Source organism: Acinetobacter legionensis (assembly GCF_048551735.1).
Classification (GTDB): Bacteria; Pseudomonadota; Gammaproteobacteria; order Pseudomonadales; family Moraxellaceae; genus Acinetobacter.
Genome location: NZ_JBIMBV010000025.1, coordinates 1 through 57,671 on the forward strand (window position 1 = coordinate 1; position 57,671 = coordinate 57,671).

At 37.5% G+C, this 57,671-nt stretch carries 43 protein-coding genes, 1 tRNA gene and 2 pseudogenes (1 of these 46 running past the window's edge); 19 read left to right on the top strand and 27 right to left on the bottom strand.

Annotated elements, in window-relative coordinates; genetic code table 11:
* Nucleotides 1-462: pseudogene (locus tag ACG9ZL_RS18385) on the top strand (Ig-like domain-containing protein); the annotation flags it as partial.
* A 2,189-nt stretch (nt 463-2,651) separates the two neighbouring features.
* Nucleotides 2,652-5,180, top strand: a pseudogene (locus tag ACG9ZL_RS18390) (Ig-like domain-containing protein); the annotation flags it as partial.
* Between the two features lie 485 nt (nt 5,181-5,665).
* Here the strand turns inward: ACG9ZL_RS18390 and ACG9ZL_RS18395 are convergent.
* Genes ACG9ZL_RS18395 through ACG9ZL_RS18410 form a run of 4 tightly spaced genes read right to left on the bottom strand, consistent with a single transcriptional unit; the run spans nt 5,666 to nt 10,734 of the window.
* Nucleotides 5,666-6,709, bottom strand: a complete 1,044-nt coding sequence (locus ACG9ZL_RS18395; RefSeq protein ID WP_419361080.1) for a gluzincin family metallopeptidase — start codon at nt 6,707-6,709, stop codon at nt 5,666-5,668.
* On the bottom strand, nt 6,706-8,247 hold the full coding sequence (locus tag ACG9ZL_RS18400; protein ID WP_336953448.1) for a glycosyltransferase: 1,542 nt from the start codon (nt 8,245-8,247) through the stop codon (nt 6,706-6,708). The genes ACG9ZL_RS18395 and ACG9ZL_RS18400 overlap by 4 nt, the downstream gene beginning before the upstream one ends.
* A 31-nt stretch (nt 8,248-8,278) precedes the next feature.
* Complete coding sequence (locus ACG9ZL_RS18405; protein ID WP_336953447.1) at nt 8,279-9,043, bottom strand: CatB-related O-acetyltransferase; 765 nt, start codon at nt 9,041-9,043, stop codon at nt 8,279-8,281.
* A gap of 2 nt (nt 9,044-9,045) precedes the next feature.
* Complete coding sequence (locus tag ACG9ZL_RS18410; protein WP_419361083.1) at nt 9,046-10,734, bottom strand: hypothetical protein; 1,689 nt, start codon at nt 10,732-10,734, stop codon at nt 9,046-9,048.
* A gap of 2,024 nt (nt 10,735-12,758) precedes the next feature.
* On the opposite strand from ACG9ZL_RS18410, the gene ACG9ZL_RS18415 reads away from it, so the two are divergent.
* The 6 genes from ACG9ZL_RS18415 (at nt 12,759) to acnA (ending at nt 21,688) form a co-directional block, all read left to right on the top strand.
* Nucleotides 12,759-13,331, top strand: a complete 573-nt coding sequence (locus tag ACG9ZL_RS18415) for a recombinase family protein (protein ID WP_336953445.1) — start codon at nt 12,759-12,761, stop codon at nt 13,329-13,331.
* 964 nt (nt 13,332-14,295) lie between these two features.
* Nucleotides 14,296-15,885: a peptide chain release factor 3 gene (locus ACG9ZL_RS18420; RefSeq protein WP_336953444.1), complete on the top strand. Its 1,590-nt coding sequence runs from the start codon at nt 14,296-14,298 to the stop codon at nt 15,883-15,885.
* Nucleotides 15,886-16,025: 140 nt separating this feature from the next.
* Nucleotides 16,026-16,793 (top strand): hypothetical protein, encoded by a 768-nt coding sequence (locus tag ACG9ZL_RS18425; protein WP_336953456.1) that lies wholly within the window; start codon nt 16,026-16,028, stop codon nt 16,791-16,793.
* Between the two features lie 226 nt (nt 16,794-17,019).
* A complete protein-coding gene (locus ACG9ZL_RS18430) occupies nt 17,020-17,994 on the top strand; it encodes an RsiV family protein (protein WP_336953443.1) in 975 nt (324 codons plus the stop codon).
* Nucleotides 17,994-18,815, top strand: coding sequence for a TatD family hydrolase (locus ACG9ZL_RS18435; RefSeq protein ID WP_419329067.1), 822 nt, complete (start codon nt 17,994-17,996; stop codon nt 18,813-18,815). Before ACG9ZL_RS18430 ends, ACG9ZL_RS18435 begins: the two co-directional genes overlap by 1 nt.
* 113 nt (nt 18,816-18,928) lie before the next feature.
* On the top strand, nt 18,929-21,688 hold the full coding sequence (gene acnA, locus ACG9ZL_RS18440; RefSeq protein WP_336953441.1) for an aconitate hydratase AcnA: 2,760 nt from the start codon (nt 18,929-18,931) through the stop codon (nt 21,686-21,688).
* 96 nt (nt 21,689-21,784) lie between these two features.
* Here the strand turns inward: acnA and ACG9ZL_RS18445 are convergent, their stop codons facing one another.
* The gene (locus tag ACG9ZL_RS18445; protein WP_336953440.1) at nt 21,785-22,510 is read right to left on the bottom strand and encodes a DUF4261 domain-containing protein; all 726 of its coding nucleotides are present in this window, start codon (nt 22,508-22,510) and stop codon (nt 21,785-21,787) included.
* Nucleotides 22,511-22,624: 114 nt separating this feature from the next.
* Between ACG9ZL_RS18445 and ACG9ZL_RS18450 the strand changes: the two genes are divergently transcribed.
* The 3 genes from ACG9ZL_RS18450 (at nt 22,625) to ACG9ZL_RS18460 (ending at nt 25,171) form a co-directional block, all read left to right on the top strand.
* Complete coding sequence (locus ACG9ZL_RS18450) at nt 22,625-23,395, top strand: tRNA threonylcarbamoyladenosine dehydratase (protein ID WP_336953439.1); 771 nt, start codon at nt 22,625-22,627, stop codon at nt 23,393-23,395.
* Nucleotides 23,396-23,486: 91 nt separating this feature from the next.
* Nucleotides 23,487-24,596 carry a DUF695 domain-containing protein gene (locus ACG9ZL_RS18455; protein ID WP_336953438.1) on the top strand — a complete coding sequence of 370 codons (1,110 nt, stop codon included), beginning with the start codon at nt 23,487-23,489 and terminating at the stop codon, nt 24,594-24,596.
* 65 nt (nt 24,597-24,661) lie between these two features.
* The gene (locus tag ACG9ZL_RS18460; protein WP_419361087.1) at nt 24,662-25,171 is read left to right on the top strand and encodes a hypothetical protein; all 510 of its coding nucleotides are present in this window, start codon (nt 24,662-24,664) and stop codon (nt 25,169-25,171) included.
* 27 nt (nt 25,172-25,198) lie between these two features.
* Here the strand turns inward: ACG9ZL_RS18460 and ACG9ZL_RS18465 are convergent, their stop codons facing one another.
* Complete coding sequence (locus tag ACG9ZL_RS18465) at nt 25,199-25,336, bottom strand: hypothetical protein (protein WP_419361090.1); 138 nt, start codon at nt 25,334-25,336, stop codon at nt 25,199-25,201.
* Between the two features lie 103 nt (nt 25,337-25,439).
* On the opposite strand from ACG9ZL_RS18465, the gene ACG9ZL_RS18470 reads away from it, so the two are divergent.
* Nucleotides 25,440-26,333, top strand: coding sequence for a LysR family transcriptional regulator (locus ACG9ZL_RS18470; protein ID WP_419361093.1), 894 nt, complete (start codon nt 25,440-25,442; stop codon nt 26,331-26,333).
* A gap of 71 nt (nt 26,334-26,404) precedes the next feature.
* Here the strand turns inward: ACG9ZL_RS18470 and dusA are convergent, their stop codons facing one another.
* The 3 genes from dusA to ACG9ZL_RS18485 all read right to left on the bottom strand — a co-directional run bounded on the left by dusA (nt 26,405) and on the right by ACG9ZL_RS18485 (nt 28,746).
* Nucleotides 26,405-27,409, bottom strand: coding sequence for a tRNA dihydrouridine(20/20a) synthase DusA (gene dusA, locus ACG9ZL_RS18475; protein ID WP_419329064.1), 1,005 nt, complete (start codon nt 27,407-27,409; stop codon nt 26,405-26,407).
* A 315-nt stretch (nt 27,410-27,724) separates the two neighbouring features.
* Nucleotides 27,725-28,039, bottom strand: coding sequence for a branched-chain amino acid transport AzlD family protein (locus ACG9ZL_RS18480; protein ID WP_209826898.1), 315 nt, complete (start codon nt 28,037-28,039; stop codon nt 27,725-27,727).
* Entirely contained in the window at nt 28,036-28,746 is a 711-nt protein-coding gene (locus tag ACG9ZL_RS18485; RefSeq protein WP_336953432.1) for an AzlC family ABC transporter permease, read from the bottom strand. The genes ACG9ZL_RS18480 and ACG9ZL_RS18485 overlap by 4 nt, the downstream gene beginning before the upstream one ends.
* A 173-nt stretch (nt 28,747-28,919) precedes the next feature.
* On the opposite strand from ACG9ZL_RS18485, the gene ACG9ZL_RS18490 reads away from it, so the two are divergent.
* Nucleotides 28,920-29,789, top strand: coding sequence for a LysR family transcriptional regulator (locus ACG9ZL_RS18490; RefSeq protein ID WP_419361097.1), 870 nt, complete (start codon nt 28,920-28,922; stop codon nt 29,787-29,789).
* 225 nt (nt 29,790-30,014) lie between these two features.
* On the opposite strand, the gene ACG9ZL_RS18495 is transcribed toward ACG9ZL_RS18490, so the two are convergent.
* The 7 genes from ACG9ZL_RS18495 to ACG9ZL_RS18525 form a co-directional block, all read right to left on the bottom strand.
* Nucleotides 30,015-31,277, bottom strand: coding sequence for a mechanosensitive ion channel family protein (locus tag ACG9ZL_RS18495; protein ID WP_336953430.1), 1,263 nt, complete (start codon nt 31,275-31,277; stop codon nt 30,015-30,017).
* 257 nt (nt 31,278-31,534) lie between these two features.
* Nucleotides 31,535-31,882 (bottom strand): hypothetical protein, encoded by a 348-nt coding sequence (locus tag ACG9ZL_RS18500; RefSeq protein WP_228270444.1) that lies wholly within the window; start codon nt 31,880-31,882, stop codon nt 31,535-31,537.
* A gap of 140 nt (nt 31,883-32,022) precedes the next feature.
* Nucleotides 32,023-32,439 (bottom strand): lysozyme inhibitor LprI family protein, encoded by a 417-nt coding sequence (locus tag ACG9ZL_RS18505; protein ID WP_419361099.1) that lies wholly within the window; start codon nt 32,437-32,439, stop codon nt 32,023-32,025.
* Between the two features lie 544 nt (nt 32,440-32,983).
* The gene (locus ACG9ZL_RS18510) at nt 32,984-34,174 is read right to left on the bottom strand and encodes an MFS transporter (RefSeq protein WP_419361101.1); all 1,191 of its coding nucleotides are present in this window, start codon (nt 34,172-34,174) and stop codon (nt 32,984-32,986) included.
* Between the two features lie 22 nt (nt 34,175-34,196).
* Complete coding sequence (locus ACG9ZL_RS18515) at nt 34,197-34,628, bottom strand: RidA family protein (RefSeq protein WP_419361103.1); 432 nt, start codon at nt 34,626-34,628, stop codon at nt 34,197-34,199.
* A gap of 372 nt (nt 34,629-35,000) precedes the next feature.
* Entirely contained in the window at nt 35,001-35,873 is an 873-nt protein-coding gene (locus tag ACG9ZL_RS18520; protein WP_336953426.1) for a S66 peptidase family protein, read from the bottom strand.
* Between the two features lie 24 nt (nt 35,874-35,897).
* Nucleotides 35,898-36,824, bottom strand: coding sequence for a DMT family transporter (locus tag ACG9ZL_RS18525; protein WP_336953425.1), 927 nt, complete (start codon nt 36,822-36,824; stop codon nt 35,898-35,900).
* 931 nt (nt 36,825-37,755) lie between these two features.
* Between ACG9ZL_RS18525 and ACG9ZL_RS18530 the strand changes: the two genes are divergently transcribed.
* The 4 genes from ACG9ZL_RS18530 (at nt 37,756) to ACG9ZL_RS18545 (ending at nt 41,507) form a co-directional block, all read left to right on the top strand.
* Nucleotides 37,756-38,883: a Re/Si-specific NAD(P)(+) transhydrogenase subunit alpha gene (locus ACG9ZL_RS18530; protein ID WP_004723168.1), complete on the top strand. Its 1,128-nt coding sequence runs from the start codon at nt 37,756-37,758 to the stop codon at nt 38,881-38,883.
* Between the two features lie 11 nt (nt 38,884-38,894).
* Nucleotides 38,895-39,215, top strand: a complete 321-nt coding sequence (locus ACG9ZL_RS18535) for a proton-translocating transhydrogenase family protein (RefSeq protein WP_336953423.1) — start codon at nt 38,895-38,897, stop codon at nt 39,213-39,215.
* A gap of 3 nt (nt 39,216-39,218) precedes the next feature.
* Nucleotides 39,219-40,673, top strand: a complete 1,455-nt coding sequence (locus ACG9ZL_RS18540; protein WP_151801647.1) for an NAD(P)(+) transhydrogenase (Re/Si-specific) subunit beta — start codon at nt 39,219-39,221, stop codon at nt 40,671-40,673.
* Nucleotides 40,674-40,799: 126 nt separating this feature from the next.
* Nucleotides 40,800-41,507: an XAC2610-related protein gene (locus ACG9ZL_RS18545; protein ID WP_419361106.1), complete on the top strand. Its 708-nt coding sequence runs from the start codon at nt 40,800-40,802 to the stop codon at nt 41,505-41,507.
* A gap of 594 nt (nt 41,508-42,101) precedes the next feature.
* Here ACG9ZL_RS18545 and secF read toward each other — a convergent pair.
* The 11 genes from secF to queA all read right to left on the bottom strand — a co-directional run bounded on the left by secF (nt 42,102) and on the right by queA (nt 53,576).
* Nucleotides 42,102-43,070, bottom strand: coding sequence for a protein translocase subunit SecF (secF, locus tag ACG9ZL_RS18550; RefSeq protein ID WP_004723159.1), 969 nt, complete (start codon nt 43,068-43,070; stop codon nt 42,102-42,104).
* A gap of 10 nt (nt 43,071-43,080) precedes the next feature.
* Nucleotides 43,081-44,982 carry a protein translocase subunit SecD gene (gene secD / locus ACG9ZL_RS18555; RefSeq protein WP_004723158.1) on the bottom strand — a complete coding sequence of 634 codons (1,902 nt, stop codon included), beginning with the start codon at nt 44,980-44,982 and terminating at the stop codon, nt 43,081-43,083.
* A 53-nt stretch (nt 44,983-45,035) separates the two neighbouring features.
* Nucleotides 45,036-45,365 (bottom strand): preprotein translocase subunit YajC, encoded by a 330-nt coding sequence (gene yajC / locus ACG9ZL_RS18560; protein WP_004723156.1) that lies wholly within the window; start codon nt 45,363-45,365, stop codon nt 45,036-45,038.
* A 134-nt stretch (nt 45,366-45,499) separates the two neighbouring features.
* On the bottom strand, nt 45,500-46,630 hold the full coding sequence (gene tgt, locus ACG9ZL_RS18565; protein ID WP_419361111.1) for a tRNA guanosine(34) transglycosylase Tgt: 1,131 nt from the start codon (nt 46,628-46,630) through the stop codon (nt 45,500-45,502).
* Between the two features lie 275 nt (nt 46,631-46,905).
* Nucleotides 46,906-47,322, bottom strand: a complete 417-nt coding sequence (locus ACG9ZL_RS18570; RefSeq protein ID WP_419361114.1) for a hypothetical protein — start codon at nt 47,320-47,322, stop codon at nt 46,906-46,908.
* 238 nt (nt 47,323-47,560) lie between these two features.
* Nucleotides 47,561-48,574, bottom strand: a complete 1,014-nt coding sequence (locus ACG9ZL_RS18575; protein WP_336953417.1) for an AAA family ATPase — start codon at nt 48,572-48,574, stop codon at nt 47,561-47,563.
* A gap of 11 nt (nt 48,575-48,585) precedes the next feature.
* Complete coding sequence (gene pnuC / locus ACG9ZL_RS18580; protein ID WP_419361116.1) at nt 48,586-49,302, bottom strand: nicotinamide riboside transporter PnuC; 717 nt, start codon at nt 49,300-49,302, stop codon at nt 48,586-48,588.
* 363 nt (nt 49,303-49,665) lie between these two features.
* A complete protein-coding gene (locus ACG9ZL_RS18585; protein WP_336953415.1) occupies nt 49,666-50,235 on the bottom strand; it encodes a LemA family protein in 570 nt (189 codons plus the stop codon).
* A gap of 19 nt (nt 50,236-50,254) precedes the next feature.
* The gene (locus tag ACG9ZL_RS18590) at nt 50,255-51,280 is read right to left on the bottom strand and encodes a hypothetical protein (RefSeq protein ID WP_336953414.1); all 1,026 of its coding nucleotides are present in this window, start codon (nt 51,278-51,280) and stop codon (nt 50,255-50,257) included.
* A gap of 88 nt (nt 51,281-51,368) precedes the next feature.
* The gene (locus ACG9ZL_RS18595) at nt 51,369-52,391 is read right to left on the bottom strand and encodes a hypothetical protein (RefSeq protein WP_419361120.1); all 1,023 of its coding nucleotides are present in this window, start codon (nt 52,389-52,391) and stop codon (nt 51,369-51,371) included.
* Between the two features lie 147 nt (nt 52,392-52,538).
* Entirely contained in the window at nt 52,539-53,576 is a 1,038-nt protein-coding gene (gene queA / locus ACG9ZL_RS18600) for a tRNA preQ1(34) S-adenosylmethionine ribosyltransferase-isomerase QueA (protein ID WP_336953455.1), read from the bottom strand.
* Between the two features lie 184 nt (nt 53,577-53,760).
* Here queA and ACG9ZL_RS18605 point away from each other — a divergent pair.
* Both ACG9ZL_RS18605 and ACG9ZL_RS18610 read left to right on the top strand, forming a co-directional pair.
* Nucleotides 53,761-53,847, top strand: a tRNA-Leu gene (locus ACG9ZL_RS18605).
* A 1,595-nt stretch (nt 53,848-55,442) separates the two neighbouring features.
* Nucleotides 55,443-57,671 carry the 5' portion of a type VI secretion system Vgr family protein gene (locus ACG9ZL_RS18610; RefSeq protein ID WP_419361122.1) on the top strand. The gene runs 1,356 nt beyond the window's last position, so 2,229 of the gene's 3,585 nt are visible here — the first part of the coding sequence; the start codon lies at nt 55,443-55,445; the stop codon falls past the right edge of the window.

Here is a 57,671-nt window from a genome sequence, read left to right on the forward strand (position 1 = left end):
CACCAACAGCTCCTGTAGTAGATCCAATTAATGGAAAAGATCCTATTACAGGTACAGCTGAGCCAGGCTCAACAGTCACAGTCACTTACCCAGATGGCAGCAAAACCACAGTTGTTACGAGTCCAGATGGAACTTGGACAGTGCCAAATCCTGGTTTAAAAGATGGCGACGAAGTTAAGGCAATCGCGACAGACCCAGCAGGAAATAATTCATTACCAACGGTCGTCGTTGTAGATGCTATTCCACCAACAGCTCCTGTAATAGATCCAATTGATGGAACAGATCCTATTACAGGTACAGCTGAGCCAGGTTCAACAGTCACAGTTACTTACCCAGATGGCAGCAAAACCACAGTTGTTGCTGGTCCAGATGGAACTTGGACAGTGCCAAATCCTGGTTTAGATGATGGTGATGAAGTTAAGGCAATCGCGACAGACCCAGCAGGGAATAATTCATTACCAACAGTAGTCATTGTAGATATTGGATCTGACTCTGACAGCGATTCGGACTCTGACAGCGACTCGGACTCTGACAGCGATTCTGATTCTGACAGCGATTCTGACTCTGACAGTGACTCGGATTCTGACAGCGACTCGGACTCTGACAGCGACTCGGATTCTGACAGCGACTCGGACTCTGACAGCGATTCTGACTCTGACAGCGATTCTGACTCTGACAGCGATTCTGACTCTGACAGCGATTCTGACTCTGACAGCGATTCTGACTCTGACAGCGACTCGGATTCTGACAGCGACTCGGACTCTGACAGCGACTCGGACTCTGACAGCGACTCGGATTCTGACAGCGACTCGGACTCTGACAGCGACTCGGATTCTGACAGCGATTCTGACTCAGACAGCGACTCGGACTCTGACAGCGATTCTGACTCTGACAGCGACTCGGATTCTGACAGCGACTCGGATTCTGACAGCGACTCGGACTCTGACAGCGATTCTGACTCTGACAGCGACTCGGACTCTGACAGCGATTCGGATTCTGACAGCGATTCTGACTCTGACAGCGACTCGGACTCTGACAGCGATTCTGATTCTGACAGCGATTCGGACTCTGACAGCGATTCTGACTCTGACAGCGACTCGGATTCTGATAGCGATTCTGACTCAGACAGCGACTCGGACTCTGACAGCGACTCGGATTCTGACAGCGACTCGGATTCTGACAGCGACTCGGATTCTGACAGCGACTCGGACTCTGACAGCGATTCTGATTCTGACAGCGACTCGGACTCTGACAGCGACTCGGATTCTGACAGCGATTCGGACTCTGACAGCGACTCGGACTCTGACAGCGATTCTGACTCTGACAGCGACTCGGACTCGGATTCTGACAGCGACTCGGACTCTGACAGCGATTCGGATTCTGACAGCGACTCGGACTCTGACAGTGATTCTGACTCTGACAGCGACTCGGACTCGGATTCTGACAGCGACTCGGACTCTGACAGCGATTCGGATTCTGACAGCGATTCTGACTCTGACAGCGACTCGGATTCTGACAGCGATTCTGACTCTGACAGCGACTCGGATTCTGACAGCGACTCTGACTCTGACAGCGACTCGGACTCTGACAGTGATTCTGACTCTGACAGCGACTCGGACTCTGACAGCGACTCGGATTCTGACAGCGATTCGGACTCTGACAGTGACTCGGATTCTGATAGCGATTCTGACTCTGACAGCGACTCGGATTCTGACAGTGATTCTGACTCTGACAGCGACTCTGACAGCGATTCTGACTCTGACAGCGATTCTGACTCTGACAGCGACTCGGATTCTGACAGCGACTCTGACTCTGACAGCGATTCTGACTCTGATAGCGACTCGGACTCTGACAGCGACTCGGACTCTGACAGTGATTCTGACTCTGACAGCGACTCGGACTCTGACAGCGACTCGGACTCTGACAGCGATTCGGACTCTGACAGCGACTCGGATTCTGATAGCGATTCTGACTCTGACAGCGACTCGGATTCTGACAGCGATTCTGACTCTGACAGCGACTCGGATTCTGACAGCGACTCGGACTCTGACAGCGACTCAGACAGCGACTCGGATTCTGACAGCGATTCGGACTCAGACAGCGACTCGGACTCTGACAGCGACTCGGATTCTGACAGCGACTCGGACTCTGACAGCGACTCGGACTCTGACAGTGACTCGGACTCTGACAGTGATTCTGATTCTGACAGCGACTCGGACTCAGACAGCGACTCGGATTCTGACAGCGACTCGGATTCTGACAGCGATTCTGACTCTGACAGCGACTCGGACTCTGACAGCGACTCGGACTCTGACAGTGACTCGGATTCTGACAGTGACTCTGACTCTGACAGCGATTCTGACTCAGACAGCGACTCTGACAGTGATTCTGACAGCGACTCTGACAGTGATTCTGACTCTGACAGCGACTCGGACTCTGACAGCGACTCTGACTCTGACAGTGATTCTGACTCTGACAGTGACTCGGATTCTGACAGCGACTCGGATTCTGACAGCGACTCGGATTCTGACAGCGACTCGGACTCTGACAGCGACTCGGACTCTGACAGCGACTCGGATTCTGACAGCGACTCGGATTCTGACAGCGACTCTGACAGCGACTCGGATTCTGACAGTGACTCGGATTCTGACAGTGACTCGGACTCTGACAGTGATTCTGACTCTGACAGCGATTCTGATGACACGACTGCACCTGATGCGCCAACTGCAGATGTTGTTAATAATGGAACGCAAGTAACAGGTACAGCAGAACCAAGTTCAACAGTGACAGTTAAAGACCAAGGCGGTAACGTATTGGGTACAGCCGTTACTGATGAAAATGGCAACTACACAGTGGATCTAACCACGCCATTAACCAATGGTGAAGTGGTCGATGTGACTGCAACAGATGTTGCTGGCAATGAATCTGAACATACTCAAGCAACAGCTGATGATACGACTGCGCCAACTGCTCCAACAGTTGATGTTGTTAATGATGGAACGCAAGTAACAGGTACAGCAGAACCAGGTTCAACAGTGACAGTTAAAGACCAAGGCGGCAACGTATTGGGTACAGCGGTTACCGATGAAAATGGCAACTACACAGTGGATTTAACTACGCCATTAACCAATGGTGAAGTAGTAGATGTGACTGCAACAGATGTTGCTGGAAATGAATCAGATCCAACACAAGCAACAGCTGATGACACGACTGCGCCAACTGCTCCGACAGCAGATGTTGTTAATAATGGAACGCAAGTAACAGGTACAGCAGAACCAGGTTCAACAGTGACAGTTAAAGGCCAAGGCGGTAACGTATTGGGTACAGCGGTTACCGATGAAAATGGCAACTATACAGTAGATCTAACCACACCATTAACCAATGGTGAAGTGGTCGATGTGACTGCAAAAGATGTTGCTGGCAATGAATCTGAACCTACTCAAGCAACAGCTGATGATACGACTGCGCCAACTGCTCCGACAGCAGATGTTGTTAATGATGGAACGCAAGTTACGGGTACAGCAGAACCAGGTTCAACAGTGACGGTTAAAGACCAAGGCGGTAACGTATTAGGTACAGCGGTTACTGATGAAAATGGCAACTACACAGTGGATCTAACCACGCCATTAACCAATGGTGAAGTGGTCGATGTGACTGCAAAAGATGTTGCTGGCAATGAATCTGAACCTACTCAAGCAACAGCTGATGATACAACGGCACCAGATGCACCAACTGCTGAATTTAATCATGATGGCTCGGATTTAAGTGGAACGGCAGAACCAGGTTCAACAGTGACGGTTAAAGACCAAGGCGGCAACGTATTGGGTACAGCGGTTACCGATGAAAATGGTAATTATACTGTCGTGTTTACGGATTCGTTAAATGATGGAGAAGTTGTAGATGTGACTGCAAAAGATGTTGCTGGCAATGAATCTACTCCAACAGAAGTTACAGCACCAAATATTCCAGTTGATGCAGTAGACAATCTCGTAGAAGCAGGGGTTGATTTTGAGTATCCTGTTACAGAAACGACCTTAGACAACGCAATCTCTTATAATTGGCTCATTGGTTTCCTTGGAATAGTCATTGGTACAACGAGTGGTTCAACCCAATTTAGTGTTCAAGAAAATCAGATAGCTGATGTTACATTAGAAATCAAGTCAGGATCATGGGCATCATTCTTCGATAGTGTTGCAGTTAAAGTGTCTAAATTTGAGAATGGTTCATGGGTTGAAATTGGTAACAGTTCATCAGGCGGAATCTTTGACTTTATTGGAGTTTTTGGTCAAGTCGCTAAACTTGAATTACCTGGATTAGCAAGTGGACAATATAAAATAGATATGAGTAGCTTTAATGCTATCACTCTACCTGGTTTTATTGAGACTGATATTATTATCAAGTCTTATGACACTGCTCAGGATCCTATCATAACCAATGTAACTTCAGTTGGTGGTAATGTGATTACTGATACTGATGGTATTCATGGTCAGGATAATGTGCCTGCTGGTGCAATTATATCTGAAGTAGCTGGTCAAGCTATAACAGGTGAAACAACCATTGTTGGTAATTATGGCACACTAGTGATTAAACCAGATGGTAGTTACACGTATACACCAAACAGTGATGTTACAGTAATTGGTAAGACAGAAATGTTTGAATATACTGTGATAGATCCAGTAACGGGTAAATCTGATAATGCTAATTTAACTATTCAAATTGGTACAAATAGTAATGATGAAGCTATCTCAAAATTAGCTATTAATGCTGATGAATATTATGAGACAAGTGCCGGTGATGATATCTCTACAGCGAGTATTGGTGATGAAAACATTACGAGTACTGCTAGCCATGATGTTATTACGACTGGAGCTGGAGCAGATACCGTTATCTATAACTTACTGAACGTTGCAGATGCAACGGGTGGTAATGGTAAGGATGAGTGGACTGACTTCAATCTGGCACAAGGAGATAAAGTGGATGTTAGTGCACTATTAGATGGCGCTAATGCAGACAATATCGCTAATTATGTGTCTGTTACTTCTGATGGCGAGGGTAATACTTTGATTAGTATTGATCGTGATGGCACTGGAAATAACTATAACTCAACTGACCTTATTGTATTGAAAAATACAGATACAACACTGGATGAGTTATTAAATAATAATCAGCTTCTGTTCTAATTGATTGTTATTGATATAAGTATACAAATTGGAGAGAAGGCATAAGTGCCTTCTCTTTTTTGTTTTCTAAAAATGGTTGTCTTGTTTTGAAATGGATTAATCGTTATTTCACACAAAAGCCAATAAGTTTTATCTGTCTTTTAATATTGTATTCTATAGAAGTACTCGATTTACGAATATCATAAAGTTCTATAGATTCTGCAACTATTGGTCTAATAGCTTTAAGATATTTGGCTTTATAAAGTAAATTTTTACTTTTAGTATGCTATTTACCTGTTGGACTAAAGCATGTCTAAATTATTATATGAAAATCCATTATTTTATAGGTTGGATTTGACTTAATCGAAAAAAATAATACGAAAAACTAATCAGTTATCTCAGTGGATTATTATAACTAGGCATACTATCCAAGTTTAATTTAGAAGGTGTCAACTTAATTCTGTGCGGCATTGATTTAAATAATTATCACAATGAAAATAAGTCTTTTAATTAAGGTTCTTATCTTTAATTACTTTTCTTAACAAGATCTGAAATTCTTTTTTTTCTGCATTACTTTTATTTGATTTTTCTAGCGTTTCTAACAAAGTTTCTAATACCTGTGGGTCAAAATGAGAAGATCTTTGCTGACTTTCCTTCCAGCGGTACAGTTTCCAATTATTTAGATTAGAAATTCGTCGATCACTATTGCCAAGGTTCTCAAGAAAAGTACGCATAAAAAGTGTACCTTTTAGAAATTGATCATGAAAAACAAATTGACCGTCAGTATACTTTGTTTGTAGCAGCATAGGTGGTAGATCAAGTTGCCCATTAGATATATCAATAAGTGTAGTGAGTCGGCTCCATAATTGAGAAGTTTTATAGGTACGATTCAATATAAATTTGTCAAAGTTTTCTGGATTTTTAGGTAAACTTCTCTCTCCATAAGCGCCAACTTTTCCTTTTCTAATCAATCCTTCTGACCATGCCGCTAGGCTTTCTGTAAGCCAAGGCTGCTTAAACATTGTATATCCATAGCTGTAAAGATGAAATAGTTCATGGGCAACTGTAGAAGAGTTTGTAGTTAGATTCGGAATATTATTGCTAATTAATATAACTAATGCACATGCATTCTGCTTTAATGGATTATTGATATGTTGATGTGGCTCGTCATAAGCTAGACCGAGACCATTTAATTTTTGTATTTGTATATCAATATATCGGACTCTTTCTTTATAACGCGGGCTTTTTAACGGATCTTGATAACCTAGCAACGTCCAAGCATTACGTATTGAATTTGCTTGAATCGCAATATTTTCAATATAATCGGGTACATTATTTTTGTTTTGATCTTCAGGAAATTCAAGGGCGTTTTCTCCAGATATTGTATAAAAAATGCGGAGATTTTTATTGCCATAATAGACATTGTCAAGTTGACTTACTGCAGAAGGACGACTAGCGCCGCAATCGGCTTTTGCACTGATGCAAAAGCCTAAATGAAGCATAGAGAATAATAAAATCAGACCTTTATTTGATGAAAGTTGCTTTATCATCGAATTGCTTCAAAAAGAGCTTGCCATTTTTGAGCAAATTGTTCTTGGTCTGTTAGCTGAGTACATGCATATGCAGCTTCACTAAAGTTTTGTCTCATTTGTTCATCTTTAAGTAAAGAAATAATTTTTTGAGCAAATAATGTTTCATTTTCAAATGGAATTAAGAAACCATTGATACCATCATTAATCATATCTGATGGGCCATAATCAATATTGTAACTAACAACTGGGCAGCCATGACATAAAGCTTCTAAAACTGCCATGCCAAAACCTTCTGACCGGCTTGAAAAAAGAAATAAACTTGCTTGATCGTATAAACTATCTGTATTTTCGTTATAGCCCATTAATTTAACATGATTATTTAACTGATAACTATCTATTTCATTTTGCAGAAAGGTCTGTTCGCCACCAAAACCATAAATATTTAAATACGCATTCGGTATTTCCTTTATAACCTCTTTAAATACTCGAATAAGGCTATCCAAGTTTTTTGCTTTGTCATAACGTGCTATGGTTAAACAGGATAGGGGATTGCGATCAGTAAATTTTACGTGCTTGATAGACTTCTCATAAATATGTGGAATAACGAATAATTTTTCATGTATCTCAAATCGTTGTTGAATATGTTCTTTTTGCCGTTCAGTTAAAATAACCAATGCATCCAGTTCATCGCTATGTTCAAAATAGCTACGGTAATGACGATTAATACTGGCTCGATAAATATCTGCCCCATTTAAATGAGTCGCATGGATTGTGCCAATAAAACGCATATTTTTTTGCTTGATGTGCCTCAGGGGTTCATAAAAATGAATGGCACGATCAATTAGAATATACATGAGATCATTTATATAGTTTTTCGATATTTTTGAAAACCAGTATTGAATGAGTTGGGACTCTAGATCAAATACCTCAGTGATAACACCATTTTCATCTAATAAAAAAATGTTTAAAAGGATATTCTTCTTTTTCTCATTTAATTGGTAATTCTTAATAATTACTGGATAGCCTTTAATATGAAAATATGTTTCGGTTATAACTGTTTGAGTTTCTAAACTTATAGTTTGAATACAACTAAGATGGCCATAGCTATCATAAATGAGCCGACCATTTTTTATACCTTGTTGAAATGTATTTACATAACGTAAAGTAGGTGAGTCCTTTTGTCTTATTTCATAAAGATAATTTTTATTATTTTTGTCATGAAGTCTTTGATTAAAAGTATCAAAAATCTGTGTGTTTGATATATTTTCATTGAACATTTTTTTATCATTTTTATGATATTTTTTTTCAGCTAGTCGTAAGGGGGTTCCTTGTAAATCTCCATATAAATTAAGGTAACCAATAGAGGATGGGGCAAGGTTGCTGGAAACTAAGTTCCAATAGTTTTGTGCCAAAGAACGATCATAATCAGTTGTAATAATGATTGGATCAATACCAAGTTTTTCATGAAGTATTTTTGCACGTTTTAATAGGGCAAAAACCAATCCATTTTTTTTTTCATCAATTTTAGGAAATAAAAAGAAATAATGATTTTTCATAATAGAATATTCTGTAATTTTTTGATTAATATCATATGTTTTCAATGTGGGTCGATTTTAATAAATCATTTTTTGTGAAAATTGGAGGAGTGTATTCCTTTAGCCCTACTAATTCGATTTTTTCTCTAAGAGAATCTATAAAAAAGTAAGGATGGTCAAACATTAATTCTTTTAAATCCTTTTTATGGAATCTCCACCATTTTAAAGTTTTTAATTTTTCAACAATATCATCACTAAATCTGGGTCTAATTATTCTTGCTGGATTTCCACCGACTATCATATAAGGTGCAACATCCTTAGTTACTACACTGTTAGATGCAATAATAGCACCATCACCGATGCTAATATTGCTCTTCAAAACGACATCAGCACCTATCCATACATCATTTCCAATAGTAACATTTCGTTTGGTTCGTTGAAGATGGGTTACCTTTAGAGGATCAGTACTATGATAATCTTCAGCATAAAAGTGAGGTGAAGTAGATATCCATTCGGGGAAATGGTGTGCTCCCATAATTTTAATATTGGTAGCTAGACTTGAGTAACGTCCAATAGAAACACCATAACCTAAATTTGAAGAAGAATAAGAAAATGCACCAATAGTACATAAATTTAAGATATTGCTGTAAAAATTATTATGCCCTTCAATTCTTAAATCATTGTTTAAGTTAATAAGCCTATTTGGATTTCTTTTTAAGAAGAGCATATTAATATTTAATGTCTGAAGTAATTTTTCTACTTTAAAAAATTCAATTTGAGTGGTTTCATTTGATAAAGCATCTTTATAATTTTTCATAGTTAATCCTTAAAGTGTAAGTAATAAGCAATATAACCAGACAAGTTATGTTCGTTGTCATCAATCCTTGTGCGAAAATTTTCTTGTCTAACAAAAAAACTATTTAAAATAATATTTGGCTTTTTGAAATACATCGCAATTTCTGGATAGAAATAACCAATTACCCGTTGATATTCTAATCTCGTATTTATAACATCACATAATTCAGAGAATTTTGATTTCTCGAATAGCTCATTACCTTCCTGATGAGGGAGTCGAGAAACCATTTTGTAAGAGGCCATAAGCATTTCGAGAAAAGTTCCTCTAGCCGTTCTTCGATTTTTATATCTTTTTAAATATGGTAAATAGTTTTGAATTCCAAATTCAAAATATTTTTTTTCAGGACATAATAGACTAAGCTCATTTGTACAATAGCTAAGCCAATGGTCATTATATTTCCAATAATCATTATCAATAAAATGCTCATACATAATTTTAACTGTTTTTAGTAATTCTTGATCATTATTTAATTGATATAGTCTCAAAAGGGCTAAAGCAGCTTCACCATCATAGTAAATTACTCTATATTCTTCTTTTACTTCTAATGAAGGATAATCTAAAATATGTATGGTCTTACCATTTGGCTTTATCATTTTTTTTATGCCATTGGCTAGCTTTTCGGTAAGTAATAAAAATTCAGTACTTCCTGTAACTTCCTGGTATTTAGTGAACATTAAAATTGCAGCTGCATTTGCACCTAATTTAATTTCAATGTTAGATTTATTTTGCTCGATAATAAATGCTGAAGATTGGTCCGTGGGGTATTTAATAAGATTTTTAATAGTATAGTTAATTCCTTTTTTGATTTTATCATAATTTATAAATTTTTCTGAAACTTCAAATGCTTCTAGTAAAGAGTATAAGGAAGTACAATGTCGAATACTATTATAACTGGTTAATCTTTCATTATTAGCAGGGATATATCCATAAATAAATTTTCCTGTTTCTTGATCAATTTGCGAATTTAAATATATACAATTATCTTTAATTATCTCCAATATACTTTGTCTTTTTTCACTATCATCAATAGTTCTAATACCATTATTTATATAGTCATAGTTTAATTCATAAAAATCTAAATTTTTAAAAAAAATACCTTTACTTCTAAATGTATAAATTAAATCTTGGTCTTTGATTTTTCTTCTAGAACTTATATTATATTTGTGCTTTAAATATTTATTTAAATTAATCTCATTAAATGAACTTGCTTTATCCCAAGTTTTCCCTTGAATAATTGCATTTCCATAAATTTCTTGTTCTAATAAAGCAATACTGAAATTTTCATCAAATGCAATGCCTTTTCTAAAGTAATTATTTAATTTTTCTTCACTGATGATTTGTAAAAGATCTTTGAATTTTATTTTTTTTAAGTCGTGAACAATATCAATTTTTAAGTAATTGGATATTTTGTTATTTTTTTCATAGATATTTTTTATATAATTTAGAGTTTTCTTAATTGCAATATCTGCATTTAATGGTGCAGTATTCCATACCTTAGCTCTGATATCATTTGATCCATAAGAAATAAAAACAATAATTTTATTATCCCTCTCTTCTTCCGTTAAGATTGTATCATTGTTATTAATTGTTTTTTTTAAAAAATAAGAAATTTTAGCACTAATTTGGTTTAGGTTATCTAGATGTGTGCTCATTTTAATCCTATATAAATTGTTTTCTAATTTGATGACTTTGTGAAATACAAATAATTATTGTATGCTTTATTTTTTTTTTCAATATGTTGTAAATTATAAATTTTTTATATTTCATATTGGTTTTAAAATTTATTTAAATCAATGTTTTAGTTTTAAAGTTGTATGTTGCTGATGATTGTTATTAAATTTTTTATGGTATGTTTTTAACCTATATATGATTAAAAGCATAGTTTTTATATTCTTAATTAAATATGGTTTTTAAGTTGGTATTAAGGTTCTCTTAATTAAGCTTATTTCTCTACACTTATATTGGATTATTTTAAAGAGGCTTTGTTACAAAAACTGATCTTCAAAGCATATTCATTAATATAATTATTCAGATGGATAAGCCTATACCTAAATCTATCGAATGATCAATTTTCTTTCTTATAGCTAAACTTTGCTAAAGAGATGAAATTTCTCGATCTGATTTGTTCGCAAAATTAGTGGTGTGCGCAACCAAAAGGCAGCAAGAACAAATTAAATCTACTCAAATATTGCTACTCTGTGCTGTCTTAATGATTAAATTATTATTCAAGTTATCTTGAGAAATGACCACGGGATTAGATAAAAGTATCATTCATTTTTTGTGGATTAAATTGGTTAGTCAGAAATTATTTTATCATCATGAAAATGATAAAGTAATATTGATATTGGTCACCCCAAAAGCATTGATTGACTTCATTAAAACTCATAGGTGATGGCGAAAGAAGACTAAGAAATAATAACCAGAATATCATCGGTAATGGCATAAAATCCATATGGGTATTGATGCTGAAAACCTGCAAATACTTATTGCTTAGCTTTGGACAAATAATCTTAGTGATTAACAGGCGCTCGGTAATCAACTTGATCCAATTCCATGAGATGATCGAATTGATTCAGACTATATAGATGGAGTTCATGATACATAACACTGTAGACAAGCAATTTTAGATGGCATGCTTCTGCTGTAATTTCACCCAAAAAAATGCCAAGCCTTAGGAAGACTTACATTAAGTGCAATGATCTACTCAAAACAGTCAAATACTTGAATCGAATAATATGGAATATTGTTGGGTACTATTATTTAAATTGGTCGAAACCAAGATGCAATGTATTAAATTATTTCAGCGATAAATTGTCAGCAAAGCATTTTTAAAGTTAGGTCAACGAAGTACATGCTCCTATAACCATACTGAATAAATCTTCTGAATTAAGAATCTCATACCAAATTTTCAATTTATGTCTCAGGGCAACTTTAACTTTTAATTTTTTAATAATAGGGTGATAATTAGTGGTGTTTACTTCTTTTTCTATATTTTGCAAAGTTTTAAGTTACTTTAAACTGTTTTAATTTTCTGTTAAGTAATTTTTAATGTTGTTTTTAGTATACTTTATTAAAGTATTTTAAAATTATATTTTAAATAATCGAGTATTTTTGTTCGAGTGTTTAAATAAATCTAATTAAACATTGTGTATTTAAAGATTTTTTTAATTTTGGCGTTGATTTTTAGTCAGTGTTAAAGTGTTTTTTTATTTAAATTATTTATTTTTAATGTGATTTATTTTTATCTTTGCAGTTTTTTTATATTGCTCTGATATTATATTTTTTAAGTTTTACAGTATCTGAGCGTATTTTTGGGTAAAGGTAAAGACATTTCTTTTGTTTTATTTATATGTTTTAAAAAACATTAGATTTAATTCATATATTTAATATATTGCATCTTTAGAGAACTTTAGAATGTCCTTTCTTACGCCTCGTAAATTTTAATTATTCATCATGGTTAAAAATAAGCTAATAATATTATTGACTTATATGTTGTTTTTGTTTTTTTCTTAAGGGTTTTTTTGGTTTTTTTTGGTTTTTTTTTGATTGCTTTTGAAAATAATTTCGTCAGTTTTATACATTGTTTAAAAGAATAGTGTGATTTGTATCATGTTTTTTAAAAAACTTATATGCTAGTTTTATTGCGTTTATTTTTGTTACTTTTTGGTGTATTAATATGCGTACGTATGCCTATGTTAGAATTGAACCCAATGCAGAGTTTGAATCAGGTAAATTTCTTTCATTTTTTAACGAATATGGTTATAAAATCCAAAAAAATCGATTGGTTTTTGAGGAAGTTTCAGTTAATAAGTCAATAATTTTTAGAGATAAATTATTAAATTTGATTGATTATTCCTTAGAGGATGATGATTTGTTGGTAATAAAAAGTATTGATTGTTTAGGTAGCAGCTTTGAAGAAATCTTATCTATAACAGATAAAATTCATCAAAAAAAAATAAGATTAATTTGTTTAGACTACTCAAAAAGTGAGATCAATGGAGACATGAAAATTTTTTTTCTTCATTTCTTAAGGTTATGTTTTGAATTCGAAAAATTATTTAATTTTAATACTGAAAAACAAAATAAAATCGTTAAAAAAGTTGGAAGACCAGAAATTTTGACAAATGATCAAAAAAAACAAGTGCTTGAGCTATTTAAAAGAGGTGAGAGCGTTTATTCCCTTGCTAAACGGTTTACAGTGACTCGCACAGTTATACAAAGGATTTTAGATAAAGCAGCAAAAAAATAAATTTATTAAAAATATAGCCTTAATTATACCCGGTTTAAAAATAACGGGCTAATTAAATTTATGTTATTTAAAAATTTAAGCTCGTTATTCTATAATTTATAAACTTAATTTAAAAAGTATTTTCAGTAAAATAATATGATTTACAAAAAAGCAGAGTGATGGAGAGGAACTTATAATGATACAAACTAAAATGGATTCAGTGAACAAAGATTTTTTTTGGGAAAAATTCAAATTTTTGATTCACTATTGGCGCTTTACTTATTAGGAATGAGATGATGTGACATGTAACTAAAAAGTAGCTATAAATTATTGCTCTACTATTTTGTAGTGGGTTAGCTTATGCAAATGATAATAATAGCGTTAAGAATCACTTTGATTTTGGTATCTATTCCTATGAGGAAAACTTTAAAATTCTGGATATAAACGATTGTAAAAAAGTATTGTGGCCAATTATTTTGGTCGCAATATTGGAAAATAATATTTTTCTGCAGATCTTATTGGATAAATTCAAGAGAGTGAAAACGAGTCGCAGATTTTTGTCTGCTTGCCTATAGGTTGGGCTTATGTCATTGACTTTGCGCTGTTACATGTTACTTAGTTAGATCGCTTAAAGGGCTAATCCGAAAAGTAAGATGCTAACTGATTTAAATCAATTCCCATCTGAGATTTTTGCTAAAGAATATAGTCTTAATTGATTTATAAGGGTACTTTGTTTTATCTTCAGACTAATCACGAAATAGTTAGTATAAATGACGTGCTGTATTGCTTTTAGGTCTGTATGTCTAATTCCATTTCAGAATTTTTTTCAGAAATATGCTCCATCAAAGTGCTTAATGATATAGCAACAACCGTTAAAAACGACGCTAAATCTGATACAATATCGCCAATTTTTGAATTCCCATTTTCCAGTTCAAGTACATATTTATAAATGTGTACATAACTGTGTACATATTGTAGATTTTTTATGTTTAAAGATGAATTAGCAGCGCAAGTCGCTCAGCGACGTACCTTCGCTATTATTTCCCACCCCGATGCTGGTAAAACCACAATGACAGAAAAACTGTTGTTGTGGGGTAAAGCAATCCAAGTTGCAGGTATGGTTAAAAGTCGAAAGTCTGACCGTTCTGCGACATCTGACTGGATGGAAATGGAAAAAGAGCGTGGTATTTCGATTACCACCTCAGTCATGCAGTTCCCTTATAAAAATCATGTCATCAATTTACTTGATACTCCAGGGCATGAAGATTTCTCTGAAGATACCTATCGTACTTTAACTGCCGTTGACTCAGCGTTGATGGTGATTGATGGTGCAAAAGGGGTCGAGGAAAGGACCATCAAATTGATGGAAGTGTGTCGTATGCGCGATACCCCGATCATTTCTTTCGTCAACAAAATGGACCGTGAAATCCGTGAGCCATTAGAATTGCTTGATGAAATTGAAAGCGTGCTTAAAATCCGTTGTGTGCCGATTACTTGGCCATTGGGTATGGGGCGTGACTTCGCTGGTGTATATAACATCATTGAAAATAAGCTTTATGTATATAAAGCAGGTTTTGGTTCGACTATTACAGATATTGAAATCCGTGATGGATATGACTATCCAGACATTCGTGAAAAAGTCGGTGATCTGGCCTTTGCTTCATTTGAAGAGTCTTTAGAACTGGTGCAAATGGCGAATGATCCACTTGATCCAGCGGAGTTTTTAGCAGGGCGTCAAACCCCAGTACTGTTCGGTACCGCTTTGGGTAACTTTGCGGTTGACCATGTATTAAATGCATTTATTCAGTGGGCACCACAACCGAAAGCGCATCCAACACATGAACGTACTGTTGAAGCAACGGAAGAAGGCTTCAGTGGATTTGTATTTAAAATCCAAGCCAATATGGACCCAAAACACCGTGACCGTATTGCCTTCATGCGTATCTGTTCAGGTAAGTATGAGAAAGGTTTAAAGATGAATCATGTACGCCTTGGTAAAGATGTACGTATCAGTGATGCATTGACATTCCTTGCGGGTGAACGTGAGCAACTTGAAGAAGCTTGGCCTGGTGATATCATTGGTTTACATAACCACGGTACGATTCAGATTGGTGATACATTCACTTCTGGTGAAAAACTTCATTTTACGGGGATTCCACACTTTGCACCTGAAATGTTCCGCCGTGTACGCTTAAAAGATCCATTGAAATCTAAACAATTGCAAAAGGGTTTAAAAGAGCTTTCAGAAGAAGGTGCAACGCAGGTGTTTATGCCGCAAATCAACAATGACTTGATTGTTGGGGCTGTAGGTGTACTTCAGTTTGATGTAGTGGCATACCGTTTGAAAGAAGAATACAAAGTAGATTGTATTTATGAGCCAGTGAACATCAACACAGTGCGTTGGGTTTCTTGTGATGATGAAAAGAAATTTAATGAATTTAAGAAAAAGGCACATGACCAACTTTCTGTCGATGGTGGTGGGCATTTAACTTATCTCGCACCAAGCCGAGTAAATCTACAATTAATGCAAGAGCGTTATCCAGATATTCAATTCCGTTCTACACGTGAGCATTAAGTTCAGCTAACTTATTGCAAAATGTAAAAACAGCTTCCTTGTGAAGCTGTTTTTGTATCAAAATACAATGCTTTTTGTCCAAAGGGATTTATGCAGTGCAATTTTCAAAAAAAATAATTTCAGTGCTTTGCTTAAGTACAATGGTTTTGGTTGCATGTGATTCTAAAAAAGATCAGGACAAAGATGGTTCTGTATTCCAACCGAAACAAGAAGCCGCTGAAGTCTTACCTTATTTAAATATTCAAGAAACCAAAGCTGATTATGCCTTACCGTTTTGTGAAAAAAATAATTGCATTGAAATCGATATTCAAACCATTAAGACTCAAGACAATTGGTTAAATCAGTGGATTGCAAATAGTCAGTCCAACGTGATTCAGGCACAGATTGATTTAAAACAGAACATGACCTTACAACAGGCCATTAATGCTTTTGTCAAAAAATCAGATACTTGGCAAGAAGAATTCCCGAAAAATAAAGCGTTTGAACTGCATATGCAAACGCGTATGGCTTCACAACGTAATCAGTATGTTTTGTTGCAAGTTTCAGTCAATAGTTTACAAGCAGATGTCAGTATCAAAGAACGACAATACTTTTTTGTTGCTGACCGGAAATTGAAGAAAAGCTTAAGTATTTTAGATGTGATTGATGCCAAACATCAGAACCAACTGAATACTTGGGTCCAAGAAAAATATGCAGAATGGTTGGAAAAGCAAAATAGCGATGTGAAAAAGAATGCGCCTAAAAAGTTATATTGGGGACAAGCCGATTGGTTCTTTGATGGTGAAGGTGTTGGATTGCATTATCGCGCCAATGAAATTGTCGAAGATGGTACCCAGCTGGATATTTATTTGAGCAAAGAACAGACGCAAAAAATACTTAAGCCTGAAGTGTATCAACATATGTTCTAAGGTGTATCTTGATCATTCTGCCAATTTTAGCGGGATTTTAAAGCAGAGCGGTTAAGATTAGTTGGTCCTTGTTGAATTGACTCAGCGATCAATAAACTTGAGCCACTTATTGCATAACGCTTCAATTTTCATACAAATTTTGATTGAGGATTTGTATAGAGAAGAATAGGCTAATGAATATAGAGATTAAAAAATCTTGGCTTGATTCATTGGATAGGTTTGTGAAATGTTAAATCAAAAAAGTACTTTAGCGCTTTCAATTCTGGTGATCACTTTAGGGTTAACTGCATGTCAAAAATCTGACTCGAAAAAAGCAGAGCCAAAAGTTGATCAAAGTGCTGCATCTCAAGTGCCTGATACTTCAATGTTATTACAGGGCGATACAGAAAAAGTAAAATTGACATTACCTGAGTGTAATGGCAATACATGCCCTGAGTTTTCTATAGAAAGACTAAAAAGTAATCAGGCTTTTGTTGATGAAACGATTGATCAAGCGATTTTAGATAATCTGGATAAAATGCTGGATATCGCGCAATTGAGTAAAGCGAAAAAAGACGCAGATCAGCAACAAACGGCTTCACAAGCTTCAGCAAGTGAAGTGCAAGTCAATAAAACCCCTGTTCAGCAATTGCAAGAGCGTGTACAACCTTATGCAAATTCATTCCTTGAGATGGATAAAGAGCTTAAAACATTAGGGGCAAGTGGCCAGATCACGATTAGTTTAAGTCCTAAAATTTTAAACTCAGATAAACCTTTAGCGACGGTGGTATTAAATACCAGTAGTTATTTAGGCGGCGCACATGGGGCATCTGCGCAAACCTATTTTAACTTTGATTTGGTGAGTAAAAAACAAGTTGGCTTGGATCAAATCATTGAAGCCAATCAAAAAGCTAAATTTGAAAAATTGGCACATGATGCATTTAAAACTTGGGTTATCGATTCAAAACTTGCTGAAAGCGTCAATGAATATGAACAGGCGTGGAAGTTTACATTATCAGACAATTTCTATTTGGGTAAACAAGGTCTGATTTTACAATATGGTGAATATGATATCGGGCCTTATGTTGTTGGCTTACCGCGTTTGATGATTCCTTACGATCAGTTAAAAGGCGTGTTGAAAAGTCAATATTTCCCAGCGGAGATGCAAGTTGATCAGCCAAGCAGTTCTGCACCTGTTGCAAGTGGGAAAGCGAAATCCTAATGCCTTGGCCTTTGTTTGATACACATACACATTTTGATGTTCCTGATTTTGATCTGGATCGAGAACAATTGGCCTATCAAGCAAAAAAGGTAGGTGTAGAACATTTGATTTTGATTGGGTTTTTATATGAACGCTTTCAAGATTTGATTGACACTCAACAATTTTTAAATCAGTTAAATAATGCACCCCGAAGCCATCTTGCACCGGGGTTGCATCCCTTTTATATCGAACAACACCGCCTAGAGCATTTAAATGCTTTGGAAAATATACTGAAAACTGAAGCTTGTATTGCGGTTGGTGAAATAGGCTTGGACACGTTTCTTAAACAGCATAAACAAGCTGAAATTTTTCAAAAACAACAAGATTTTTTTTCAGCCCAAATTGAACTCGCCCAGCAATACGATAAGCCAATTCTTCTACATATTCGTAAGTCACATGCTGAAGTTCTTGCAATGTTGAAACAGCACCAGTTTAAACATGGTGGTATTGCACATGCTTTTAGTGGGGGGGTAGAAGAGGCGAAAGCCTTTATTAAATTAGGCTTTAAACTCGGTATCACAGGGCAAATTACCAATCCAAATGCGAAAAAACTGCATACAGTTGTACAAGCGGTTGGTGCGGAACATTTAGTACTAGAAACCGATTGTCCAGATATGACACCGTTGTGTTGCCAGACATCTGACCAGCAGCATACCCGTAATACGCCGGTGAATTTGCCTTTTGTCTTGACGGGTTTAGCTGAAAGCTTGGCAATTGAACGAACAACACTTGCAGGTGTATTGTGGAAAAACTCACATGAATGCTTACATTTACCGATGTAAATTTGAATAAAAATAACCAATCAACAACACCTAAAATAATTATTTGTCTTAGATTTAAAGAAGTACTCCAAGTAGCCAATAAGAAAGTCAACGCCAAGCTGGAGGTTTAACCAATGGCAAAATATGGTCATATCAATAGTTTAAATTCTTTGCAAAACTTAACTGTAGGGAATACAAATTATAAAATTTTTAGTTTAAATCAGGTTCAAGCGAGTTTAGGTGATATTTCAAAATTGCCTAAATCACTCAAAGTACTGCTGGAAAACTTACTCAGATTTGAAGATGATGTAACAGTGAGGCAAAGCGATATTCAAGCGATTGTCGATTGGCAGAACAATAAAACTTCAGATCAAGAAATCCAGTATCGCCCTGCACGAGTATTGATGCAAGATTTTACTGGTGTACCTGCTGTTGTAGATTTGGCTGCGATGCGTGCAGCTGTACAAAAAGCCAATAAAGATCCCAATTTAATTAATCCTTTATCTCCAGTAGATTTGGTCATTGATCACTCTGTGATGGTGGATCATTTTGGGACAGATCATGCGTTCGAAGAAAATGTTGAAATTGAGATGCAACGCAATGGAGAACGTTATCAATTCCTCCGTTGGGGGCAGTCTTCATTTAATAATTTTAGTGTGGTACCACCTGGAACAGGGATTTGTCACCAAGTCAATTTAGAATACCTAGCTCAAGCAGTGTGGCTGGGTGAAAGTGAGGGTGAGGTATTTGCATTTCCCGATACCTTAGTTGGTACAGATTCACACACCACGATGATTAATGGCTTAGGTGTATTGGGTTGGGGCGTGGGGGGGATTGAAGCCGAAGCGGCCATGCTTGGACAGCCGATTTCAATGCTGATTCCTGAAGTGATTGGTTTTAAATTGACAGGAAAATTGCGTGAAGGAATTACCGCAACGGATTTAGTTTTAACTATTACTCAGATGCTACGTAAAAAAGGCGTGGTGGGTAAATTTGTTGAATTTTATGGTGATGGGCTCGCATTTCTACCGCTTGCAGACCGTGCAACCATTGCCAATATGGCGCCCGAATATGGTGCAACATGTGGCTTTTTTCCGATTGATGAAATCACTCTAGGGTATATGCGTTTAACGGGTCGTAAAGAAGATCGTATTGCATTGGTTGAGGCTTATTGTAAAGAACAAGGCTTATGGCGTCATACTGGGGATGAACCTGTATTTACCGATGTGCTTGCATTGGATATGGGAACCGTTGTAGCAAGTGTTGCTGGCCCGAAACGTCCGCAAGATCGAGTGGCATTGCCTGATATCCCACAAACTTTTAGTGACTTAATGGCGCTGGATCTTAAGCCAGCTAAAGGTGAGGAAAAAGAACGTTTAGCCAATGAGGGTGGGGCCGGTAACGCCATTGATTCAAAACAATCTGCATTACAAAATGAAGAACCACATTGTGTGATTGACGGTAAACGCTACCCATTGACGGATGGGGATGTGGTGATTTCTGCGATTACCTCATGTACCAATACTTCTAATCCAAGTGTGATGTTGGCTGCGGGTTTGTTGGCAAAAAAAGCCATCGAAAAAGGCATTCAACGTAAGCCATGGGTGAAAAGCTCTCTAGCACCAGGCTCTAAAGTCGTAACCGATTATTTAGAAGCGGCAGGTTTGATGTCTTATTTAGACCAGTTGGGCTATAACCTGGTTGGTTATGGTTGTACCACATGTATTGGTAATTCAGGGCCATTACCCCAACCGATTGAAGATGCTATTCAGTGCCACGACCTGAATGTTGCATCGGTACTTTCAGGCAACCGAAACTTTGAAGGGCGGGTACATCCTTTGGTAAAAACCAATTGGCTAGCATCACCGCCTTTAGTGGTTGCATTTGGCTTATTGGGCACCATTCGTAGTGACATTACCAGCACAGCATTGGGGCATGATCAGCAAGGACAACCAGTATATTTAAAAGATATTTGGCCGAGTCAAATCGAGATTGATGAGGTGCTGCAAAAAGTCAATACAGCGATGTTCCATAAAGAATATGCGGCAGTTTTTGATGGTGATGAAAAATGGCAAGCAATTCAAATCCCTGACTCTGAAACCTATGAATGGGATGAAAACTCAACGTATATTCGTCATCCTCCATTCTTTGAAGGCATTGATCAACCCGCGAAACCAATTAAAAATATTCTCAATGCAAATATCTTGGCCGTTCTTGGCGACTCAGTCACAACAGATCATATTTCTCCTGCGGGGAATATCAAGAAAGACAGTCCAGCAGGTCGTTATCTAGAAGCGCAGGGTGTCGATCAAAAGGACTTTAACTCTTATGGATCTCGTCGTGGCAATCATGAAGTGATGATGCGAGGAACCTTTGCCAACATTCGTATCAAGAATGAAATGCTCAATGGTGAAGAGGGCGGCAATACCCTCTATATCCCGACAGATGAGAAGTTAGCCATTTACGATGCTGCGATGAAGTATCAGCAAGATGGTACGCCGTTGGTCATCATTGCAGGTAAGGAATATGGTACAGGCTCATCACGTGACTGGGCGGCGAAAGGCACCAATCTTTTAGGAGTAAAAGCGGTAATTACTGAAAGTTTTGAACGAATCCATCGTTCAAATCTTGTTGGTATGGGGGTTTTACCGTTGCAATTTGTGGATGGTCAAACTCGTCAATCACTCAACTTAACTGGGCGTGAGCAACTGTCGATTTATGGACTTTCTGATGACATACAACCACATGAAAGTTTAGATGTGGAGGTTAAACGTGTTGATGGTTCAATAGATCGTTTCAAAGTGTTATGCCGTATTGATACTTTGAATGAAGTGGAATATTTTAAAGCAGGTGGTATCTTGCATTATGTGCTGCGTAATTTAATCGCTTCATAGCCTAATCAATAAATCACGATTTATTTCAGTTCTCCAAGCCCTGTATAGAATGCAGGGCTTTTTTTATTTGTTTAAAAGAGAACTTGATGTTGATTTTTAAGGAAGTAGTGAATTTAATTGCCATATACCGAAGGAGTTAAAATAAAGTGAATCTGCTTCAAAAAACTCAGATGAGGAGCGTTTAGAGAGTTTGAATTTTTCCATATCCTCTTCAGCCCTGAATGTATCACCTTTTTTAAAATCAGGATCTTCGGCTAAAATATAAAGTAGAAATTGATTTAAGGTGAAACTGGCTTCATTGACACTAGACGAAATACAGCCATCTAGTTTTCCAAACTGATGCATGCCGCACGAATAAAGATATTCTTGATCAGAAACAACTGGTATAAATGCCTTAAAAATATCCAATAAATTCGTTGCAGAAAATTCGAGCCATTGTTTTTTGCTATGTGTAAGCCCTGCTGTTTCTATTTTTATACCTAATCCACCTGCCTTTAATAACGCTTGTCCAAGCTTAAAGGCATCTTGTACACTTTGAAAATGACCACCTTTGCATATGAGGTAGAGCACCATATTGTGCTGATCGATTTGATCGAGCTCATGGTCTGAAAAGCGTTGCATACTGAATAATCTGAATATACGACTTACTTCAGGATCATGATTATGTTCTTCAACTTCAACAAAATGATCAGAATACTGTGATGTCATGATCATCCCCGCATAAATATACCCAGTGTCGCATTCAAGCATGGCATGAACTAATTCCTGATGATTTTTCCATACCCCAGGAATGCATAAAATAATCTGTTGTGAATTTTGCATTGTTCGAACTTTTATATTTGTAAAGTTTGATCTTAGCATTGCAAATTTAATTTTTCATTTTCACTGCTTATTTTTGATAAAATGAGCTTGATTTTTTGAGCCTAGATTTGAACCATGACTGAACTTTTCCAAAATGATGAATATGAGCGCCGTTTTGCAGGTGTAGCCAAAATTTATGGAGAAGAGACATTCAATCACTATGAAAAAAGTCATGTCATGGTGATCGGTATTGGTGGGGTCGGCTCATGGGCGGTCGAAGCCTTAGCACGTACAGGGGTTGGCGAGTTAACACTGGTCGATATGGATTCAGTGGCTGCTTCAAATATCAACCGACAGCTGCCTGCAATGACTTCTACATTAGGTCATGAGAAAATTCAAGTGATGGCTGAACGTTGCCGTTCAATTAATCCTCGGATCAAGATCAATTTGATTGATGATTATCTCAGCCCTGAAAATGTGAAAGAAATTTTAGAAAATATTCCCGATATTATTTTAGATTGCATCGATGACGTTAAAGCAAAATTTGCACTCATGCTACATTGTCGTTTTAATAAAATTCCTTTGATTGTTTCGGGTGGGGCAGGTGGTAAGCTTGATCCTCTAAAAATTCGTGTTGCTGATTTATCTAAAACAGAACAAGATCCGATGCTTGCTAAATTGCGGAGTCAGTTGCGCGCCAAAGGCATTTGTAAGAAACCAAAAGAAAAATTTGGCATTACTTGTGTGTATTCAATTGATAATCCTTTTTCTAGTGCTGATGTGTGTGCAAGTGCAGGCTTGCGTTGTGGTGGATATGGCTCGGCTGTAGTGGTGACTTCTAGTTTTGCGATGGTCGCCGTTGCAGAAGTGTTGAAAAAGTTAGATCGGATCAAATTAAGTGCTTAGTATTTTTAAGTAAAAGTTTAGGTTCATTTAAAAATCATAAAAATTCAGTTAAATTAATCTGAAATAAACGCAATAACAGAGAACAATCAAAATGAGTTTTTTCAAAAAGTTATTTGGAAAGAAACAACAACAAATACAAATCAATCGAAACCGCTATGCTGAATTTTGGCAATGGTTTGAACAGCATCAAGAGGATTTTCACCGTATTGTGGATGAGTTAAATCAAGATACGATTCAGGCGGATTTCTTTGATAAATTATCGCCTGAATTGGCCAAAGTTCATGGTGGAATTTTTTTCCTTACCGGGATGCTTGATTCACAAACAGCTGAATTAATTTTAACGCCAGATGGTGTTGTGGCAAACATTGTATTTGTAGAGGAATTGGTGGCAGCAGCCCCTGAAATTCCCGGCTGGAAATTTACCGCACTTAAACCCGCAAGTGATATTCAGCAAACCAGTATTGGTATGCATGGTCATGAGTTTAGTCAAAAAACGCTATCGTTTTATTTAAAAGACCATGAAGAATATCCAGATGAAATTGATCTCGTGGTTGTGCATGATCAATATAATGAAGCTCAAAAAGCTGAATTCTTACAAGCAGTTTATATCTTTTTGGATAATTATTTGGGCGAATATGATTCGATTACAAAACTAGATCAAGTTTCGCTGCAATTCAGACAAGATGCTGAAAAAGAATTAATGCCTATCGATCGTTTAAAGAATATTTTAATTTTAAAGAACGGTGAAATTTCTCGCTTAGACAAAATAACTCGTTCAAGTACTGATGAAGATGAATATATCAGTTTGGAGGGGGAGACCAATGAAAGTTTGCCTTTGGTGGCGATCTTAAATAGTACCCTTTTAACATGGGATCAAAAGGCTTCTCACCCTTGGATGATGCTGGTTGAAATACCTTATGCTGGTCAGAACTCCAGTGGTATGCCATCTGCTACAGATTATGAGTTGCTTAACACGATTGAAGAAGAATTATTAAATGAGCTAAAAGATTTTGAAGGGTATTTAAATATTGGACGCGAAACGGGTAATAACTTAAGAACTATGTATTTTGCTTGTAAAGAGTTTAGAAAACCCGCCAAAGTTATAGATCAGGTGGTTGAAAAATATCAGAACAATTTTGAAATCGATGTCAGCCTATTTAAAGATAAATATTGGCGTTGTTTAAATAAGTTTGGTTGTTAACTATGCTGAAAAGTCGCTTGAAATGCTCTATAGCATTCAGACCATAAACATGGACAGCTTAGAGAATGAAGAGGCTTTTTAATCGACCTATCCTCGATCTTAAAATAACCCTATTGGCGATCCTACTGATTGGCGGGATTGCATATTACCTTTATTCAACGGTTCGTCATTTTCAGGCGGCCAACCAATTGGATGAAGCTAAAACAATAATGCGTGATATACAGAACTTGCTGGGCTGGTCAATCCTTCAACCTCAAGCAAATGCAATTCAAGTCTGTAATTTGCAAAATATCCAACAGATCAGCAAACAGGAAGAGTTTCAAAAGATCAAGCAACTGTTGGGCTGGGAGGTCAATATTCAACAACACAGCAAATATGTTGAAAGTATAAACGTGTATGCAGCACCTGATTTACACGGCTGTATTATACGTGCTCATTTTCGAAAAGACGCCTTTGTGAGTGATGATCTTGCTGGCAAGTATATTACTTACCAATATGATTTTAAAAAAAGCACCACAATATGCGTCACAAATATAAAAAAGTATGCTTTAGTGAAATCTTGCACGCGTTTGTAAAAAACATACTTTATCTGTTCCGCTCAATCAGTCCTGTAAATAAATAAACTCAGGCTGTTGGGGCACTTTGCCTGTTTGTTTTGCGATAAAACCATCATAAAGATTGAGTAAAACAACAGCGCAAATAATACAAATAAAAACCAGTAATTGTTTGGATGTCCTCATACTATTTCTCTCTGATGTAAGTCGCTTTAAGTAAAGTCTAGTGAAATCAAACAATCTAATCTAATATAGAAAAAAGCAGAATTGATCTAATTTTGAGATGGATATGGCGACATTCAAACAATTTAATTATTTGATTAGAATTGTGGAAGAAGGTGGTTTTATTGCGGCTTCTGAAAAGTTGTTTATTGCCCAATCTGCTTTAAGTCGCCAGATTAAGCTTTTGGAGGACGAAGTAGGATTTGAAATTTTTGACCGCAGTGATAAAAAAATAAAACTCACCCAAGCCGGACAGTTCTTTTATGCTCAAATTAAAAATAATTTGCTTAACTTAGATCATATTATTGAAAATGCTAAAGATATTGCAGATGGACAAAATCGGCTCATCAAAATTGCACACTCAAGCACTATTACCATGAGCTTAGAAAAAGTTAAAGTATTTGATCAAACCTCAAAGTATCTCAATGTTAATTTCGAGATCAACACCTTGTCATCTGAAGACCAAATTCTTGCACTGATGAAAGGAAATATTGATGTTGGTTTTATTCGCCCACCTGTCTTAAATCGCTTAGATGAGTTATATGCAACCACGCTCTACCCTGAGCCCTTATACGTTGCACTTCATCAAAATCATATTTTAGTTTCAGAACGCAGTATTAAAATCCAACAGTTAAAGCATGAAAATTTTGTTTCTACACCACATGCGGAACGGGGCGGATTAAGTTACTTGGTTGCAAACCTTTGCCTAAGTGCTGGTTTTTCTCCAAAGAAAGCGGCGGTTCAGTCCCGTAAAGTTTCACAATTGCAATTGGTGGCTGCTGAAATTGGAATTTGTATTGTTCCTGAAGAATTTAGACATATTCTGCCTAAACAGGTAAGACTGATTGCTTTGGATGCAGAAAATGCATGGTCTGATGTTGTGATGGTCTGGAGTAAAAATGCAGATGGTGTCATTCAGCGATGTACTGAATACATGATCAAACAGTTTCAACGATTTTAAAGACCATCGTTTGATTGAAAAGATAGCTGTGGATTAAGACTGTATTGAATCGTAGAAATTTTCAGTCGTGATCAGACAGACTGTTCTCGAATATAATCTTCTGTTCGCTTCATGGCTTCTTTAATATTGATAATGGCATTTTCAACATCTGCAAATGTTTTGGCATTACCGCCACTTAAAGCTTGACGCCATTTACGCGCACCGGGAAGGTTTTGAAATAAGCCTAAAATATGGCGCGTAATAATCGATAGAGGTGCGCCTTCTTGCATACGTTTGGCAATATAAGGCAGCATTTGATCGATAATTTCAAAGCGATCAGGTAAGTCTAAGTTCCAGAGTTGACCTAATTCTGCCAAGAGGTAAGGGTTGTGATAAGCCTCACGCCCAATCATGACCCCATCAACATGCTTTAAATGTGCTTGAGTTTCAGCAAAAGTCTTAACCCCACCATTGATCTCAATCAGCAACTCAGGACGCTCTTGTTTTAAACGATAAACATCTTCGTAGCGTAGTGGTGGAACATCGCGGTTTTCTTTTGGTGATAAACCTTGAAGCAAGGCAATACGGGCATGTACGATAAAATTATCACATCCAGTTTTCGCAACTGTATCGACAAAATGTAGCATCTCTTCATAAGATTGCATGTCATCAATACCGATGCGGTGTTTTACAGTAACTGGAATATCAACTGCATTACGCATTTCAGCAATACATTCTGCAACCAAATCAGGCTCTGCCATTAAGCAGGCACCAATCTTATTGTTTTGCACGCGGTCACTTGGACAGCCCACATTTAAATTGATTTCGTCATAACCCCAGTCTTGAGCCATTTTGCTACACGTTGCAAGATCTTTAGGATTTGAACCACCGAGCTGTAGAACAATTGGATGTTCTTCATGGTTATAGTCCAAATGACGATTTGCTCCGCCATAGATGATGGCACCTGTGGTGACCATTTCTGTATAGAGGATAATATTGGGGTTAAACAAACGTGCAAAGAAACGATAGTCACGAGTTGTCCAATCCATCATCGGGGCGACCGAAATACGAGGCGTTAAAGATTGGAGCTCAGACATACAGTCAACCTGAAAAAGATAGAAAAAAAGCAAGTGCGGATTATACGTGCTTTATTTTAAAATCAATAGCCATACTCAAAAGATAGAATTTGTAAATCGAATTAAAATTTTGATTATGATGGTGATTTTTAAATGTGAGAAAGTAAGATTTATGGGGCTTGATTAAAGCGTTATCAACTTGGTGAAACCGCTTAAAAATAAAATTAGTGTGTTGGTAGAGCATATTGGTTGAACAAAATACGGTGTGGCTTAGCACTACAAGTACGCAATAACATGAGCTATAAATGCCCTAAATCTCTTGAACTCTCTATCACTTTATACAAAATACTGACGGAATAAAGCTGCTGCCAATATTCCTGCTGCAATCGCCAACAGCGGTTTTTTAAGCAGTAGCATAACGATCAATGTTGTCAGTAACGCCAAACGAGCGCCATGATCACCTTCAACCGCAATGGGGGCCAAAAGTGCAACCAGTACAGACCCCGACATTGCATTAATGAATCGTTGCACACGATCACTAATAGGAACATAAGACATAATTAAAACACCACCCCAGCGAGTGGCTAATGTCACAACGGCCATAATAAAAATAATAATCAAGGGATAAGTAGTGCTAATTTCTAGGTTCATACCCGTTTCTCTTTCCAGAAAATTCCGACAATTCCGCCAAATAAGGCACCCACAACGACATGACTATTTTCTGGTAAGTACCAATAGGCTAGTAATGAACTACAGGCAGCGATTGCCCAGATGATGAGTATTCTGAGATTTTTTTGTCCACCCACAACCATCGCCAGTAGAAAACAAGCCATGACCATATCTAATCCCAGTAGTGCAGGATGATGAATGACATTACCAAAATAGAAACCCAGTCCTGTGCCTAAAACCCACGCGAGCCAAAGCGCAATGCCCCCTCCAAACAATAAGCCCATCCCTGATTCACCACGATTAAATGCTTGTAGTGAGAGTGCCCAATTGGCATCAGAAATAACCAGCAAGATACTGTATCGTTTGATGGGAGGCAGGTGACGTAACCAAGGATAAAGAGATGCGCCCATTAAAAGATGCCGAGCATTGATAAAGAAAACTGTGACTATTAAGGGAATCAGTGATATTTGCGCACCCCATAGTTCTAAAGTCGCAAATTGAGATGCTCCTGCAAAAACAAAGCTACTCATTAACATGATAGAGCTATTGTCTAGTCCTGTTTGCGTTGCAGCTAAGCCGAAAGCAGCCCCAAAAATCACCACGAAAGATGAAATTGGAAGAAGGCTTTTAAAGCCTGACCAAACTTGGGAATAACTTAAACTGTAAATATCTGGGTCAACATTCGACAAAATAATTTCCTTATCTTTTTAAATTTTCTAATGAGCTATATACCTAATGATCGCTGATGAAAATTAGGGGAAACTCCTTCTTTTCTTAATAAATTATGGACTTAGAAAGTTAGAATGAAAAGCGCATAATTCTTACATATACTATTCGAAAATCGAATAATTTGGGGGTGATCATGAATCTACAAAATCTACAGATTGATTGGTTAAAATGTTTTGTCGCAGTTGTTGATACAGGTTCTCTTTCAAATGCAGCACCTGAGCTATACCGTTCACAGTCTGCTGTCAGTATGCAGTTAAAAAAACTGGAATGCGCTTTAAAATGCCAACTTTTAGTTCGAACGCATAGACAAATTCAACTCACTTCTGAAGGACAACTTCTTTTAGGTTATGCAAGACGGATACTTGATCTACACCATGAAACACAAATGGCTTTTAATGGAGAAGAGTTAACTGGTCGGATTAGACTTGGTGTACCCGATGATTACGCTGCTAAATATCTAACGCCTGTGCTTAAGCGTTTTGCACCACGTCATAGCAGCGTTGAAATAGAATTTATTTGTGAACAATCGACTTCATTGATCCCACGTATAGAAAATGGCGAGATTGATTTAGCTTTGATTTCAAGGGATAACCCCCGTCAAGGCACTTTATTGTTTCATGAGCCAATGGTGTGGGTAGGTTCTCCCCAATTTGAATTATGGCGTGAAGATCCGATACCTATTGCTGTTTATGAAAGTACCAGTTTAGCCAAAAAAAGTGCGATCAATTCGCTTGCATTGCAAGGTCGCCGTTATCGTGTGGTTTATAATAGTTCAAGTTTAATCGGGCAAATTGCAGCAGTTGAAAGTGGTTTGGCCGTCGCAGTTTTCACACAATGTAGCGCCCCTCAGCATTTAGAAATTTTGGGAGCGGAGCATAGACTAGGCCCATTAGCACCCATGGAAGCATCTGTATATAGAAGTAGAGCCTCGCTTAATTCAAAAGCGGTCGATCATTTATATGAACTGTTAATTAAGACATTAAGGCAATCCATTACCTATTAAGAAGGTTTTTATTTAGATATTTCACATAAACTTGAAAAAATCTATGTATAAAATTAATTTTTAAGTCTTGCCAATATTGGGGGGTAGTAATTTTAAAAGATACATTAAAAGCAATAGAGGAAAGCTTTTCTATTTGCAATCTTCGTTCATTGCAAGCAAGCCCATGCTTATCGCATGGGCATTTTTAATGTAAATGATCAGGGGCAGAACCCCCTGACCAACAACTCAGAACAGAAGTTCCGAGCTACTTTCAGCATGTTTTGACAATGAGCGTAGATCTGAACCAGAAGGCGCTTGATAAATTTTTAGCCCAAACTCAGGGATAATTGCCATCAGATGGTCAAATATATCAGACTGGATTGCCTCATAATCATTCCATACCGTTGTATTGGCAAATGCATAGATTTCCAGTGGTAATCCCTCACTCGTCGGTTGTAACTGACGGATAATTAAGGATTGGTTTTTAGCAATACCAGCATGTTGTTTTAAGTAGAACTCCACATAGGCCCGAAATGTTCCAATATTGGTTAAGCGGCGCTGGTTATAGACTGACTGATCTTCAAACTGCTGATTAAAGCTGTCCAGTTCAGATTGTTTATTATCCAAATACTGATCCAGTAACAGGAAAGCTTTTAATTTCTGTTGTTCTTCATGGGTAATAAAATGAATGCTGGTTTGATCAATAAAGATTGAGCGCTTGATTCGTCTCGCCCCCAACAATTTCATCCCACGCCAGTTTTTAAAGGTATCCGTGACCAACTTATTGGTGGGAATTGTGGTAAAGGTTTTATCAAAATTCTGTACAGTAATGGTATGTAAGGACATATCAATAACATCACCATCTGCATTTAATGTTGGCATTTCAATCCAATCACCGATACGAACCATATCGTAGGAAGAGATTTGCACCGACGCTACCAAGGACAGAATCGTATTTTGAAAAACTAGTAACAATACCGCTGCCATCGCACCAAAACCAGCAAGCAGGGTAAAAACATCTTTCTTTAAGAAAGTACCCAAGATTAGCAGACCACAAACGATAAACAGAATCAGCTTGATCAGTTGAAGATAGCCTTTGATGGGCTTATTCAGTGATTTTGGATTACGTTGATAAAGCAGATTGAAAACATTTAAAAGTTCACTGATGGCCAGTGCAATGGTCAGGAAGATAAAAGCCTGTGCAGCCATTTGTATCAGGCCAACCGCTTTTAAGGACAAATGTGGAACTGTGGAAATACCATTTAAAATAACAATGGCAGGAACAATATTCGCCACTCTGCGGATAACACTATGCTGAGAAAAAATTTCACTATGTGCAAACTTCATTTTTGAAATAAGTTTACGTATCCCACGAACAACAACTTGTTTTGCAATATAATTTGCGACAAAAGCGAAAAAAATTAGAATGAATAATGATGTTAGCATCTCTAGCCATGGATACTGATCAGACCATTCCTGAATATTCTTTAAGAAGGCAAATTTATCCAAAAGTACAACCTCAAAATAGCAGATACGCTATTGTATTGATTGTGAATGACAATAATTTATAAAAATACTTTTTAGCTACATTCGGGCATCAATTACTTACTCAACAAGATTGACAGACTCTCAGAAAGTCCAAGTGAGTAGGTGAAGATAAGTATGCAACCGTTGGGCATAGGTAAGCCCAGTTTCACGGATTACAATATGCCAATCAACAGTACTTTATTGAATACGATGGGATGCTCAGTTTTAATTTGTGAGACTCAATAGTGGCTGATTTTATCCGCAAGATTGGCAATACGGTTCAGACGGCAAGACTGTGCATCTAACATTTGTCCTTGTCCTTCGGTTTTCGGATCCCAATTACAATACTTGTCGGTGTTTTCCCACCATGCTGCGATTTCATCCATCTGCCGGTCTTTTTTCACACTGTCTGGACGACTGATGATTTTGGCAAAGGCCTGTTGAACGCGGTTCTTATGTTGAGCATATTCTTGGTCCATACAGCTTTGCATTTCAAATGTTACTGCACCACTTTGTTTTATACATTGGCCATAACTGCTGCTTAATTTGGCATGAATATAAGAATCATCTGGAAGGGGACGAGACATTTCATCATCGGCAAAAGTTGCAAAAGGCAGAAGAAAGATGAACAACAATGTAATACTTTTAATTTTTTTCATATATTTAACCTTTAGTTTTATATTGATCTCGCTATGTGTTCTTGAATATCTCTATGCTTTAATTCGCATTATTGAAGTAAATTCAGATAGCGTTGCAATTGTGCAGTACGGCCTGCGATACGCTGTATATCATTAAGTTCAGTTTGCAAGTTGTCTGGCTGTGATTGACCATACAGCGTTGTTTCCAGTTCAGCATCACTTTGACGTGATTGTAGCCAAATGCGTTGCGATGCAACCAGTTTTGTTTTCTGGTTAGCATTCAAATGCGATTGTAATTTTTTATAGATACTATTCAATCGCGCATCTTGACGTTTAGCCTCATCTTTTAGACAAGTTGCCTGTTCAATGATACCTTGGGCACTGTTGTCACAGTTTATAAAAGCTTGGCTTAATAAGTTTTCATTACCTATTGGCGCAGCGAAGACCAAACTTGAAAAAGTACATAAAAAACTAATCGGTAAGCATGCTAATCGTATTTTTTTCATAAGGGATAAGCTCTTGGTTGATCTATCAGGATGTATGTTATAGGCAAACTATTGTGCTGTATGATTGATTGAGGATCAATGTTCGCTACTGTGCGAGCTGAATAAAACTTTGCTTGAGTATCGTCAATCACGCTTTAGCAAAGATAAACAGGGTTATCATTTTGACCAAAGTGTACCAATTTTAAACTTGAATAATCATGGATATTTGGATGTTTTTTCTAAAAACATAGATTGTCCTGTACAAATTTATTGAAAGGCCTGAGATTTATCTTGCGTATAATTACTCCTCCTCAACTGTCTTATTTATATAGCTTCAAGAGAGTAACCCGCATATTCATTTAAATTGAAAGTGTGTACACAGCATTTTTGGAATTTTATCGCAGACACTTGATATGAATATATTATGATCGGTTTTTTCACACAATAGTTACAGTGAATATTATTCAAATAGAATGATTTGGGTATCCGTTTTTTTATTAAAATAATAAGTCTCTTAAAAAATCAAAATCCCTCAAATTTTGAAGGATTGTGATTTTAGAATGCTTTAAATGGTCTGTGCTCTATTGAGATATAGACGATCTAGCAGAGAAAATAGTGCAGACCCCATAACCAGACATACACCAACAAGACAAGTCATGGTCCAACCTCCATGATGCCATGCATAAACCCCTAAAGCAGAACCACATGCACCACCTGTGAAATAGGCTGTCATATAGATAGAGTTAATCCGAGATTTCGCATCTGGGCGTAAACGGAAAATGATATTTTGATTGCTGGTATGAACCACAGCGAGTCCAAAGCTAATCAGGCCATACCCTAAAATATAACTGGTGAGGTACTTTCCACCGAAATAAAGCAGCGCCCAACTGATGATCATCAACGCTACCCCAATCCATGTCAGGATACTGGTATGTCCACGGTCTGCAATTTTACCAATTTTTGCAGTGGCTAAAGCACCAAATACCCCAATGATCGTTGCAACACCAACCAAAACATCAGGTAATTTAAACGGTTCAGAAGTTAGTAAAACAGCAATCGTTGAAAATAAAATACTCACGGCTGCAAATGCAAAGCCACCAATAATTGCACGATAGACTAAACGACGTTCTTCTTTTAACAGCACACCCATCGAGTAGAAAATTTTGCCATAACTCATTTTAAACACAGGTACATGCGGCAGACGTTTTTTCAATAAATAGGCAAGTATTAACATCAATACCGCACTAACAAAGTAAATCAGTTTCCAGTTAAACAGGTTAGACAACAAACCGGCAAGACTGGTGGAAAGTAGTAATCCAACCAATAGTCCACTCATTAAAAAGCCAACAACTTCTCCTGTTTTTTCAGGTTTAACTGCCATCGTTGCAAGAGGGATTAACACCTGAGCCGCAACTGAAAATAGACCTGTAATAATTGTGCCAACCCAAAGCATGGGTAAATTGACTGCAAAAGCACACATCAATAAACCAATCGCAGCACAAAACATTAACCACGGAATAAATTTGATTTTATTGACGATATCGCCCATGGGCACAATGAATAAAAGACCAAGTGCATAAGACACTTGAGCAAAGGTCACTGTAAGTGCCACTTGTGATTCTGGCATGTTGAAATAGAGTTGAATCGAGTGAATCAGCGGCTGACTATAATAGTTTGCTCCTGCGCATAAACCGCAGGCAATCGCCATCAGCCAAAGTAATGCTTTATTTTGGCTAATATCGAGTTGAGCATTCATAAAAATATCCTAGTTCTTGGAGTTACATACAATAGGCAGTTGCTTCAATTTCAATGAGCATTCCTTGTAAAGCAAGACACGGGACAGGAATCAGTGTACACGCAGGGAAAGGTTGATCTTTCCAAAGTTGTTGCATTTCCTGAATTAAAAACTGATGTTTTTTGGTACTGTGATCGACCAAAAGCACTCTTAAAACAGCAATATCCAATAATGATGCATCAGCCGCTTGTAGGGCATGTTGCAGATTGACAAAAGCTTGATGAACTTGTTGTGCAAAATCTTGGGATAATTGTCCTTGTTGGTTTTCACCACCTTGTCCAGATATATGCAAAATACGTAAATAATGGCGTACTTCAGCCACATGACTATACGCAAATGCTGTTGGATTATAAAGTGTATTTGGGTTAATTATTTGGAACGATTTGATCTGTGCAGATTCTGATCTGGAATTCATGGATGACTCTTTTGATTGACTGGAAATTTCCGTTAGTATCAAAACTCAAGTTAACTTAAGGTCAAGTAAAAATACCTAGAAAAAACCGAAGCAACTGATCGTATTTATGAATGGACATTCAACGGGCTGTTAAACGAGAAAACCGTCATATAGAAAAGTGATCAGAAGAGAGGGCATACAAGTGAAGTATTGCTCAGTATTAAAAGTATATAGGTTGTTTATCTTTGCTTTGATACTCTTAGAAAATCCCAGTAAGCACTGACTAGGATTACATAGAGGCATATCTTGTGCAATTTATTGGCTATTTTTTATATTCAATGTGCTGAAATGGCACTGTACTTTAAATAACTCAGTCATTAAATAACCTAGCCGTTAAATAATGAGTTGTGAATCTACAATCTTGCCCGTTTTCCCTAACCAAAATGGACGGTTGACTTCACCATGACCAAACCAGTCACATTGGTAAAGTGGGATGTGCAGTGGATCGAGATGTTCTTTCACAATCTCAACAATACTTTGCGGGACATTTTTTTGTGGGCATTGATAAAAATCACCCAAGACCAAAGCCTTTAAGTTTGAAGTATCAATACTTTGTAGGAGCTGAGTCAATGAACGTTCAATTCGATAATACGGTTCGCCTACATCTTCAATCAGTAAAACACTCGGCTGATTCAGTTTTAACGCAGACGGTGTGCCTTGTAAAGTACACAGTACAGTAAGATTCCCGCCTAAGATTTTAACATCTTCAATGTGCTGATCTTGAGCAAAACCATTTGCGCTGGATAAGGGATAATGACCGTGTTGGTTTATATCCGCTGATAACAGGCTAATGGTTTTTAAAGCATCATACGACAGGGAGCTATTGTCTAAATTTTTAACGGCAATTTCCTGAAATACAGGCGCATGTAAAGATTGTCCATGATGCATCGCGATATAGTTTAATAACACCGTTGTATCTGAATAGCCAATAATGGGTTTATTTAAAATCCACTCATCTAAAAATGGCAATAACATGGCAGCACCAGTACCACCACGACCACACCAAATTGCATCAATGTCTGGATCTATACATGCTTGTTTTAAATCTTGAATACGTTGTTCAACTGTACCTGCCAAATAGCGATGTTGTGAAAATACATGTTCACTTAAGCTGACTGTATGACCTAACTGTTCCAAATGCGACTGTGCCAACTGGATATTTTCAACATCTACACAGGCACTCGGCGATACAATTTTAAAATGCATATTCCTTCCAAGTTTCTGCACAATTTAGTGTGCAAGTTTCTTTTTAGACAAAGTAATCATCATGACACCGATGATATTCAGTAAACAACCAAACCATTGTATCGCATTCATATGCTCACCGAGCAAAGCCACAGCCAAAATAATGGTTAGGATCGGGCCAATCGAACCAATCATAGCTGCTTGTGCAGCACCTAAACGAGAAATACTTTGCGCGACCAAAATCGTCGGTAAAACCGTCACCAATAAGCCTAAGGCGATACCATACCAAATGACTTGTGTCGGAAGTTGAATTAGCAGTTGAATCGGCTGGGGAGTTGCAATGATAAAATGGGTTAGCGTACCAAAACATGCAATGCTTAATGCCAAACCAGTGTAATTCCATGAACCAAATTTTTGAATTAAACGCGGGGTCATGAGTAAATACGTCGCAAAACAGACCGCACTGGCAAAGACTAAACTCACGCCTAGCCAGAAATTTCCTTCATGGGGTACTGTACTTTGCTCTTGCAGCATCACAATCACTGTACCACCATAGCTTAATGCAATCGCTAGGATGGTTCTAAAGTTGAGTTTTTGCTTATAAATAAAGCTTGTGGCAATGACTGTCAGTGTTGGATAGAGAAATAAAATAATACGTTCTAACGAAGCACTGATATACATCAGACCAGCGAAGTCAAGCCAACTTGAAAGGTAATAGCCCATCAAACCAGCAGCAACTAAGAAGGCCCAGTCTTTTCCTGTCATATTTTTATTGTGATGGCGATTGAACCAACACAATAAAAGGAAAAAAGGCAGGGCACTTGCCATTCTCAATGCCATGAGCACGGTGCTGTCGACTAATGGCGATAATGCGTAAGCCTGTTTAATAAAAATAGCTTTGGTACTAAATAAGAAAGCCGCACCAAGTGCGAAAATCGAACCGAGTTGAGTACTGGATAACGAAAGTTTCATGAATTTGACTGCATTGACAATGTCGCTATACGACATGTAAATTTGAACAAGCAGTATAAATGTTGTTTTCAATCAGTGGAAATACAAAAAAAGAATGAATTGGCGCAATAAAAGGAATATAAAGCACAATTGCTTACTTAATTCTTTGTGGATTTAAGTGTCATTTAAAGAGATGTAAACAAAAAATGTATAAAAATCAATCTTGAAATTCTTGTTTATAAATTACTCAAATTCTATATGTTATTTTTTTGCACAAAAAAGGTGCAATATCACCATGACTGGTTCAAGCTGTTCGAGTATTATTAACTGACAAAATGGCAAATAAAAAAAAACTAAAATTTTTTGTAATTGCTTTAGGCTCGGGTCTAGTGTAATTCTAATGGTTATCCCAAGTACTTTTTTTTATTAATGAAATTAAAAAATGTTATAAAAACAGACTTACATTTTTGACGGAAAAAATGATAGAAAAGGCCAATATAAGCTGATAAAAAAACCATGTAATTTGTCAGAAAGGTCAATAGGGATGTTCTTTTTTGTGCTAAATCTATTGTTTTATGGAGTATTTAAACAGCAAGTTGGAATGCTTAAAAGTGAATCATACTGCTGTAAATGCCAATCGGTAGGGTAGGGTAAGCAGCTTAAAACATCCAGATAAGCTTAAAAAAACATCGTTTTTAAAAATTGGAGACAGGATATGTCAAAAAAACTGAGCAGGATAATGCAAGAAAAATACAATAAATTAAATATAGGGTATGTCGCACAATTATATTTATGAATCATCAGTTCAAAATATGGGTATTTATTAAATAAATATTGGGTGGTATTTTAAAAAAGTTCAATTAGAATCCAAAAATTCATAACAACGCATCTGGGGGAAACATCGGGTTATTTACGATGTTTACTTGAAGAAAAATTAGCTTGAGGAACGCTCATGCAGATTGGAATCCCAAAAGAATCTGTCGTCGGTGAAAACCGCGTAGCCGCTACGCCAGAGACAGTAAAAAAGTTGATTAGTGCTGGTCATAGTATTGTCATTGAACGAGGCGCTGGTAAAAAAGCGGCTTATATTGACAGTGCTTATGAACAAGTCGGCGCTAAAATTACAGATGATGCCTATACAGGTAGTCAAATTATTTTGAAAGTTCGTGCACCACAAGGTGAGGAAATTCAAAAGCTTGCCGCAGGAACAGCTGTGGTAGCAATGTTTGACCCATACCGTAATACTGAACTTGACCAATTTGCGTCACAACAAGTGTCTGCATTTGCGTTAGAGCTTTTGCCACGAACACTGTCTCGTGCGCAAAATATGGATGTATTGTCTTCTCAAGCCAACCTTGCAGGTTATAAGTCGGTGTTACTGGCCGCTGCGGAATATCAACGTATGTTCCCAATGCTGATGACCGCTGCAGGTACTGTAAAACCCGCTCGTATCGTGATTATGGGCGTGGGTGTCGCAGGTCTTCAAGCCATTGCAACTGCAAAACGCTTAGGCGCAGTTGTTGAAGCAACAGATTTACGCCCAACTGCACGTGACCAAGTCGAATCGCTTGGTGGTAAGTGGTTAGATGTACCGATGTCTGATGAAGAAAAACAAAAAGCTGCTGATGCCGCTAAAAATGGTTATGGCTGGATGCCAGGTGAGCAATATATTCAAGACCAAGCCATCATCGTAGATAAAGCCGTGTCAAATGCAGACATCGTGATTACCACTGCGTTGTTGCCAGGTCGTGATGCACCTCGCTTAATCAAAGCTGAAACTGTTGCCAAAATGAAACCGGGTTCAATCATCCTAGATATGGCGGTTGAATCAGGCGGGAACGTTGAAGGCTCTAAGAATGGTGAAAATGTTGTCACTGACAATGGCGTGACGATTTTAGGTATTCCAAATATTCCTTCTACAGTATCGACAGAAGCTTCGGCACTGTATGCACGTAATGTTTTCAATTTCGTAGAAACTTTGTTTGATCAAGAGAAAAACTTTGCGATCAATCAACAAGACGAAATTCAAAAAGCACTTCTAGTAACTCATGGCGGTCAAGTACTGCTGAAGCGTGGTTAAGGAGAGTCATCATGGTTGAAACTATTACTATTTTCGTCTTAGCCATCTTTGTTGGTTACTACGTGGTTTGGGGTGTAACACCTGCATTGCATACGCCGTTAATGGCAGTAACCAATGCATTGTCCTCAATTATCGTTGTGGGTGCGATGATACAAACTGTTGGAATTCCTGGTGTTGTAGAGGCAAGTGTACAATTCCAGTCCGTGAATGTTGTTAGTGTACTTGGTGCAATTGCAGTGTTCTTGGCAAGTATTAACATTTTTGGTGGCTTCGCAGTGACTGCACGTATGCTTGAAATGTTTAAGCCAAAACAAAAGAAAAAAGAGGGCTAATCTATGGAATTTATTCGAGAATATGCGGATTGGTTCTACCTTGTAGGTGCTGTCCTTTTCATCTTAACTTTACGTGGTCTTTCAGGTCCTAAAACTGCGATTGCTGGTAACCGTTACGGTATGATTGCCATGGCGATTGCAGTAATCACCACATTCTTTGTCGCAGATCATCCTGTTGTATGGATGATAGGTGGTGCCATGGTGTTGGGTGCAATTGTGGGTATTGCTCGTGCACGTACAGTTCCAATGACACAAATGCCAGAAACAGTGGCATTGATGCACTCACTTGTCGGTTTGGCTGCGGTACTGATTGCAATTGCTGCAATTTTACATAATAACCAACTGACTGCTTTGTTTGCTCAAAATGAATCTGCTTTAACGGCTGCTGGTGTACAGCATGCACATATGAGTAAAGTTCATTTATTTGAATTATTCGTCGGTTGTTTCGTAGGTGCGATTACCTTTACTGCATCTGTATTTGCTTATGGTAAGTTAGCTGCAAAGAAATGGGCAAAAACCATTTCAGGTGCTTGGGTTAAACCCGTTCAAGCGATTATTTTCCTCGCTATGCTGGCGTGTGGTGTGTACTTCTTTACCACAGGCAACATGCAAGCATTCTGGGCGATGACTGCACTGGCGCTGGCATTTGGTTGGGTTTGGATTGCACCAGTCGGTGGCGGTGATATGCCAGTTGTGGTTTCACTACTGAACTCATTCTCTGGTTGGGCTGCGGCAGGTATTGGTTTCACACTTGAAAACAACATGTTGATTGTTGCTGGTTCATTAGTGGGTTCATCAGGTGCGATTCTGTCTTACATCATGTGTAAAGCAATGAACCGTTCAATCATCAATGTATTGTTTGGTGGTGCGATGGGTGGTACGGCTGTAGCATCGGTTGATAAAGGTGAGCAAGTTCAACGTAATTACCGTTCTGGTTCTGCGGATGATGCGGGTTTCTTGATGTCAAATGCTGACAGCGTTGTGATTGTACCGGGTTATGGTATGGCGCAAGGTCGTGCACAAAACGCAGTGAAAGAATTGTGTGAAATCTTGAAAGAGCAAGGTGTAACAGTTCGTTTTGCAATCCATCCAGTTGCGGGTCGTATGCCTGGTCATATGAACGTATTGTTGGCGGAAGCTGATGTTGCTTATGAAGACATCTTGGAAATGGACGAGATCAACTCTGATTTCCCAGCGACTGATGTTGTACTGGTAATTGGTGCAAATGACGTTGTTAACCCTGCAGCTAAAGATGATCCAAGCTCACCAATTTATGGTATGCCGATTCTTGAAGCACATAAAGCACGTACCATTATGGTGATCAAGCGCTCTATGGCAACAGGTTATGCGGGTCTAGACAATGACTTATTCTACAATGATAAAACCATGATGATCTTTGGTGATGCCAAGAAAGTTGTTGAAGAGATGACGAAAGCAATCAATGGTGGTGGGCACTAAGCTGCTCTTGGATTAAATCCACCCCAACCCTCCTTTGAGAAAGGAGGGAGCCTAACCGCCTTCGGGCGGTTTTTTATTATTCACAGTTTGATGTTATGATTTTGATAAAAACCGACTGAATAAAAAATGATGAATCAACCATTTAAAATAATCTGTAACAGCTTAGGCATCTATTTGGCATTTTCCTTGTCTATAACGAATGCACAAGTTTTTGAAATTCAAGATGGTTCGAAACACTATGATGCCGTAATTGATATTGCATGTGAAAAAGATGAATGTGGGGCTAAGGCCGAAGTAAAGCTATTAAAAAAGGGCAGTAAAGCGGTATTTCAAACATTTCACTCTGATGAGTTGACTATGTATTTAGACGAAAAGTTTAAACCGAGTGTCAATGTTATACAGCTTTATGGTGAACAAAGTCCTTTGATTTTTGATGATTTTAACTTCGATGGAACAGAAGACCTCGCGATTAGAAACGGTAATTATGGTTCTTATGGCGGTCCTGTGTATGACATTTATGTATTTAATCAAAGCAAGAATAAATTTGTTTTGAGTCAGGAACTGTCTGTACTCACTCAAGAAAATTTAGGCATGTTCGAGCTAGACAAAAAGCGCAAACGCATCATCGCCTTTAATAAAAGTGGCTGTTGCTACCATATTCGTTCTGAGTATCAAGTTGTACCTAGAAAAGGTTTATTGCTGGTTCGAGAGTTTATTGAGGATGCTACTTCACCAAGAGGTGATCAAGTTGAAGTCACAGATCGCAATCTGGTCAATGGAAAATGGAAGGAAAAGACCAAGTATTATCCAACTGCAAAATATTATGCTCAGTAGTCGCAATTTACCTCGTATCGCTATTTTGTATTGACCTATAGCCAAACTCTACCTAATTGTTCATACACGTGACTTGCATCGAGTCATTGATCAGAAATGAAGCTTATATTTTTGTATGAACTTTTAGAAACTATTGGTTATCAATTGGTTTTTTGTGCTTTTGGATCCTAGATGGTTATCCTACCGTGGGGCGACATGGATGTCGTCGTTGGGTGAGGGTATATGAGCAAAAATAAAGCACTGCTTTGTTTGCAGCGCAAGAGCCCTGTTAAACGAAAGATTTTTGTCATCTTTGAAAAGTGAGGCATCGCCTGCGCAAAGGTATTTAAACTTTGAATGTAAGGTGTGGCATTGCAAGCTTTTTTATAATCAAAAAAATTATTCTTCCATATAATTGATTTAATTAAAAAATATTAACTAAGAGAAATTATATTCTTATGTATGAGTTTTTTGATAGGTTGACTATAGCGTGATGCTGAATTGTGGGGCAGAGTAAGGTCTTATGAATAGAACAACTTCTTTTACGGTGTGATGTTAAATTTTAAACATAAAAAAGCCCATCCAAAGATGAGCTTTTTTAATTAAAACTGAAACTTAATGAGGAATATGCTCTTCATCTTCAAATTCAGGTTTAACTTGTACGATAAAGTCTTGACGATTAAGACCACGCCACAATGCAAATGCAGTACCGATATAGATTGAAGAATACGTACCTACAAATACACCAATAAACATAGCAACTGAGAACCAGTGTAAGCCATCACCACCCAAGAACATCATTGCAAGTACAACCAGCAATAATGTCATCGAGGTATGAATAGTACGTTTTAAGGTTTCAGTTAAGGCAATATTCACAATTTCTAACGGTGTCGCGCCACGAATCTTACGGAAGTTTTCACGGATACGATCCGATACAACAATGTTATCGTTTAACGAGAAGCCGATTAAGGCAAGAATAGCCGCTAAAACAGTAAGGTCAAATGGCCATTGCATCATTGCAAAAATACCAATCGTTACGATCACATCGTGCAGTAATGAAAGCACTGCACCAACTGCAAGTTTAAACTCGAAGCGAATGGTCACGTAGATCAGCATAAGTAGCATTGCAAGCGCTACAGCACCTGCAGAGCGTAAATATAGCTCATTACCGACTTGACCACCGACAGAGTCAACCTTATGAACAACGGCAGTGTTATTCGGCAGTTGAACCGCTTTGGTGATGGTATTACTTAAGTCTTCAACTTTAAGGTCTTGCGCTGGCATACGTACAATTAAGTCTTTATTTGAACCTAATGTTTGTACAACTGCATCTTTAAAGCCAGCTTTATCCAAATTGGAAATCACGTCTGCTGGTTTTGCCGCATATTGATAGTTCAATTCTGCAGAAACACCACCAGTAAAATCTAAACCAAGATTTAAGCCTTTGGTTGCAATAAAGAAGATACTTGCAATGGTCAAAAGGATTGAGATGATTGCCGCTGGTTTGGCAATCTTCATGAAATTAATTACATGCTCATCATCAGGGCGACCATATTTCTTTTTCGGTTGAGTCACATCAGTCATCTTCGATCTCCTATATGCTCAACTTATTCAAGTTACGTTTTCTGCCATACACCAATTGAACAATTGCACGTGTTACTGTAATTGCAGTAAACATTGAGCAAATAATACCAATCATCAGCGTTACAGCGAAGCCTTTGATCGGACCTGTACCAATAGCAAACAGAATAAATGCAACCAAGAATGTGGTTAAGTTTGAGTCGAGAATGGTGTTATATGCTCGATCATAACCGGCAATAATGGCCTGTTTGGGTGAGGCCCCCCAGCGCATTTCTTCTCGTATTCGCTCACAGATCAGTACGTTGGCATCGACCGCCATACCAATGGTGATTACGATACCTGCAATACCTGGCAAGGTCAGTGAAGCCCCGATCCAAGACATGATGGTGAGAAGCATTGCTAAGTTAATCACTAATGCTACATCAGCAATTAAACCAAATAGACGGAAGAACACGATCATCCAGATTGCAACAAGCAGGAAACCAACTTGAGTTGATAATACGCCTTTGTCGATGTTCTCTTGCCCCAAACTTGGACCAACAACACGTTCTTCTACAAAGTACATTGGTGCAGCTAAAGCACCAGCACGTAACATCAATGCAAGTTCAGCCGCTTCTTGAGGAGAATCTAAACCGGTAATACGGAAAGATGAACCTAAAACCGCTTGAATATTTGCAGCATTGATCACCACAGATTCAGTATATGGTGTGCGAACTTCTGTCATCGCACCTGTAACTGGATCAGCAACAGAGGTGATTTTTTGTTTATTTTCAATAAACAAAACCGCCATACGTTTGCCAACAGCAGTACGGGTTGCATCTGACATCAACTTACCACCAGCAGTATCTAAAGTAATATTTACTTCAGCGCCACCACTATCTTGGCTAAAACCACTTGATGCATTTTGTACACGTTCACCCGTAAGGATACGGCTGCGATTTAATAACAGTTCACGACCACTGTCCAAAGATTCGTAAGCAAAAACTTCAGTACCTGGCGGTAAAGGTTGACCATTATATTTACCTGTGAAACGGTCAATATATTGATCATTTAAATCAGACACTAAACGGAATTCAAGGTTTGCAGTTCGCCCCAAGACACGTTTAGCTTCGGCAGTATCTTGTACACCAGGCAATTCAACCACAATACGGTTGCTACCTTGGCTTTGTACCAATGCTTCAGCCACACCTAACTCATTAATACGGTTACGTAAAGTCGTTAAGTTTTGGTTGAGTGCGTAAGATTGAATGTCTTGCTTGGTCGCATCGTTATAGGTCAACTTAAGCGTAGAACCTGTATCCGTTGCTAAAGCTTGTTGATTGAACTTATTCCCATCACGACGTAAAAAGTCCATTACCGCTGCACGGTCATCATTATTTGCAAACTGAATCGTAATGGTATTGTTGTTCAATGAAAGACTATTAAATTTAATCTTATTGTCACGGAACTCACGACGTAAGTCTGTTGCTGAGGTTTCCATACGTTGTGCAATAGCTTTATCCATATCTACTTCAAGTAAGAAATGAACACCACCACGCAAGTCCAAGCCAAGCTTCATTGGCTTAGCGCCAATTTTTTGCAACCACTCAGGTGTGGTTGGTGCAAGGTTTAATGCAACGGTATAGTTCTCACCCAAACCTTTGCTGAGGACATCTTTTGCTTTTAACTGTGCTTCAGACGTATTTAAACGCAGAAGGGCAGCATTGTTGGTGAAGGTATTATCATGACTGCTAATATTTTCACTTTTTAAAATTTGCTCTGCTTTTTGTATGACAGACTGATCAATTGTGGTACCAGCCTTGGCACCAGAAATTTGAACAGCAGGTTCGTCAGGATACAAACTCGGCAGCGCATATAATGTACTGATCACTAGTACCACTAGAATCAATATATATTTCCATGCAGGGTAACGCATTCGCTTTCTTCTTAAAATGAAAAAGTCGTGCTAAGTGCACGACCGTTTTATGATTAAAGGTTATTTAATGTGCCTTCAGGGAGTACTGAAATAACACTTGCACGTTGAACTTTGACTTCATTTCCTTTGCTTAATTCAACCACTGCAAAGTCGCCATCAATTTTTAGGATACGACCCATTAAGCCGCCTGCAAAGACAATTTCACTGCCAACACCTAAGCTTTCGATTAAAGTACGGTGTTCTTTTGCACGTTTTGCTTGAGGACGCCAGATGAGAAAATAAAAGATTGCAACAAATACTACAATCATCAATATGTTTGCCATCATGCCTGGGCCTTGTGCAGGCGCTGCTGCAGCGTGAGCAGAAGAAATAAATAAGCTCATTCTAATTTCCTAATGTTAAAAATTATCTGCCATTTTCATGGCTTTTAAATTGACTTGTTCAGCAATTTACCTTGTCTTGGGTTTCAGCGCAAATACTGTTGAATTAATCTTCAATTCAACTTTATATTGGGGCATTAGTCAGCAGGACAAGGAGGAACTTCTAAACCGCGACGTTGATAGAAATCAGTCACGTATTCATCAAAAGTTCCCTGATCTAAAGCATCACGAATATCTTGGGTAAAACGTTGGTAATAACGTAAATTGTGGATCGTGCCCAACATTGAACCGAGCATTTCACCACATTTTTCTAAATGGAATAAATAAGCACGGGTGAAGTTGGTACAGGTATAACAGTCGCAATGTGGATCCAGTGGCCTTTGATCATGACGATATTGGCTGTTACGAATTCGAACCAGACCATCGGTAACAAAATAATGACCATTACGTGCATTTCGAGTTGGCATGACACAGTCGAACATATCGACACCACGACGAATTGCTTCAACGATATCTTCTGGTTTACCCACACCCATCAAATAACGCGGTTTATTTTCTGGCATTTTTGCAGGCAGATAATCCAAAACTTTGATCATTTCTTCTTTTGGTTCACCCACAGATAAACCACCAATCGCAAAGCCATCAAAATCAATTTCTTTAAGACCGTTTAAAGACTCTTCACGAAGGTCTTCATACATGCCGCCTTGAATGATTCCAAACAATGCGTTTCTATTTTTTAAAACATCGTGATGCTGTGTTTTACAACGCTTCGCCCAACGTAATGACAGTTGAAGCGATTTCTGTGCTTCTTCATGGGTTGCTGGGTATGGCGTACATTCATCAAAAATCATCACAATATCTGAGTTCAATGTATGTTGAATGTCCATTGAAATTTCAGGAGATAAAAAGACTTTTGAACCATCGATAGGTGAGCGGAAAGTAACCCCTTCTTCTTTGATTTTACGCATAGCACCCAGACTGAATACTTGGAAGCCGCCTGAATCAGTAAGAATCGGTTTGCCCCATTTCATAAACTCATGCAAACCGCCGTGTTCACGGATAACATCTAGTCCAGGACGTAAGTAAAGGTGGAAGGTATTGCCTAAAATAATTTGTGCTTTGATATCTTCGATATCGCGTGGCAACATGCCTTTAACTGTGCCATAAGTTCCCACAGGCATGAACACAGGTGTTTCAATTACACCATGTTCTAAAGTTAAACGACCACGACGAGCACGCCCCGACTGACCTAATTTTTCAAACTTCATAAATAACCTAAATCTGGCGAAAAAACAGTTCGCTGATTGATAATTGCAAAAGGGGGCTATTTTCCCTGATTTTATGGTCGAATACCAGTCATGTTGTTTTTCATAATGTTAAATTTAAAATTATTGATTTAGCGCTGTGAACATCAATAGATTAATGCAAGAATCATTTTTTATAGTTGAATAATTATTGTTTGAATATCAAGGTATTATTTTTATGCAGTTAAAAAGCGAAGAGTGGTTCGCTTTTTTAACTTAGATTTGGACAAGATAGAAAATTAGTCTTTTGCCTTACGACCGATAATAATCAAGGCGATAATTCCCAGAATCATGATAAATATCCCATAATGATTCCAAAAATTACGTTGCATTTTATTTTCTTGGTATTCAGGATTTTTACCTAATGTTGCAATGACATCATCAGGCAATTCATAAAAAGTATCTGGCTCTGCATCAGTCATGCCGACCAAGGTGCAGTCCCAAGTTTTGACATCTGCCCATAAGACTCCAAAGTGACTACATTTATATCCTGCATTTAAACTTTTAAGATCATCATATTGACTTAATATTTCTTGTGGAAATGGTCCAACCTTAAACATTTCATCGCCTGTATTGAAAACTAACAGGCCTTTCGCTTGAGCAGGCGCTTGCCAGAGAAAACACAGACATAACATCATGAATAATTTTTTTAACATTTGATTTACTCCAATCTTTAGATTGTCTTTTTATTAAGTTGATCATTTTTAGTTGATCGTTTTGTTCTAAAAATAGTCATTTTTTAGCGGTTTGAAAATATCAGAAAATGATCGAAATGTCATTTTTTATGTTGAAAATAAACACAATTATGGCTAAATTTTTATTCAAATTTCCCTGTAGTGATTTAGGTAATATGTTTCGAGTCAACTATGCTTAATCGCCATAATCTATTCCTGATCATGGCTTTAAAGCTGACCCAAAAAAATTATTGAATTTATCAAACTGATTTAACACTTGTTCAACCTTGGCAATCCTTTGTTCTAAACTTCCTGTTAAAGCGATGTATGGAATCCGACGTTGTTTGAGATCTGCAATAATTTGTTGATGAAAAATAGCTCTTTTTTGTGGGCCACTACGATCCCAGGTGTCGTCATAAGCAATATCATCTTCACATAAGAAAAATAAGTCATAGCGCTGTGCATTTTCGAGTGCAAGTTGTTTGAGGTGCTCCGGTAGTCGGCCATGATAATCCATACAAAACATCGCTGTGGTTATCGCGTTGGTGTCTACAAATAAATAACAGTTTGCATCTAAAGTGGCCTGATCTTCGTAGGCGATATGACGATCTGCAATAATGTTGAAATCCTCAAAACCGATACGACGATCAACTTGGTAAGTTTCCCAATATTCACGCCCATATTCTGGGGCAAAAGTTGTTGCATACTTTTTCGCAAGTGCTTCAACTAAGGTAGACTTGCCTGTAGACATAGCACCAACAAAGACGACTTTGCTAATCAAATCTGCATAGACACAGTTGGGAATAAACTTCCGATTTTGGAAGGCATTTGCTCGAATCATTGTAGCGGAGATCGGCACCTGTAGACGTGGCTCATCCACTCTACGATCAATTGCATTGAGTGCCCTGCTGACATGCGTACCATAAAATTCACTACTATAAAAATGCGAAATTTTCACACCATTGAGCTTTTGAATGATGTAATTTTCTTGTTCTATTTCAAAAGCCCGATCATTGGAATAACCCTCAGGCCCATCCCATGCCTCAATCACATAAATTTGAGGAAATAAATCTCTGATCCATTGGGCGCGAATGTTCAAGGGAATGGTTGTAATTGAACTTTGATAGATCAATACATATAGCTCATCCACTTCCTGTAATGCTGTTTCAAATACATGTACATGCCCTGCATGTAAGGGGGCATATTTACCAAGTGTCAGTCCGATTTTTTTCATAGTTGTTAAATTCAATAGAATGAGTTTGAATGGTTTTGTGCAAGTTTATTCCAATTATAGTAACCGTAGATGGCATTGATCAGAAAGGCCGACCACATCAATAACATCATTGCACCATCACCACTCCCATCAAGGGTTCGGATCGCCCACATTAAAATACTGAATATATTTAATGCAATATAGAACCACCATTGCTCTTTAAAACGCAGCAGCATCAAAATCGTTGCCGAGATTGCAAGAATATTGGTGGTTGCATCTATATAAGGCGTATTTTGAGTGGAAATTTGGGCAAGTAGGTAACCGAGTATAGCAATACAACCTATATTGCTCAGGATGATCAAAATCAAATAAGCATGCCGAAGGACATACGCCTGCTGTAATTGTTTTTCTTTGGTATGTTTCTGCCAAAGTAGCATGCCGATCAAAGCAGTTGGGACAAAGAACAAGAGATTCAGTTCCATTTCGCCATAAAGCCCGTTGTTATAGCAAATCCATGCATAAGCACAGCTATTGAATAAACCAAAACTATAATTGAGAATATTGCCTTTTGCTGCCAATACCACACAGAGAATTCCGCTGAGTAATACCACGAAATTAAACCATGTATCCTGTTGAACTAAGGTAATGATACAGCCGATGAAAATAAAACTAAAAAGCCAAACAATTTCAAATACATTCCAATTTTTGAAAAGAAGCCGAAAGGGTGAGGGAAAAAAGAGTTTCAACATAGGGTTTGTAATTCTAACGAATGCTGCTGGTGTTATTTGCTGGTAATTTATACCGGATTTAAATCTTACAGACGATTTGAAATTTCAGTTTAATCGTATGCAAGGACTGGATTGTTGCCTATTGTTTTTTACCAAGCCTTTTATATATGCATTATCATGATTCATTTTTATGTAGTTAATCAAGGGATGTTTGATCAAAGAATCTTCCCAACATTTCTTTGAGACTAGCATGTTTTTACCGCTACGTAATACCTTGCGAAACGATATTTTTCATCATTTAGAATAACTAAATTTCGTATTTCGTAGCTAGTATCGCTTAAAAAACACACGTAGTCGCAAACTTCGACGAATTGTCTACAGACCTTAGTTAAAATTAGGTTTGTAATCAAAATTCTGAGTGACCACATTGTCTGAAAATGGACGAATTGTTTTCTTTGCCAAAGTAATGGTATTGATCATATTGTTTGGAAAAATTTCGATGGTGTTATTAAATTCTTCAACATTACGGTTAAAGATGGTGATTGCTGCACCGACATTTTCATTTTGTTCTTGAATATCATCCATCATTTTTGCATACAAAGTATCCGCTTTGAGTTCAGGATAATTTTCAACCACCACATTTAAACTTTTCATTAAATCTTGATTGAGTTTTTCAACATGTTGCAGTTGAGAAACATCGGTATTGTTTAGATTTAGATTCAAAATTTGCTGACGTAACTCGGTCACTTTTTCTAAAGTTGATTTTTCAAACTGTGTATATTGCACCAAAGTTTGCTCTAAAGTTTCCAGTGTTTTTACTTTCTGGCGTTCAAAATTGGCAACCTCAGCCCATGCACGTTGTGTCGCATTGAAATAACGCACAATGTTATTTCTAACCAGAATACCCCAAACGATCAGAACAATAAAAATCCCAATAAATATGATTAAACCCATTTTGATTATTCCTTTTAATTTATGAAATCAAGTTTAGCATGCACTGTTTAAATTTTTCATATTCAGGCATGGTTAATGTTCTTAAATGTCCACGAAGTGCTGAAATATCCTGAAGCTTTTGTTTTTTACGACGAATGCGAAAGAGATCTTGATCTCCCATATAGCACAGCATATTTTCTTCAAAATGATAAACAATATCACCTGAATAGTGTTGAAAAAAATCACTTAATTTTAAGGTGATACTTGGACTAATGGTACGGGCAAGTTGATGTTGATCATAGCCAAAAATATATAAATTTTGATTGACCAGAATATCCGCAGTTTTCCATATTTGGGTATAGGGCGGAATAAATTCATGGTGTTTATTACTGGCAGCAAAGCCGAGGGCGGGTAATTGAAAAATAAAAGCGCCCCAGTGGTTTTTATGGGTTTCCTTAATTTTCTGTTTTTCACCCTGAGTATTGGGCAGTGAAAACTCATCGACATAATGATACTGAAACAACATCACATGATGTTCTTGTTCACCATCAAACCATTTGGTGGATGCAAATTGTTCAATCTCGTTCAACACATTGCCTTGCGAAAACAATGGAAAACTTTGTTTTAACTTGCTCATGACCAAAAAGGTATTGCTTGTTGTGGAGATATGACTTGGAGTTTTATTGAAATCTAATTCGTAGCGGAGAAACATCATGCGCTGTTCTAAAAAATTTATGACTTCATCAATTGGATCGCTTTGCTCATAAATTAAATAAGCACCAAAACAGCATAACAAGGCTGCTAATAGGCTCAGTGGATAGGGAATATAGTGATGAATCAGCCAACCAAAAAGTGCAGTCATTACCCCAATCATAAATAGCAGTCTGGGGATGAGGTTATGAAAAAATAATTCTCTACATTCTCCCCACGGATGTAACCCATCTAAAATATCTTGTGCAGATTGAGCCTGTTGTCCAATTTCCCAAAGCCGAGCGATATTGCGCATCACATGTTTATTTTTTCTTGTGCGTAGGTGAAGTAATCGCTCAACGGTTTCTATAGGCATGGCAAATCATCATGATTAAAGGATATTAAAGTTCAAATTCCAGATTGATAAGTATGCGATAAATTATTGTATCGACAAAGTAAATTGTTTATTTTTCAACTTTATTTGTCTCATAATGGGGTTGGATTTCTTGTAGAATTGTGATCATTGAATCTTTTAGCTGTTCATAATTAGGCATGTTCATACTTTCAAGTTGTGCAGCTAAATCATGTACAGTTTGAACTTTATCGACTTGCATCTGCGGTTTGGTAATATCCGTTTTAAACAGCCAGCACAAAGTAGGGCGCTGGACTTGAACATAAAAATCACCTTTAAAATAAGCCATGGCTTGTTCAAGCATTAATACATGATTTGGTGTGAAAAATTTGGCAAGTTGCATTTCATTTGTACCACTTAATTGGTACTGATTGTCGAAACGAATATCCCCACTCGACCATTTTACGCCAAGACGGCAGGCTCGATTTTGTTTAGATGAAATGCTGATACCTTGAGCAGGGAAGTTCTCTAGGATGATCCCCCATAAATCATAATGACGATATTCAATCTTTTTCTTACCGTCTGAATCACGAGTTTCGACTTCATCCACATAATGATAATTAAACAGCATATATGGATAGTTGATACTGTTGATCTGCCAAGCGCCATAAATGCAATGACCAATGGTATTTTCATGATCCCCTAAACCAAATAACGGGAAATTATAGGGAGACTCAATATTTTCATCAAAGGCATTGGGATAGAAGCGAATTTGATATTTCACTTCTAGGTTCTTTTGATGAGTATCCTCAATCAATTGATTGAGGGCTTTTGTCGAAGTGCGCTTATAGAAAGCAAAAGCCACACTAGCGACTGTTGCTAGTAAGAGTATCGGGTGGGTAAAAATAGCCAGTACAAATAAGCCAATCGCAATCGCGATAAAAAGCCAAAAAGTATAATTTTGAATAGACAGACTCGGATCATCTTGCCAATTCTTTAAGCTTGTAATGATCTGTTCAAAATCTTGATTTGATGAGAGTAACTGATTGATCGCATGTATATTGTGCTGAGTCTTGCCATTGTTGGCGTGTTGTTGGCTAAAAGCATTTTGAATTTTTGTGAGTAAATCATTCATCTTTATTCATTATTGTGGCAAGTGCTTAGATGCCTGATTGTAACGAAAAAATGATTTTGAATGCAAAGTGTCGTGTTTAAACCACACTTTGCATATTGGTAGTCTGACTAAGCAATAACTTTTAAATAGGTTGCGCTTCGTTAGACCTTAGCCATTTGCGTTTTCAATCAACATTGCATCGCCATAACTAAAGAAACGATATTTGCTTGCAACAGCATGTTGATATGCGTTCATAATATTGTCACGGTTGGATAATGCAGATACTAACATTAACAAGGTAGATTCTGGTAAATGAAAGTTGGTGATCAAGCGATCAACCACACAGAACTGATACCCTGGATAGATAAAGATTTGTGTATCGCCTGTCCATGCGGCAATTTTTCCCCCAGACGCTTGCGCTGCACTTTCTAAGGCACGTGTTGCTGTCGTTCCGACGGCAATTACTTTGTTGCCACGTGCTTTGGTTTCTTGAATCAATTTTGCAGTTGCTTCAGGCACATCACACCATTCACTGTGCATGATGTGATTTTCGATCTGATCTGTGCGTACTGGTAAGAATGTTCCAGCACCTACATGCAAGGTTACAAAAGCTTTATTTACGCCTTTTTGCTCTAATTTTTCTAATAGGGCTTGGTCGAAATGCAAACTTGCTGTCGGTGCTGCTACGCTTGCCAATTTGGTTGGATCGTTAAACACGGTTTGATAGCGTTCTGTGTCAATGGCTTCTGCTTCACGGTTAAAGTAAGGCGGAATAGGTAATTGTCCATATAAATCTAAAACTTGCAAAATAGGCTGTGAAAACTCCACCACAAATAAGTTTTCATGACGCCCTGTTACCGTCACTTTAACTTCATCTTTGCCAATAAATAACTCAGCACCTGCTTTAGGCGAATTACTGGCTTTGATATGACAATGTGCAATGGTCTGATCAAAAATACGTTCAACCAAAACTTCAATAGCACCACCAGAGGCGCGTTTACCTTTTAAACGTGCTTTCATCACTTTGGTATCATTAAGTACCAATAAATCACCTTCATTGAATAAATCAAAAACATCGGTGAAGTGAAGATCTTGGTATGAACCCTCTGCATTGAGATGTAAAAGGCGAGAAGCGCTACGTGTTTCAAGTGGGTAGCGCGCAATGAGTTCGTCGGGAAGTTCGAAATTAAAATCGGAGAGTTGCATCATGAGGAAGAAAAACTGACATTTGGGATTTAAAAACTGCCGCTAGTATAGTCGTTTTTCAAATTAATGGCTGAAATTGATGTTTTATAATCCAAAAAAACCAGATCTGCCTTAAAATTAAACAAATGTGAAAACTTGTCGTTGACAAGAAAATGAAACGCGCTATTATACGCACACAACCTCTCCCGAGGTGGTGAAATTGGTAGACGCGGTGGACTCAAAATCCACTGTCAGCGATGACGTGTCGGTTCGAGTCCGACCCTCGGGACCAGAATATAGAATAGTAATATTCTCCAAAACCTCAAGCTTTATATAGAGTTTGGGGTTTTGTTGTTTCAGAGAGATATGGTTTGAATATCTGATTTGGTGTGTCAGGGCATGCTGTCTCACATCTTTCCACCAAGATTTAAAAATGCACAGTTGATCTGCATATGTTTGTAAAAAGTGGTGTGCTGAAGATGGGTGGAAAAACAAGACCAGTTTTCAGGTGATGCAGCAAAGAGGTCATAAATTAAAAAATTATAATTACTGATGAATATACCCAGCTTGACTTACATATTATTGACTATAAGTAATTGATAAGAATACTATGATTACTAACAATGATCAGTTTGTTTTTATAATTTTTTTAAGAGAGAATTAAAAAAATCTGTTTGCGCTCTGTTTTTTATCGCCTATTTAAATTTTTTATTTATATTATTTTGTATTTGTAATTATTCTAATGATTTTGTTTTAAATAAGCTATACTATGTCTTTAAATTGTTGAAAATTAATTATAAATTCTAATAATTGTTGATGATTAATCTTATACACTTTCAGTGCGCTTATTTAAATAATAAAGATAAAGCCTTACCAGTGATTGGGCTTAGCATAATAATTAATTTTTTCTAAAATTAAATATTTTATCTACAAAAAATTTTTGAACTAAATATAGAATTTCAAAAATATAGATGGGTAATGTTACTATTGAAAAAACGATATTAAATTCAAATGGATGTTCTTTTTAATACTGGGCAAGTTGTTGATTATTATAAGAGAAATGAATGTATATAAATAAACTACTATGGTTAGTAGAAATATACACAAATAAGTATATTATTTAATAACTTCACGGTTAATTTTAACTTCATTATTGATTAAGGATCTTACTTTTAGAAGTTGTTTTAAATTCGATTTTCGTACTAATTTTCCTATAAAACCTTTCTTTTTTTCTGAATGGATTGGTTACTTTAGTAGAAAGTATTAAGTAAATTTTCTTAAAAAAATATGAGACCAGCCCCAACAAGTGCCTGTATTACTAATTGTACCCACCATGATGTATCTGTTTAAAAGTTCATTGTTATAAGCCAAAAGTTTAAATTTAATAACAAAATGTAAAGAATCTTTTTATTGTAATAAATAATATTAAATACTTCAATTGGGTGTGGTTTATTTAAATCAATATGGAAACTACTTTTGTTGATTTATGTTGTCTTGAATCAAGGATAAAATATAATATGGGATGGTTTATAGTTAATAAAATATTTGGGTGGGTTGTGTTTTTATCTTTAATAGGAATGATTTTAGATAGTACCTTAAAGAATATGCTTAATAAATATAAAATTAAAAATTGGTTTCTAATATTGTATCCAGTTAATCAGTCTTGGGAAGTTGTGAATAGCTTTTTTTAAAATTCATTGATGTGTAGATAATAATAAAAAAATATTAAATTAATTTACTAAAATGGAGTTGTATGTCGTCGTAATTTTTTAAAAAGCTGAAATAAAATGAAACAGATGTTGTTATTTAAATAAAATTAAGCATAGACAAAATAAGAATTTTTTTTGTAGACTGGGTTGGATTTTTTGAATAAATATTAAAAAATTTATGTCTAACAATATTTACTCTGCTTTGGAGCAGCTTGGCTTATCAGCACAAAAACGTGCCATCCACGTACAATTTTCTAATTCGGCGTTGAGCCAACAAGTGTTCCTACAACGTATTGATGGAACACATCAAATCAATGAAGGTGTTCGACTTCAGCTCATCTGCCTTTCGACGTCTGCAAGCATTCCTTTAAAAAGCTTTATTGGAACTCAAGCTGTAATTGATATTGTCACAGATAAATCTGAATTAACCCGTATTTCAGGAATTGTGACCCAAGCCGATATTGGCGCATCTGATGGTTCTCTTACCATCTATCGTTTGACTGTAGAAGACCCAACAGCACTTTGGAAACACCGTAGAAACTCTAGAGTATTTATGAATAAGTCTGTTGTGGATGTGATCCAGACCGTGTTCCAAGAATGGGTACAACGCAGCCCACTGTTTGCTTCAAGTCTGACATTAGATAAGAATGGACTGAGCAAAGACTATGATGTGCGCCCATTCATTATGCAAGCATCTGAAAGTGATTTTGACTTCCTGACCCGTTTGATGAGAAGTGAAGGGATTAACTGGTTGATCGATGAAGCTCAGCTTAAAGTATCGAGCTCAACAGAACAAATCCAAGCACAAAAGCTTCGTTTAATCGATGATAATTCGCAATTTAGTGCCTTAGAACGCCGCAATATTCGCTTCCATAGAAGCAGCGCCGTAGAAAAAACTGATTCAATTACCAATTTTATTGGTCAGCGTTCCATTCAACCGACTTCGGTGTATATCCAGCGTTGGCAAGCTGATGTATTGGATATTGATGAAGGCGCTGGCAGTGTCCAAAGTAAACACAGCCATAGTGAAAATTATGACAATGCCAGTCTAGCTTTAGAACAAGCCTGGCACTTTAGTCCTGCATGGATTCAAGACCTTAATGGCGAAGATGGTGCCACGCCATCGGGCAACAGTCAGATTGAAAAGTTTAACCAAAACCTCAGCAACTACTACGATTCACAAGCCAAACAATTTACAGCAACATCAACTGTGCGCGATGCACATGTTGGTTATTGGTTTGAACTAAATGAACATCCTGAGATAGATCAACACTCAGGTGCAGACAAAGAATTTTTAATCACGGCTAAAAGCTTTTATAACCAAAATAACTTACCTAAAGATCTCACCGATCAAGTCACCGCTTTAGTCCAACAAAGCAATTGGCAAACAAGTCAAATCACCAGCAACACGAGTGATGAACGTCAAGCTAGTAATTTAACCATTCAACGTCGTAATATCAGCACGGTTCCAGCCTATAACCCATTACAACACCGACCGATTGCATCACCGCAACGGGCCAAAGTAGTAGGGCCAAGTGGAGAAGAAATTCATGTCGATGAATGGGGGCGTATCAAAGTTCGTTTCCTGTTTAGCCGTACTGAAGACAATACCCATGATGGCGGTGCGGGTTCTAATGACAATGATACAGATTCAGCTTGGGTCGATGTCCTGACCCCATGGGCAGGTGAAGGCTATGGGGCACGATTCTTACCGAGAATCGGTGAAATTGTTGTGATTGATTTCTTTGATGGCAACATTGACCGTCCCTTTGTGGTTGGGCGTATCCATGAAGCACAACGTCATCCAAGCAAGTTTGATGACAAAGGCAAACTGCCTGATATCAAGAAACTGGCAGGAATCAAAAGCCGAGAGTATCAAGGCAGTGGCTACAATCAACTGAGGTTTGACGATACTACTGGCCAAATCAGCAGCCAGTTACAGAGTAGTCATGGCGCCAGCCAACTCAACTTGGGCAAACTCAGTCATCCTAAAGACAAAGCGGAAAGTGATGATCGTGGTGAAGGTTTTGAATTGAGAACTGACCAATGGGGAGCCGTTCGCGCAGGGCAAGGTTTACTGCTTTCGACCTATAAACAAGACCAAGCCAAAGGTGATCACCTTGATTCAGAGCTTGCCAAAAAGCAACTTGAGGGTAGTCAGACCAACAGTAAAGCCTTAAGCGATATTGCCAAAAACCAAAAGACGGATGAAATAGAATCGATTGAGCAACTCAAAGCTTTTGCCGAAGACATTGAAAAAGATGTTGCTAAGTATAAAAAAGCCATCATGTTACTCAGTTCTGTTGATGGGATTGCCTTAAGTACCCCTGAAGATATCCATCTTTCAGCCACAGGCATCATTAACCATACTGCGGGCGATAGTATTAACCTCAGTACCCAAAAGAAT

Bases quoted from the DNA above. Each gene is read 5' to 3' on its own strand.
- ACG9ZL_RS18395 (WP_419361080.1), bottom strand. From the start codon at position 6,709: ATGATAAAGCAACTTTCATCAAATAAAGGTCTGATTTTATTATTCTCT.
- ACG9ZL_RS18400 (WP_336953448.1), bottom strand. From the start codon at position 8,247: ATGAAAAATCATTATTTCTTTTTATTTCCTAAAATTGATGAAAAAAAA.
- ACG9ZL_RS18405 (WP_336953447.1), bottom strand. From the start codon at position 9,043: ATGAAAAATTATAAAGATGCTTTATCAAATGAAACCACTCAAATTGAA.
- ACG9ZL_RS18410 (WP_419361083.1), bottom strand. From the start codon at position 10,734: ATGAGCACACATCTAGATAACCTAAACCAAATTAGTGCTAAAATTTCT.
- ACG9ZL_RS18415 (WP_336953445.1), top strand. From the start codon at position 12,759: ATGCGTACGTATGCCTATGTTAGAATTGAACCCAATGCAGAGTTTGAA.
- ACG9ZL_RS18420 (WP_336953444.1), top strand. From the start codon at position 14,296: ATGTTTAAAGATGAATTAGCAGCGCAAGTCGCTCAGCGACGTACCTTC.
- ACG9ZL_RS18425 (WP_336953456.1), top strand. From the start codon at position 16,026: ATGGTTTTGGTTGCATGTGATTCTAAAAAAGATCAGGACAAAGATGGT.
- ACG9ZL_RS18430 (WP_336953443.1), top strand. From the start codon at position 17,020: ATGTTAAATCAAAAAAGTACTTTAGCGCTTTCAATTCTGGTGATCACT.
- ACG9ZL_RS18435 (WP_419329067.1), top strand. From the start codon at position 17,994: ATGCCTTGGCCTTTGTTTGATACACATACACATTTTGATGTTCCTGAT.
- acnA (WP_336953441.1), top strand. From the start codon at position 18,929: ATGGCAAAATATGGTCATATCAATAGTTTAAATTCTTTGCAAAACTTA.
- ACG9ZL_RS18445 (WP_336953440.1), bottom strand. From the start codon at position 22,510: ATGCAAAATTCACAACAGATTATTTTATGCATTCCTGGGGTATGGAAA.
- ACG9ZL_RS18450 (WP_336953439.1), top strand. From the start codon at position 22,625: ATGACTGAACTTTTCCAAAATGATGAATATGAGCGCCGTTTTGCAGGT.
- ACG9ZL_RS18455 (WP_336953438.1), top strand. From the start codon at position 23,487: ATGAGTTTTTTCAAAAAGTTATTTGGAAAGAAACAACAACAAATACAA.
- ACG9ZL_RS18460 (WP_419361087.1), top strand. From the start codon at position 24,662: ATGAAGAGGCTTTTTAATCGACCTATCCTCGATCTTAAAATAACCCTA.
- ACG9ZL_RS18465 (WP_419361090.1), bottom strand. From the start codon at position 25,336: ATGAGGACATCCAAACAATTACTGGTTTTTATTTGTATTATTTGCGCT.
- ACG9ZL_RS18470 (WP_419361093.1), top strand. From the start codon at position 25,440: ATGGCGACATTCAAACAATTTAATTATTTGATTAGAATTGTGGAAGAA.
- dusA (WP_419329064.1), bottom strand. From the start codon at position 27,409: ATGTCTGAGCTCCAATCTTTAACGCCTCGTATTTCGGTCGCCCCGATG.
- ACG9ZL_RS18480 (WP_209826898.1), bottom strand. From the start codon at position 28,039: ATGAACCTAGAAATTAGCACTACTTATCCCTTGATTATTATTTTTATT.
- ACG9ZL_RS18490 (WP_419361097.1), top strand. From the start codon at position 28,920: ATGAATCTACAAAATCTACAGATTGATTGGTTAAAATGTTTTGTCGCA.
- ACG9ZL_RS18500 (WP_228270444.1), bottom strand. From the start codon at position 31,882: ATGTCTCGTCCCCTTCCAGATGATTCTTATATTCATGCCAAATTAAGC.
- ACG9ZL_RS18505 (WP_419361099.1), bottom strand. From the start codon at position 32,439: ATGAAAAAAATACGATTAGCATGCTTACCGATTAGTTTTTTATGTACT.
- ACG9ZL_RS18510 (WP_419361101.1), bottom strand. From the start codon at position 34,174: ATGAATGCTCAACTCGATATTAGCCAAAATAAAGCATTACTTTGGCTG.
- ACG9ZL_RS18515 (WP_419361103.1), bottom strand. From the start codon at position 34,628: ATGAATTCCAGATCAGAATCTGCACAGATCAAATCGTTCCAAATAATT.
- ACG9ZL_RS18520 (WP_336953426.1), bottom strand. From the start codon at position 35,873: ATGCATTTTAAAATTGTATCGCCGAGTGCCTGTGTAGATGTTGAAAAT.
- ACG9ZL_RS18525 (WP_336953425.1), bottom strand. From the start codon at position 36,824: ATGAAACTTTCGTTATCCAGTACTCAACTCGGTTCGATTTTCGCACTT.
- ACG9ZL_RS18530 (WP_004723168.1), top strand. From the start codon at position 37,756: ATGCAGATTGGAATCCCAAAAGAATCTGTCGTCGGTGAAAACCGCGTA.
- ACG9ZL_RS18535 (WP_336953423.1), top strand. From the start codon at position 38,895: ATGGTTGAAACTATTACTATTTTCGTCTTAGCCATCTTTGTTGGTTAC.
- ACG9ZL_RS18540 (WP_151801647.1), top strand. From the start codon at position 39,219: ATGGAATTTATTCGAGAATATGCGGATTGGTTCTACCTTGTAGGTGCT.
- ACG9ZL_RS18545 (WP_419361106.1), top strand. From the start codon at position 40,800: ATGATGAATCAACCATTTAAAATAATCTGTAACAGCTTAGGCATCTAT.
- secF (WP_004723159.1), bottom strand. From the start codon at position 43,070: ATGACTGATGTGACTCAACCGAAAAAGAAATATGGTCGCCCTGATGAT.
- secD (WP_004723158.1), bottom strand. From the start codon at position 44,982: ATGCGTTACCCTGCATGGAAATATATATTGATTCTAGTGGTACTAGTG.
- yajC (WP_004723156.1), bottom strand. From the start codon at position 45,365: ATGAGCTTATTTATTTCTTCTGCTCACGCTGCAGCAGCGCCTGCACAA.
- tgt (WP_419361111.1), bottom strand. From the start codon at position 46,630: ATGAAGTTTGAAAAATTAGGTCAGTCGGGGCGTGCTCGTCGTGGTCGT.
- ACG9ZL_RS18570 (WP_419361114.1), bottom strand. From the start codon at position 47,322: ATGTTAAAAAAATTATTCATGATGTTATGTCTGTGTTTTCTCTGGCAA.
- ACG9ZL_RS18575 (WP_336953417.1), bottom strand. From the start codon at position 48,574: ATGAAAAAAATCGGACTGACACTTGGTAAATATGCCCCCTTACATGCA.
- pnuC (WP_419361116.1), bottom strand. From the start codon at position 49,302: ATGTTGAAACTCTTTTTTCCCTCACCCTTTCGGCTTCTTTTCAAAAAT.
- ACG9ZL_RS18585 (WP_336953415.1), bottom strand. From the start codon at position 50,235: ATGGGTTTAATCATATTTATTGGGATTTTTATTGTTCTGATCGTTTGG.
- ACG9ZL_RS18590 (WP_336953414.1), bottom strand. From the start codon at position 51,280: ATGCCTATAGAAACCGTTGAGCGATTACTTCACCTACGCACAAGAAAA.
- ACG9ZL_RS18595 (WP_419361120.1), bottom strand. From the start codon at position 52,391: ATGAATGATTTACTCACAAAAATTCAAAATGCTTTTAGCCAACAACAC.
- queA (WP_336953455.1), bottom strand. From the start codon at position 53,576: ATGCAACTCTCCGATTTTAATTTCGAACTTCCCGACGAACTCATTGCG.